Annotated in this window: 72 protein-coding genes and 1 tRNA gene (1 of these 73 cut by a window edge); 64 read left to right on the top strand and 9 right to left on the bottom strand. The window is 37.8% G+C overall.

All coding sequences use genetic code 11. The features are described 5' to 3' along the window. Positions 1-79: 79 nt before the first annotated feature. The gene (locus MBBTH_RS01865) at positions 80-409 is read left to right on the top strand and encodes a hypothetical protein (RefSeq protein ID WP_116591347.1); all 330 of its coding nucleotides are present in this window, start codon (positions 80-82) and stop codon (positions 407-409) included. Then, on the top strand, positions 410-1,561 hold the full coding sequence (locus MBBTH_RS01860) for a TIGR03576 family pyridoxal phosphate-dependent enzyme (protein ID WP_116591346.1): 1,152 nt from the start codon (positions 410-412) through the stop codon (positions 1,559-1,561). An 86-nt stretch (positions 1,562-1,647) separates the two neighbouring features. Here MBBTH_RS01860 and MBBTH_RS01855 read toward each other — a convergent pair whose 3' ends face one another. Both MBBTH_RS01855 and MBBTH_RS01850 read right to left on the bottom strand, forming a co-directional pair. Beyond that, entirely contained in the window at positions 1,648-2,565 is a 918-nt protein-coding gene (locus MBBTH_RS01855; protein ID WP_116591345.1) for a biotin--[acetyl-CoA-carboxylase] ligase, read from the bottom strand. Between the two features lie 18 nt (positions 2,566-2,583). After that, positions 2,584-4,077 carry an acetyl-CoA carboxylase biotin carboxylase subunit gene (locus MBBTH_RS01850; RefSeq protein WP_116591344.1) on the bottom strand — a complete coding sequence of 498 codons (1,494 nt, stop codon included), beginning with the start codon at positions 4,075-4,077 and terminating at the stop codon, positions 2,584-2,586. Between the two features lie 65 nt (positions 4,078-4,142). Here MBBTH_RS01850 and MBBTH_RS01845 point away from each other — a divergent pair, with 65 nt between their 5' ends. From MBBTH_RS01845 to MBBTH_RS01680, 34 genes are all read left to right on the top strand, one after another. Next, a complete protein-coding gene (locus MBBTH_RS01845) occupies positions 4,143-4,775 on the top strand; it encodes an METTL5 family protein (protein WP_116591343.1) in 633 nt (210 codons plus the stop codon). 230 nt (positions 4,776-5,005) lie between these two features. Beyond that, a complete protein-coding gene (locus MBBTH_RS01840; protein WP_116591342.1) occupies positions 5,006-5,833 on the top strand; it encodes a putative RNA uridine N3 methyltransferase in 828 nt (275 codons plus the stop codon). Positions 5,834-6,166: 333 nt separating this feature from the next. Then, positions 6,167-7,177 carry a 50S ribosomal protein L3 gene (gene rpl3p / locus MBBTH_RS01835; RefSeq protein ID WP_116591341.1) on the top strand — a complete coding sequence of 337 codons (1,011 nt, stop codon included), beginning with the start codon at positions 6,167-6,169 and terminating at the stop codon, positions 7,175-7,177. Between the two features lie 2 nt (positions 7,178-7,179). Further along, a complete protein-coding gene (rpl4p, locus tag MBBTH_RS01830; protein ID WP_116591340.1) occupies positions 7,180-7,944 on the top strand; it encodes a 50S ribosomal protein L4 in 765 nt (254 codons plus the stop codon). A 24-nt stretch (positions 7,945-7,968) separates the two neighbouring features. After that, positions 7,969-8,229: a 50S ribosomal protein L23 gene (locus tag MBBTH_RS01825; RefSeq protein WP_116591339.1), complete on the top strand. Its 261-nt coding sequence runs from the start codon at positions 7,969-7,971 to the stop codon at positions 8,227-8,229. 13 nt (positions 8,230-8,242) lie between these two features. Further along, positions 8,243-8,968: a 50S ribosomal protein L2 gene (locus MBBTH_RS01820; RefSeq protein WP_116591338.1), complete on the top strand. Its 726-nt coding sequence runs from the start codon at positions 8,243-8,245 to the stop codon at positions 8,966-8,968. Positions 8,969-8,983: 15 nt separating this feature from the next. Beyond that, on the top strand, positions 8,984-9,394 hold the full coding sequence (rpsS, locus tag MBBTH_RS01815; RefSeq protein WP_116591337.1) for a 30S ribosomal protein S19: 411 nt from the start codon (positions 8,984-8,986) through the stop codon (positions 9,392-9,394). Between the two features lie 12 nt (positions 9,395-9,406). Next, on the top strand, positions 9,407-9,871 hold the full coding sequence (locus MBBTH_RS01810) for a 50S ribosomal protein L22 (protein ID WP_116591336.1): 465 nt from the start codon (positions 9,407-9,409) through the stop codon (positions 9,869-9,871). Beyond that, a complete protein-coding gene (locus MBBTH_RS01805; protein ID WP_116591335.1) occupies positions 9,871-10,626 on the top strand; it encodes a 30S ribosomal protein S3 in 756 nt (251 codons plus the stop codon). The genes MBBTH_RS01810 and MBBTH_RS01805 overlap by 1 nt, the downstream gene beginning before the upstream one ends. Before the next feature lie 36 nt (positions 10,627-10,662). Then, positions 10,663-10,869, top strand: coding sequence for a 50S ribosomal protein L29 (gene rpmC, locus MBBTH_RS01800; protein ID WP_116591334.1), 207 nt, complete (start codon positions 10,663-10,665; stop codon positions 10,867-10,869). Further along, a complete protein-coding gene (gene yciH, locus MBBTH_RS01795) occupies positions 10,870-11,208 on the top strand; it encodes a stress response translation initiation inhibitor YciH (RefSeq protein ID WP_116591333.1) in 339 nt (112 codons plus the stop codon). It abuts the gene before it with no gap. A gap of 85 nt (positions 11,209-11,293) precedes the next feature. Beyond that, positions 11,294-11,572, top strand: a complete 279-nt coding sequence (locus MBBTH_RS01790) for a ribonuclease P component 1 family protein (protein WP_116591332.1) — start codon at positions 11,294-11,296, stop codon at positions 11,570-11,572. Between the two features lie 11 nt (positions 11,573-11,583). Then, positions 11,584-11,901, top strand: a complete 318-nt coding sequence (locus MBBTH_RS01785; protein ID WP_116591331.1) for a 30S ribosomal protein S17 — start codon at positions 11,584-11,586, stop codon at positions 11,899-11,901. 5 nt (positions 11,902-11,906) lie between these two features. Next, the gene (locus MBBTH_RS01780; RefSeq protein WP_116591330.1) at positions 11,907-12,305 is read left to right on the top strand and encodes a 50S ribosomal protein L14; all 399 of its coding nucleotides are present in this window, start codon (positions 11,907-11,909) and stop codon (positions 12,303-12,305) included. A 9-nt stretch (positions 12,306-12,314) separates the two neighbouring features. After that, positions 12,315-12,665, top strand: coding sequence for a 50S ribosomal protein L24 (rplX, locus tag MBBTH_RS01775; RefSeq protein WP_116591329.1), 351 nt, complete (start codon positions 12,315-12,317; stop codon positions 12,663-12,665). 1 nt (position 12,666) lies between these two features. After that, positions 12,667-13,395: a 30S ribosomal protein S4e gene (locus MBBTH_RS01770; protein WP_116591328.1), complete on the top strand. Its 729-nt coding sequence runs from the start codon at positions 12,667-12,669 to the stop codon at positions 13,393-13,395. Beyond that, the gene (locus MBBTH_RS01765; RefSeq protein ID WP_116591327.1) at positions 13,392-13,904 is read left to right on the top strand and encodes a 50S ribosomal protein L5; all 513 of its coding nucleotides are present in this window, start codon (positions 13,392-13,394) and stop codon (positions 13,902-13,904) included. The genes MBBTH_RS01770 and MBBTH_RS01765 overlap by 4 nt, the downstream gene beginning before the upstream one ends. A 10-nt stretch (positions 13,905-13,914) precedes the next feature. Continuing rightward, positions 13,915-14,058, top strand: a complete 144-nt coding sequence (locus tag MBBTH_RS01760) for a 30S ribosomal protein S14 (RefSeq protein ID WP_116591326.1) — start codon at positions 13,915-13,917, stop codon at positions 14,056-14,058. A gap of 11 nt (positions 14,059-14,069) precedes the next feature. Beyond that, positions 14,070-14,462, top strand: coding sequence for a 30S ribosomal protein S8 (locus MBBTH_RS01755; protein ID WP_116591325.1), 393 nt, complete (start codon positions 14,070-14,072; stop codon positions 14,460-14,462). A gap of 8 nt (positions 14,463-14,470) precedes the next feature. Further along, positions 14,471-15,007 carry a 50S ribosomal protein L6 gene (locus MBBTH_RS01750; protein WP_116591324.1) on the top strand — a complete coding sequence of 179 codons (537 nt, stop codon included), beginning with the start codon at positions 14,471-14,473 and terminating at the stop codon, positions 15,005-15,007. Positions 15,008-15,019: 12 nt separating this feature from the next. Continuing rightward, positions 15,020-15,349: a 50S ribosomal protein L32e gene (locus tag MBBTH_RS01745; RefSeq protein ID WP_116591323.1), complete on the top strand. Its 330-nt coding sequence runs from the start codon at positions 15,020-15,022 to the stop codon at positions 15,347-15,349. Between the two features lie 108 nt (positions 15,350-15,457). Then, complete coding sequence (locus MBBTH_RS01740) at positions 15,458-15,913, top strand: 50S ribosomal protein L19e (protein ID WP_116591322.1); 456 nt, start codon at positions 15,458-15,460, stop codon at positions 15,911-15,913. Positions 15,914-15,915: 2 nt separating this feature from the next. Continuing rightward, positions 15,916-16,497 (top strand): 50S ribosomal protein L18, encoded by a 582-nt coding sequence (locus MBBTH_RS01735; protein ID WP_116591321.1) that lies wholly within the window; start codon positions 15,916-15,918, stop codon positions 16,495-16,497. Positions 16,498-16,499: 2 nt separating this feature from the next. Then, the gene (gene rpsE, locus MBBTH_RS01730) at positions 16,500-17,141 is read left to right on the top strand and encodes a 30S ribosomal protein S5 (RefSeq protein ID WP_116591320.1); all 642 of its coding nucleotides are present in this window, start codon (positions 16,500-16,502) and stop codon (positions 17,139-17,141) included. 11 nt (positions 17,142-17,152) lie between these two features. Beyond that, positions 17,153-17,611: a 50S ribosomal protein L30 gene (locus MBBTH_RS01725; protein WP_116591319.1), complete on the top strand. Its 459-nt coding sequence runs from the start codon at positions 17,153-17,155 to the stop codon at positions 17,609-17,611. 14 nt (positions 17,612-17,625) lie between these two features. After that, complete coding sequence (locus MBBTH_RS01720; RefSeq protein WP_116591318.1) at positions 17,626-18,063, top strand: uL15m family ribosomal protein; 438 nt, start codon at positions 17,626-17,628, stop codon at positions 18,061-18,063. A 24-nt stretch (positions 18,064-18,087) separates the two neighbouring features. Next, positions 18,088-19,449, top strand: coding sequence for a preprotein translocase subunit SecY (gene secY, locus MBBTH_RS01715; protein WP_116591317.1), 1,362 nt, complete (start codon positions 18,088-18,090; stop codon positions 19,447-19,449). 38 nt (positions 19,450-19,487) lie between these two features. Next, entirely contained in the window at positions 19,488-20,048 is a 561-nt protein-coding gene (locus MBBTH_RS01710; RefSeq protein WP_116591316.1) for an adenylate kinase, read from the top strand. A gap of 10 nt (positions 20,049-20,058) precedes the next feature. Further along, a complete protein-coding gene (locus MBBTH_RS01705) occupies positions 20,059-20,637 on the top strand; it encodes a DUF106 domain-containing protein (RefSeq protein WP_116591315.1) in 579 nt (192 codons plus the stop codon). 120 nt (positions 20,638-20,757) lie between these two features. After that, positions 20,758-21,024, top strand: a complete 267-nt coding sequence (locus tag MBBTH_RS01700; RefSeq protein ID WP_116591314.1) for a 50S ribosomal protein L34e — start codon at positions 20,758-20,760, stop codon at positions 21,022-21,024. Next, positions 21,024-21,545 carry a (d)CMP kinase gene (gene cmk, locus MBBTH_RS01695; protein WP_116591313.1) on the top strand — a complete coding sequence of 174 codons (522 nt, stop codon included), beginning with the start codon at positions 21,024-21,026 and terminating at the stop codon, positions 21,543-21,545. Before MBBTH_RS01700 ends, cmk begins: the two co-directional genes overlap by 1 nt. Next, entirely contained in the window at positions 21,546-21,767 is a 222-nt protein-coding gene (locus MBBTH_RS01690) for a 50S ribosomal protein L14e (protein ID WP_116591312.1), read from the top strand. Positions 21,768-21,837: 70 nt separating this feature from the next. Next, positions 21,838-22,803 carry an RNA-guided pseudouridylation complex pseudouridine synthase subunit Cbf5 gene (locus MBBTH_RS01685; RefSeq protein WP_116591311.1) on the top strand — a complete coding sequence of 322 codons (966 nt, stop codon included), beginning with the start codon at positions 21,838-21,840 and terminating at the stop codon, positions 22,801-22,803. A gap of 153 nt (positions 22,804-22,956) precedes the next feature. After that, positions 22,957-25,224: a transglutaminase domain-containing protein gene (locus MBBTH_RS01680; protein WP_116591310.1), complete on the top strand. Its 2,268-nt coding sequence runs from the start codon at positions 22,957-22,959 to the stop codon at positions 25,222-25,224. Positions 25,225-25,249: 25 nt separating this feature from the next. Here the strand turns inward: MBBTH_RS01680 and MBBTH_RS01675 are convergent, their stop codons facing one another. Then, positions 25,250-27,031, bottom strand: coding sequence for a DUF2207 domain-containing protein (locus MBBTH_RS01675; protein WP_116591309.1), 1,782 nt, complete (start codon positions 27,029-27,031; stop codon positions 25,250-25,252). A gap of 10 nt (positions 27,032-27,041) precedes the next feature. Beyond that, complete coding sequence (locus MBBTH_RS01670; RefSeq protein ID WP_116591308.1) at positions 27,042-27,602, bottom strand: LemA family protein; 561 nt, start codon at positions 27,600-27,602, stop codon at positions 27,042-27,044. A 213-nt stretch (positions 27,603-27,815) separates the two neighbouring features. On the opposite strand from MBBTH_RS01670, the gene MBBTH_RS01665 reads away from it, so the two are divergent. The 21 genes from MBBTH_RS01665 (at position 27,816) to MBBTH_RS01565 (ending at position 43,046) form a co-directional block, all read left to right on the top strand. Then, positions 27,816-27,900, top strand: a tRNA-Ser gene (locus MBBTH_RS01665). A gap of 185 nt (positions 27,901-28,085) precedes the next feature. After that, the gene (locus MBBTH_RS01660) at positions 28,086-28,535 is read left to right on the top strand and encodes a 30S ribosomal protein S13 (protein ID WP_116591307.1); all 450 of its coding nucleotides are present in this window, start codon (positions 28,086-28,088) and stop codon (positions 28,533-28,535) included. A gap of 59 nt (positions 28,536-28,594) precedes the next feature. Beyond that, a complete protein-coding gene (locus MBBTH_RS01655) occupies positions 28,595-29,134 on the top strand; it encodes a 30S ribosomal protein S4 (protein ID WP_116591306.1) in 540 nt (179 codons plus the stop codon). An 11-nt stretch (positions 29,135-29,145) separates the two neighbouring features. Continuing rightward, on the top strand, positions 29,146-29,538 hold the full coding sequence (locus MBBTH_RS01650) for a 30S ribosomal protein S11 (RefSeq protein ID WP_069574667.1): 393 nt from the start codon (positions 29,146-29,148) through the stop codon (positions 29,536-29,538). A 15-nt stretch (positions 29,539-29,553) separates the two neighbouring features. After that, positions 29,554-30,381, top strand: coding sequence for a DNA-directed RNA polymerase subunit D (locus MBBTH_RS01645; protein ID WP_116591305.1), 828 nt, complete (start codon positions 29,554-29,556; stop codon positions 30,379-30,381). A 2-nt stretch (positions 30,382-30,383) separates the two neighbouring features. Beyond that, positions 30,384-30,749, top strand: coding sequence for a 50S ribosomal protein L18e (locus MBBTH_RS01640; RefSeq protein WP_116591304.1), 366 nt, complete (start codon positions 30,384-30,386; stop codon positions 30,747-30,749). Between the two features lie 16 nt (positions 30,750-30,765). After that, on the top strand, positions 30,766-31,188 hold the full coding sequence (locus tag MBBTH_RS01635) for a 50S ribosomal protein L13 (protein ID WP_116591362.1): 423 nt from the start codon (positions 30,766-30,768) through the stop codon (positions 31,186-31,188). An 18-nt stretch (positions 31,189-31,206) separates the two neighbouring features. Beyond that, positions 31,207-31,608 carry a 30S ribosomal protein S9 gene (locus MBBTH_RS01630; RefSeq protein ID WP_116591303.1) on the top strand — a complete coding sequence of 134 codons (402 nt, stop codon included), beginning with the start codon at positions 31,207-31,209 and terminating at the stop codon, positions 31,606-31,608. Between the two features lie 50 nt (positions 31,609-31,658). Further along, a complete protein-coding gene (locus MBBTH_RS01625; protein WP_116591302.1) occupies positions 31,659-31,829 on the top strand; it encodes a DNA-directed RNA polymerase subunit N in 171 nt (56 codons plus the stop codon). 70 nt (positions 31,830-31,899) lie between these two features. Then, on the top strand, positions 31,900-32,082 hold the full coding sequence (locus tag MBBTH_RS01620) for a DNA-directed RNA polymerase subunit K (protein ID WP_116591301.1): 183 nt from the start codon (positions 31,900-31,902) through the stop codon (positions 32,080-32,082). Positions 32,083-32,213: 131 nt separating this feature from the next. Next, positions 32,214-33,458, top strand: coding sequence for a phosphopyruvate hydratase (gene eno, locus MBBTH_RS01615; RefSeq protein WP_116591300.1), 1,245 nt, complete (start codon positions 32,214-32,216; stop codon positions 33,456-33,458). A 16-nt stretch (positions 33,459-33,474) separates the two neighbouring features. Further along, positions 33,475-33,669 carry a 4Fe-4S binding protein gene (locus MBBTH_RS01610; protein WP_116591299.1) on the top strand — a complete coding sequence of 65 codons (195 nt, stop codon included), beginning with the start codon at positions 33,475-33,477 and terminating at the stop codon, positions 33,667-33,669. A gap of 15 nt (positions 33,670-33,684) precedes the next feature. Continuing rightward, on the top strand, positions 33,685-34,287 hold the full coding sequence (gene rpsB / locus MBBTH_RS01605; RefSeq protein ID WP_116591298.1) for a 30S ribosomal protein S2: 603 nt from the start codon (positions 33,685-33,687) through the stop codon (positions 34,285-34,287). A gap of 10 nt (positions 34,288-34,297) precedes the next feature. Continuing rightward, complete coding sequence (gene amrB / locus MBBTH_RS01600; protein WP_116591297.1) at positions 34,298-35,146, top strand: AmmeMemoRadiSam system protein B; 849 nt, start codon at positions 34,298-34,300, stop codon at positions 35,144-35,146. Positions 35,147-35,155: 9 nt separating this feature from the next. Further along, a complete protein-coding gene (gene mvk / locus MBBTH_RS01595) occupies positions 35,156-36,118 on the top strand; it encodes a mevalonate kinase (RefSeq protein WP_116591296.1) in 963 nt (320 codons plus the stop codon). Between the two features lie 5 nt (positions 36,119-36,123). Further along, positions 36,124-36,924, top strand: a complete 801-nt coding sequence (locus tag MBBTH_RS01590) for an isopentenyl phosphate kinase (protein ID WP_116591295.1) — start codon at positions 36,124-36,126, stop codon at positions 36,922-36,924. A 3-nt stretch (positions 36,925-36,927) separates the two neighbouring features. After that, on the top strand, positions 36,928-37,974 hold the full coding sequence (fni, locus tag MBBTH_RS01585; RefSeq protein WP_116591294.1) for a type 2 isopentenyl-diphosphate Delta-isomerase: 1,047 nt from the start codon (positions 36,928-36,930) through the stop codon (positions 37,972-37,974). Between the two features lie 3 nt (positions 37,975-37,977). Continuing rightward, on the top strand, positions 37,978-39,321 hold the full coding sequence (locus tag MBBTH_RS01580; RefSeq protein ID WP_116591293.1) for an RNase J family beta-CASP ribonuclease: 1,344 nt from the start codon (positions 37,978-37,980) through the stop codon (positions 39,319-39,321). A 12-nt stretch (positions 39,322-39,333) separates the two neighbouring features. Next, positions 39,334-40,314, top strand: a complete 981-nt coding sequence (idsA, locus tag MBBTH_RS01575; RefSeq protein ID WP_116591292.1) for a short chain isoprenyl diphosphate synthase IdsA — start codon at positions 39,334-39,336, stop codon at positions 40,312-40,314. A gap of 350 nt (positions 40,315-40,664) precedes the next feature. Continuing rightward, entirely contained in the window at positions 40,665-41,462 is a 798-nt protein-coding gene (locus MBBTH_RS01570; protein ID WP_116591291.1) for an ADP-ribosylglycohydrolase family protein, read from the top strand. Between the two features lie 39 nt (positions 41,463-41,501). Continuing rightward, a complete protein-coding gene (locus tag MBBTH_RS01565; RefSeq protein ID WP_116591290.1) occupies positions 41,502-43,046 on the top strand; it encodes a putative glycoside hydrolase in 1,545 nt (514 codons plus the stop codon). Here the strand turns inward: MBBTH_RS01565 and MBBTH_RS01560 are convergent. Continuing rightward, a complete protein-coding gene (locus MBBTH_RS01560) occupies positions 43,041-43,823 on the bottom strand; it encodes a TrmB family transcriptional regulator (RefSeq protein WP_116591289.1) in 783 nt (260 codons plus the stop codon). The two genes, MBBTH_RS01565 and MBBTH_RS01560, sit on opposite strands and share 6 nt — an antisense overlap. 120 nt (positions 43,824-43,943) lie before the next feature. Between MBBTH_RS01560 and hcp the strand changes: the two genes are divergently transcribed. Further along, positions 43,944-45,251 (top strand): hydroxylamine reductase, encoded by a 1,308-nt coding sequence (hcp, locus tag MBBTH_RS01555; RefSeq protein ID WP_116591288.1) that lies wholly within the window; start codon positions 43,944-43,946, stop codon positions 45,249-45,251. After that, on the top strand, positions 45,251-45,580 hold the full coding sequence (locus tag MBBTH_RS01550) for a cupin domain-containing protein (RefSeq protein ID WP_116591287.1): 330 nt from the start codon (positions 45,251-45,253) through the stop codon (positions 45,578-45,580). The genes hcp and MBBTH_RS01550 overlap by 1 nt, the downstream gene beginning before the upstream one ends. Positions 45,581-45,647: 67 nt before the next feature. On the opposite strand, the gene MBBTH_RS01545 is transcribed toward MBBTH_RS01550, so the two are convergent. The 3 genes from MBBTH_RS01545 to MBBTH_RS01535 are packed head-to-tail and all read right to left on the bottom strand — an operon-like array spanning position 45,648 to position 48,467. Continuing rightward, positions 45,648-46,454, bottom strand: coding sequence for a class I SAM-dependent methyltransferase (locus MBBTH_RS01545; RefSeq protein ID WP_116591286.1), 807 nt, complete (start codon positions 46,452-46,454; stop codon positions 45,648-45,650). Beyond that, positions 46,451-47,467, bottom strand: a complete 1,017-nt coding sequence (locus MBBTH_RS01540; RefSeq protein ID WP_116591285.1) for an aldo/keto reductase — start codon at positions 47,465-47,467, stop codon at positions 46,451-46,453. Before MBBTH_RS01540 ends, MBBTH_RS01545 begins: the two co-directional genes overlap by 4 nt. Continuing rightward, on the bottom strand, positions 47,460-48,467 hold the full coding sequence (locus tag MBBTH_RS01535; protein WP_116591284.1) for a tetratricopeptide repeat protein: 1,008 nt from the start codon (positions 48,465-48,467) through the stop codon (positions 47,460-47,462). The genes MBBTH_RS01540 and MBBTH_RS01535 overlap by 8 nt, the downstream gene beginning before the upstream one ends. A 129-nt stretch (positions 48,468-48,596) precedes the next feature. Here MBBTH_RS01535 and MBBTH_RS01530 point away from each other — a divergent pair, with 129 nt between their 5' ends. Together MBBTH_RS01530 and MBBTH_RS01525 are read left to right on the top strand one after the other, a co-directional pair. Next, the gene (locus tag MBBTH_RS01530) at positions 48,597-50,267 is read left to right on the top strand and encodes a glutamate--tRNA ligase (RefSeq protein WP_116591283.1); all 1,671 of its coding nucleotides are present in this window, start codon (positions 48,597-48,599) and stop codon (positions 50,265-50,267) included. Positions 50,268-50,276: 9 nt separating this feature from the next. Further along, a complete protein-coding gene (locus tag MBBTH_RS01525) occupies positions 50,277-50,744 on the top strand; it encodes a hypothetical protein (protein ID WP_116591282.1) in 468 nt (155 codons plus the stop codon). A gap of 37 nt (positions 50,745-50,781) precedes the next feature. On the opposite strand, the gene MBBTH_RS01520 is transcribed toward MBBTH_RS01525, so the two are convergent. Beyond that, complete coding sequence (locus MBBTH_RS01520) at positions 50,782-52,203, bottom strand: hypothetical protein (RefSeq protein WP_116591281.1); 1,422 nt, start codon at positions 52,201-52,203, stop codon at positions 50,782-50,784. Between the two features lie 148 nt (positions 52,204-52,351). On the opposite strand from MBBTH_RS01520, the gene MBBTH_RS01515 reads away from it, so the two are divergent. The 3 genes in view from MBBTH_RS01515 to MBBTH_RS01505 are tightly spaced (at most 9 nt apart) and all read left to right on the top strand, a layout consistent with a single transcriptional unit that may run on beyond the window. After that, entirely contained in the window at positions 52,352-53,587 is a 1,236-nt protein-coding gene (locus tag MBBTH_RS01515) for an LL-diaminopimelate aminotransferase (protein ID WP_116591280.1), read from the top strand. A gap of 9 nt (positions 53,588-53,596) precedes the next feature. Beyond that, the gene (locus tag MBBTH_RS01510) at positions 53,597-54,289 is read left to right on the top strand and encodes a DUF6882 domain-containing protein (RefSeq protein ID WP_116591279.1); all 693 of its coding nucleotides are present in this window, start codon (positions 53,597-53,599) and stop codon (positions 54,287-54,289) included. Between the two features lie 4 nt (positions 54,290-54,293). After that, positions 54,294-54,657: the 5' portion of a DUF6891 domain-containing protein gene (locus MBBTH_RS01505; RefSeq protein WP_116591361.1), read on the top strand. Its footprint extends 230 nt past the window's final position; 364 of the gene's 594 nt are visible here — the first part of the coding sequence; it begins with the start codon at positions 54,294-54,296; its stop codon lies beyond the right edge, outside the window.

Here is a 54,657-nt window from a genome sequence, read left to right as displayed (position 1 = left end):
TACTTATATATGAATTAATTTATACTATATTTTAATTATTATTACTAATTAATTTGCAAAATAAGAGGATGTGTTATTAATGACTAATATTGATGAAGCTGCTGAAAAGAAATTAAAATCAAGAATGACCAAAATCAGAAAATGTAACAGGGAACCGGAAGAAAAGGAGAAGTTCTCTCAAAAATTTGGTACCACGTTTAGAATTGAATTCCAGAACAAGAATCCGGAAAAATTGTTAGATGACATTAGCATCATCACCAATCCTGACGGTAAAGTTTTATTCGCTGAATATAACTACATGATTCCGGAAACCGAAGAATTCACCACAGTGGAAATCAATGAAAAACAGTTAAAATCAATCATCGAATTTTTTGAAGATTACGAACTAAAATTGGATGACTCTGATTAGATGATTATTACTAATTCCTTAGATGAAGTCAAAAAAAGAGAAAAGGCCCTTTCGATTATTAAGGACATAGTTGAAAATAAGGGTCGTGAATTCTTATTTGACTTAACAGGACTTTCTGGTGGATTCATTGCCAGTCCATCAGACTTAAGTCTTTTAGAGACCTATGTCGGCCCAGCTATTTTTGAAGAAGCGCTCCAAGAGGTAGGAATTGAGCATATGGGAGGAGAGAAAGTTCTCCCATTGAACAGAACCTCTTCTGGCATTTTGGCCACTATATTGGCATTGGTTGAAGAGGACACTAATGTGGTTCATTACCTTGCTCAATTGCCTGCGCATCCCTCAATACCTCGCAGCTGCAAGCTGGTTGGAGCCAATTATTTTGAAACTGACGTTTTTGAAGAGTTTTCAATACCAGACAATACATCATTGGTTGTCATCACAGGTTCCACAATGGACCTTAAGGTGATTGACGAGGATGAATTCAGGAGAGTCATTGAAATGGCCCATGAGAAAGGAATTCCCGTCATGGTGGATGACGCCTCAGGAGCAAGGCTCAGGACTGTAGTGTTCAATCAGGCCCGTGCATGTGACTTGGGAGCGGATATTGCAATAACAAGCACAGATAAACTAATGCCGGGTCCAAGAGGAGGACTTATGGCAGGCCGTAAGGAATTGATTGATGAAATTAAGGTTAAGGTGAATCAATTTGGTCTTGAAGCTCAACCGCCAGCAGTTCTAGCCATGTTGAATGGAATAAAAAACTTCAATGGAGACAATCTGGTTAAAAGTTTTGAGAGGAAAGATGAGTTTTTCGACATGTTAAATGAAAAATTCAGCAACTTCGAAAAAACGCCTAATGGGGTTTTAATCTCACCTGAAGGGTTGGCTGATGAAATCGGTGTTGACCATAATTTGTCTGATGATGATTTGGCGTTTGTCCTTTCGTTCATTTTGCTCAAGGATCATGGCATCATAACAATTCCTGCTGTCGGGATGCCTGGTGCATCTGCGACAATCAGATTTGACTTGTCAACTAATGACGCTTTCAACTTGGACTTGAATGATTTAAGTGAAAAATTAGAATCTTCATTTAATAAGTTGCTTAATGTAGTGTCCGATGAGAATAAATGCAGGGAAATTATTTTTGGTTGATTGACGCGTTTGCAATCAATCTATTTTAAAATAAGTTTTTGGTGATGTTTGAAAAATGTATAAGAATGTTATACATAAGTATAACATTATTTTTTAATTATACATTCTCCTGAAATTACTTTTTCTAAGGTTCCGTCAATTTTTTCAACGATTAGAGCGCCTTCCCTACCTATACCTACAACATAAGCGTCAAAGTTTTTGTTGAAAGGTTCTCTAACTTCAACGATTTTTCCAACACTGTATGAACGTTTTCTCCAATCCTTGAGAATTGATTCATAGTCGCCTTCGTTGAATGTTTCGGCGATTTTTTCAAATTCTTCCAAGAACAATCTGATTAAAACGTTTTCGTCCTCTTTTCTTCCGAGTTCATCAGCAAGTGTTGTTGTTCCGTCTTGCAATTCTTCAGGGAAGTCATCAATGTCAATATTAGCATCTATTCCTACACCGATAATGACGCTGTCGATTGTATTGAATGTGGTGACCGCTTCAGTCAATATTCCACAGACTTTCTTGTCATGAATGATGATGTCGTTAGGCCATTTGATTTCAGCGGAGGTTATTCCGGTTCTTTCAATAGCCTTTGCAACAGCCACACCGGTTCCAATTGTAATCATTGGAAGCTTTGAATAATCAACATTTGGTTTCACGATTAAGGATAGCCAGATTCCACCAACTGGTGAAGCCCATGCCTTTCCGGATCTTCCTTTTGCATCGGTTTGTTTTTCGGAAATGACTACAGTTCCGTTTTCAGCACCATTCATCGCTAAAAATTTGGCGACAGTATTTGTAGATTTGACCTCATCGAAAACATATAGGTTTTTTCCAGCCCATGTTGTATCTAAATCTTTAGAGATTTCTGATGCCTTAATGTGTTCTGTTGGTTGTGTTCCAATCTCTTCAATGATTTCAGAAAAGTCATGGATATTAATGTCCTTGAGCTCACTGATTGCTTCATCGGAAAGTTTATTTTCTTTTTTCAATAATTCTATAATTTCTTTTCTCATTAGATAATCTCCAAAAATTTATTTCTTTTGCATTTGTTGATTTTTGGCCATGTTCTGGTAGGATCCAACAGCAGCTGAGATTGCAGCTATCTTTTTACCCGGCATGAATGTTGATTTCATTTTGTTCACGAGTTCAAGGTCTTCTGCAATGACGTTTTCCATTTCCTCTTCAATACCTTTCTTGTAGGTGTCAATGAAGTGGGTGTTCAGATTACCGGAAATGAAGTTAGGGTTTCTTAGGACTGCCTTATGGAATGGGATTGTTGTTCTAACACCTAATATGATGTATTCGCTCAATGCCCTTTTCATTCTGTCGATTGCATCGTTCCTGTCCCTTCCGTAGGTGATTAGTTTTGAAATCATTGAATCATAGAAGGTCGGAATTGTATAGTTCATGTAAACACCACTGTCTAAACGTACACCCGGTCCTCCAGGGGATCTGTAACCTGTGATTTTTCCAGGGTTTGGTGCAAAGTCGTTAAGTGGGTCTTCAGCGTTGATACGACATTCAATTGCATGTCCGTTTACCTGTATGTCCTTTTGCTGGTAGGTTAACTCATCGCCGTTTGCGATTCTGATTTGTTCCTTAATCAAATCGGTATTTGTGACAAGTTCGGTAATTGGGTGTTCCACTTGAATACGTGTGTTCATTTCAAGGAAGTAATATTCTCCATTGTCATAAAGGAATTCCACAGTTCCTGCACTTTTATATCCGATGTATTCTGCAGCTCTGACGGCGCTTCCGCCCATTTCTTCTCTTAACTCTTCTGTCATGATTGGGGAAGGTGCCTCTTCCAATAGCTTTTGGTGTCTTCTTTGGATTGAACATTCCCTGTCAGCTACATGGATTACGTTACCGTGTTCGTCTGCCAATAATTGGAATTCAATGTGACGTGGTTTTTCAAGGTATTTTTCAATGAATACGGTTGAATCACCGAAGTTTGTGGATGCAACAGATTGTGTTGATTCGATTGCACGTACAAGTTCGTCTTCCTCATAAACTGCACGCATACCAATTCCTCCACCACCTGCTGAAGCCTTTACGATTACAGGATATCCGATTTGGCGAGCTATTTCTTTAGCTTCCTCAATGTCGGTTACTCCTTCAGGTGTACCTTCAATTACTGGAACTCCTGCCTTTTTCATAAGTGCCTTGGATGTGATTTTGTCACCCATCTTGTTAATCACATCACCGGTCGGTCCGATGAGTTTAATTCCATTTTTTTCACATTCTTCACCAAATTTAGCGTTTTCAGCTAAAAATCCGTATCCTGGGTGAATCGCATCTGCCCCGGATTCCAATGCTATATCGATGATTTTCTCGATATTCAGGTAGGATTTTGCTGGTGAGGGATTTCCAAGCGGGTAACTTTCATCAGCATAATTTGTGTAAAGAGATGTTTTGTCCGCATCAGAGTAGATTGCCACGCTTTTGATGTCGAGTTCACGACAAGCACGCATAACTCTAATGGCGATTTCTCCTCTATTTGCAATTAATACTTTTTCAAACATTTGAAACCTCAAAGTAATTTATTCATTATATAATTATATACTAAATAATTTAAATATTTTATTAGATGAAAAAGATTACTCGCAAAAAACATTTGGAAATGAGGCTTCAGTCAATACCTGCCCATCCCAAGCCAAAGGTGGGCCTTGAACAGTACACAACTCCCTCAATCATTGCATCCGATTTGATTTGGAATGCCCATTCGCTGGGAGATATTGAGGATTTGGATATTGTTGATTTGGGGTGTGGAACTGGAGTTTTTGCAATCGGATCCGCATTGATGGGGGCAAATTCGTCAATTGGTGTAGATATTGATGAGGATTCCATTGCCTTGGCAATGGACGTTAAGGATAAGCTGCATGTCGGCAATGTAGAATTCATTGTCAGTGACATCTGTGATTTTAATGGGGCGTCAGGTGCAGATACTGTATTTCAAAACCCGCCTTTCGGATCTCAAAGAAATGCAGATTCAGGTCAGGATTTGAAGTTTATTCAGAAAGCCATCGAATTGAATTGCGATGTGCTGTACTCATTCCACATGGCATCAACCGAAGAATTTCTAATAAAATACTATAATGATAATAATCTTGAAATAACTCATATTTTCAGATATAAATTCCCAATTCCGAAAATTTATGATTTTCACACAAAAGAAAAGCAAGATGTTGATGTTATTGCCATTAGGGCGGAATTAAAATAATTTCATTTTTTCAAAAATCTAATTTTTTTATCCAAAAAACAATACCTTTATATAGTGGATAGTATATATTTTATATTAATATATTCTCTGAGTATAAAAAAGTTGGTAGCATAATAAAGCTACAGATATTATAACTGATATAATATTTTGTAAATGTGTAAGTCTAGTTAGTGATAGCTATATAAATGTAGGGTAATCTTTATATAGTTTACATGCCAAATGTATTACTAATGTATAAAGATGAGCTATCTATATTTATTCCAAACTCATTTCTTTCTGAGTCTAAAGATCTTAAAATCCGTACTTACAAAGTAGGGATTATCGGTAGAGCTTTAGCTATTTTTAAAGCAGATAATGTGGTTATCTATAATGATGATCACGAAAAGAACGAAGATGGGAACGAGGACGGAGCTTTTATTGCAGAAGTTTTGAATTATATGAATACACCTCAATATTTGAGGAAACAAGCTATTCCTATAAAAGCTGAACTAAAGCATGTAGGCATCCTTCCGCCACTTAGGACTCCTCATCATCCTGTTAATAGTCAGCCAGACGTGGGTGATTATAGACAAGGGTTCACTGTTAAAAGAAATAAGAAAGGAACATTTGTTGATATAGGTATGGATAAACTTGCATTCTGTAAAGAGCAACTTACTGTCAAAAAAATATTTGACTTTAAGATTACTAAAATTGCTAAGAAAGAAGTAATAGTCACACCTGATAAACCAGATGACGTTTACTGGGGATACAATGTTATCTCCTCTAATAAGAGTCTTAAAAATAGCTTAAAATTAATTAAACCTGATCTTGTTGTTGAAACTACAAGATATGGAGATTATATTGATTCTATTTTTGATGAATTAAAGCATAAAGTAGATGAACGTAAAAGTATTGCTATTTTATTTGGTGGCCCTTATTCTTCAATTTCAGAAGACGTTTCAAATCCAAACTGGGATTTATACAAGGTTAATACCCTTCCAGGACAGGGAACTGAAACTGTTAGAACTGAAGAGGCAGTTGTCGCTACACTTTCTTTATTTAACTTTATGAGATTTTAATTCTCTTTATAAATTATTAGTTTTACACGCTAATAGATAACTTGCTCAACTTTTTATACAGATTATATTTTTAGGACTCCCTAGAAATATGCTTAGCACAGAATGGTTTATACATTGAATATATTCTTTATTGTGCTCCAATTCGGTTAAACTCAATGGAATATATTGTGATTTAATGTTTATCTAGTTATAAACTTGTTTATAGCTATTTATCATTTCGATGAATTTATTTCATCAAACTCGCTTGATAGTCCTTCATTGGGCTGTTAAAGTAAAAAATTAAAATTAATTAAAAAAATAAAGGAAAAAATTATTATAAGGAGGTAAAATTAAATGGTTAGACATCATCAGCCAAGAAAAGGGTCTGTTGCTTTTAGTCCAAGAAAAAGAGCAGCAAAAGAAACCCCAAGAATTAAATCTTGGCCACAAATCGATGAACCAAAATTACTCGGCCTCGCAGGTTATAAAGTTGGTATGACTCACGCTTTAGTCACTGACACTGATAAAAACTCTCCTACTCAAGGTATGGAAGTTTTCACTCCTGTAACTGTATTGGAAGTGCCTCCGGTCGTAGTAATGGGAATTAGAGCTTATGAAAAAACTTCTCGTGGATTGAAAGTAATCACCGAAGTACTTGCAGACAATTTAGATCAAGAACTTTCCAGGAAGATTTCCCTTCCTAAAGAATACAACAAATCTGAAGCTATTGCAAAAATACAAGGTGCATTAGAAAACACAGAAGAAATTAGAGTCTTAGTACACACAAATCCAAAAGTAACTAGCGTACCTAAGAAAAAACCAGATATATTTGAATGTGGAATTGGAGGAGCAAATCCTGAAGAAAAATTAAATACCGCATTAGAATTATTAGGTAATGAAGTAAAAGCTAGCGAAATCTTCAATGAAGGAGAATTTGTTGATGCAATTGCAACTACAAAAGGAAAAGGATTCCAAGGTGTAGTAAAAAGATGGGGAATTAGAATTCAATACGGTAAAGCTGTAAGAGCAGGTAAAGGAAGACACGTCGGTTCCATTGGTCCTTGGACACCAAGAAGAACCATGTGGACTGTTGCTCAAGCAGGTCAAATGGGTTACCACAAAAGAACTGAATTCAATAAAAGGATTTTAAAAATCGCATCAGCTGACGAAGTTGACCAAATCAACCCAGATGGTGGATTTGTAAAATACGGACTTGTCAAAAACGATTACGTTTTAGTTAAAGGATCCCTCCCAGGACCTTCCAAAAGATTAGTAATCTTAAGACAACCTATTAGACCTAATAATAAAGCTGAGGATATACCTCAAATAAACTACATAAGTACAAAATCTAAACAAGGGGTATAATCATGAAAGTTAATGTTTATTCTATTAATGGGGAAGTAAAAGAAGAAATTGAACTTCCAGCTATTTTTGATGAAGTATACAGACCAGATTTAATCAAAAGAGCAGTGCTCTCAGCACAATCCGCTAGAGTACAACCATGGGGTAATGACCCAATGGCAGGTAAAAGAACTTCCGCTAAAGGATGGGGTTCAGGTAGAGGTACCGCAAGAGTACCAAGGATTAAAAATGGTTCTAAAGCAGCTTTCGTACCAATGGCTATTGGTGGTAGACAAGCACATCCTACTAGAGCTGAAAAAAATCATCATGAAAAAATCAACATAAAAGAAAGAAGATTCGCAATCAGATCCGCTGTTGCAGCAACCACCAATAAGGAGATTGTTGAAAACAGAGGTCACGTTGTAGATGATTTAGAACAAGTACCTATTATTGTTGAAGATGATATTGAAGAAGTAAAAACTGCTAAACAAACTCGTGAAATCTTCCAAAACTTAGGAGTTTACGATGATGTCATCCGTGCAAAAGAAGGTAAAAGAATCAGAGCTGGTAGAGGTAAAACAAGAGGAAGAAAATACAAAAAAGTAAAAGGACCTCTCGTTGTAGTCGGTGAAGATAAAGGAATTTCCTTAGGTGCAAGAAACCACGCTGGTGTAGATGTTGTGGTTGCTGAAAACCTTAACGCTGAATTATTAGCACCAGGTACTCACCCAGGAAGACTCACAGTATACACCAAATCAGCTGTTGAAAAGTTAGGAGGTTTATTCCAATAATCTTGGATAAATAAGGTGATTATTATGGATTCATATTCAATTATTATTAAACCTCATGTTACTGAAAAGACCATGAACTTAATCGATTTAAACAATGAAATCGCATTCGTCGTAGATCGCAGAGCTAACAAAAAACAAATCAAATACGCTTTTGAAGATTTATACGAAGAAAAAGTAGAAAGAGTCAACACTCACATTACTACTAAAGGTGTTAAAGTAGCATATATCAAACTTGTTGAAGAAGAAATGGCAGAAGAACTTGCTGTCAGATTAGGAGTATTCTAAGGAGGAATGAAAAATGGGTAAACGATTAATCCACCAAAGAAGAGGAAGAGGAACTCCTGCTCACCGTGTTGCTTCTCATCGTTTTAAAGATAAAATCAGATACAGATCTTACGATGCATTAGAAAAAGAAGGCAGTATCAAAGGAAAAGTCATTGACATTGTTCACGACCCAGCAAGGACCGCTCCAATTGCAGAAGTCAAATTTGAAAATGGTGAAAAGAAATTTATCTTAGCTCCTGAAAGCATTCAAGTTGACGATGAAATCGAATGCGGTATTTCCGCTCCAATCAAATTCGGTAACACATTACCTCTTGCTGAAATTCCTGAAGGTACTCCGATTTACGATATCGAAAACACTCCTGGAGACGGAGGCCGTTTTGTAAGATCTTCCGGAACTTATGCTAATGTAGTTACTCACGATGCTAATCAAACTGTTGTTGAATTACCATCTGGGGAATTAAAATACTTAAATCCTAACTGCCGTGCTAGTATTGGTGTAGTAGCAGGTGGAGGAAGAAAAGATAAACCATTCCTTAAAGCTGGTAAAAAATGGCATGCTTACAAAGCTAAAGGTAAGAAGTTTATGACTGTAAGAGGAGTAGCAATGAATGCTGTTGATCACCCTCACGGGGGAGGTAACAGACAACATCCTGGTCGTCCAACTACTGTTTCAAGACATGCACCACCAGGAAGAAAAGTTGGTTCAATTGCAGCTAAGAGAACAGGTTTAAAAAGATAGATAGAGGGTGTTTCATTGGCAAGAAAAATATTTAAATATAAAGGTTATACTCTTGAAGAACTTCAAGCTATGTCTTTAGAGGAAGTAATGGAATTATTCCCTGCAAGACAAAGAAGATCTTTAAAAAGAGGATTCTTACCAAGACAACAAATTGTTTTGGATAAAATGAGAAAATTGAATAAAGAAGGAACTAAAGATGGTCGTCCTGTTGTAGTTAGGACCCATTGTAGAGACATGATTGTAATACCTGAAATGGTTGGAACCACTTTCGGTATTTATGATGGTCAAAATTTTGTTGAAGTCACTATTGCACCAGAAATGATTGGTCATTACTTTGGTGAATACGCACCAACCAGAAAAAGAGTTCAACACGGAGACCCAGGTATGGGTGCTACCAGATCATCCATGTTTGTACCACTTAAATAAGGAGATTAGAACATGGCTAACAAATATGCTTATAATAAAGAAGTTGATGAAGCAAAAACTGCACGCGCTATGGCAAAATCTCTTAAGATTTCTCCAAAGCACAGTGTTGAGATTTGCAGTGCAATCAGAGGAATGGAAGTAGCAAAAGCTAAAGCTTACTTAGAAGATGTTATTGAAATGAAAAAATCAGTTCCTTTCAAAAGACACAACAAAAAAGTTGGTCACAGAAAAGGACAAGAAGGATGGGCTGCTGGTAGATACCCTGTAAAAGCTGCAGAACAAATTTTAAAAGTTTTAGAAAACGCTGAAGCTAATGCAGAGTACAAAGGTATGGACACTGAAAAATTATTCATTGAACATATCTCATCCCACAGAGGTATTGTAATTCCTGGTTACATCCCAAGAGCATTCGGTAGAATGACTCCATTCAATACTCCAACTACTCATATTCAAATTGTATTACAGGAGGCTAACTAATGATAGAAAAAGATTTCGTTCAAGAAGGCCTTAGAAGAACTAGAATTGATGAATACTTAGAAAAAGAACTTGAAAGAGCTGGATACGGTGGTATGGAAGTTCAAATTACACCTTTAGGTACCATGGTTATTGTTTACGCAGAAAGACCTGGTATGGTTATTGGTAGAGGTGGTAAAAACGTTAGAGCTATTACCCAAACCCTCAAAACCGAATTCGGTTTAGACAATCCACAAATTGAAGTTAAAGAAGTTGAAGTTCCTGAACTCAACCCAAAAATCATGGCATACAAAATCTCTAACATGTTACAAAGAGGTATGCACTTCAGGAGAGTAGCTTACTCTACTATCCGCAGAATCATGGGCGCAGGAGCTCAAGGTGTGGAAGTTACTATTTCTGGTAAAATCAGAGGTTCTAGATCTGCTGTAGCAAAATTCGTAGAAGGATACATCAAAAAATGTGGAGAACCTTCCATCAGATTTGTAGAAGAAGGTTTCGCTACTGCTGAATTAAAACCTGGTGTATTAGGTATTTATGTAAGAATTATGCCTCCAGAAACTGTATTACCTGATTCAGTTGAAATTCTTCCTCCTAAAATGATTATTGAAGAAGATGGTGATGTCATCGAAGAAGAAATCGATGTTGAAACCGAAGAAGTCATCGAAGAAGAAATCATTGAGGAAATCGAAGATCTCGACGAATTAGAAGAAGTTGTTGAAGAAGAATCTACTGAAGAAGTAGAAAAAGATGATAGTTAAATAATTAAATTTAATTATCCTTAAAGAGTTGGAACAATGGCGATTTTAAGAAGTAAAGAAATTTGGGACATGGAAGTTGATGAGATCCAAGACAAATTGGTTGAACTCAGAACTGAATTATCCAAAAATGTTTCTAAAAGTGCAGCTGCCGGGGTAGTCGAAAACCCTGGAAAAATTAGAGAATTAAAAAGAACAATTGCTCGTGTTCTTACAATTTTAAATGAAAAACAAAAGGAGAATTAAATGTCAAAAATCTGTGATGTATGTGGGCTTCCTGAAGAACTCTGTGTATGTGAAGAAATTGCACGTGAAGTTCAGACTCTAAAGGTATTTACAGTTAGAAGAAGATTCGGAAAACTCATGACTATTATCGAAGGTATAGATGAACATGATATTGATATCAAAGAGCTTACTAAAACTCTTAAAGCCAAATGTGCTTGCGGAGGAACAGCCAAAAACGGTCAAATAGAACTTCAAGGTGATCACAAAGTTAAAGTGAAACAAGTTTTATCCGATTTAGGTTTCTCTTCTGATACAATTGAAATCCGTGAATCTAAAAAGAATAATAAGAAAAGGAGATAATTCATCTATTCGATATGTTTTTCAATTAAATTTTGTAATTTTACTGCATAATTTATTGTAAATGTTACGTTAAGAGATTGGGATTATGATTACTTCAAGAAACTTAGTTCATCATGAATTCATTGGTTTGAATGTTCATGCGACAAGTAAGAATAACGAGTCTCTTAATTTAAAAGGAACTATTATTGATGAGACAAAAAATACCATTAAGATTGAAGGAATGGACAATATAGAAAGGGTTATTCCTAAAAAAGGTTCTATATTTGTCTTCGAGATTCCTAACGGGGAAAAAATTGAAATTGATGGTGACATTTTGTCTATTCGTCCTGAAGATAGAATAAAAAAAAGGTTTAAAAAAATATAAATGGTGATAATATGGTTGGGCTTAACGTTCAAGAACCAGAAACTACATGTGATGATCCTAACTGCCCATTTCATGGGACTTTGCCTGTAAGAGGCCAAGTTCTTGAAGGTGTTGTAGTAAGTAACAAAGCAGAAAGGACTATTACTGTTGAACGTAGTTACTATAAATTCATTAAAAAATATGAAAGATACGAAAAGAGGAAATCTAAAATCAACGTTCACAAACCAGATTGCTTAAATGTGAATGTTGGTGATTCTGTAAAAATTGCAGAATGTAGACCATTAAGTAAAACTAAACATTTTGTTTTAGTTGAAGTTAAAGGAGAGTAATTATTATGAAACCATTAACCTCAAGCATGACTAAAGCATTACCAATTGGAGCAAGACTTCAATGTGTTGACAATACTGGTGCTCGTGAAATCGAAATCATTTCCGTAAAAGGATTCAAAGGTGTAAGAAGAAGGATCGACGTTGCTGGTGTTGGAGATTTAGTTGTTGCATCTGTTAAAAAAGGAACTGCAGACATGAGAAGAGAAGTTGTAAATGCAGTTGTAGTAAGACAAAAAAAGGAATATAGACGTGCTGATGGTCTTCGTGTTAAATTTGAAGATAATGCTGCAGTTATTATTACTCCTGAAGGAATTTTAAAAGGATCTGAAATCAGAGGTCCTGTTGCTAAAGAAGCAGCTGACAGATGGCCTAGTGTTGGTAGTGCAGCAAGTATTTTAGTATAAGGTGAAAAAATGTCAATTCAACCAAGAAAACAAAGAAAAGCTCGTTACAATGCTCCTGCTCACACTCGTGGTAAATACTTAAGTGCTTCATTAAGCAAAGAGTTAAGAGAAAAAGTAGGTAAAAAATCTTTACCAGTCAGATCAGGAGATAAAGTTAGAGTAGTCCGTGGAGACTTTAAAGGACATGAAGGAGAAGTTCTCACAGTAGATTACACATCCTACAAAGTAACAATCGAAGAAGTTACTTTAGCAAAACCTGATGGAACCAATGCATTTCTCCCAGTTGACCCATCTAACTTAGTAATTATTGATGCAGATTTAAAAGATGATAGAAGAATAAAAAATAAAGGAGACAATTAATATGGCTAAAATGGGATCTAGAAAACATCTTAAAAGATATAAAGCACCAAAATCTTGGCCTATTCATCCTAAAGAAGATACCTGGACTGTAAAACCTTCCGCAGGTTCTCACTCCATTGAACATTCTATTCCATTAACTTTAGTTATCAGAGATGTATTAAAATTAGCTGACAACGCAAGAGAAGCTAAAAGAATCATCAACTCCGGTAACGTTTTAGTAGATGGAAGAGTAGTTAAAGATTATAAATTCCCAGTTGGTTTCATGGACATTGTTGAAATCCCAAAAACTGGTGAAGCTTATAGAGTTCTTTTAGATAGAAAAGGAAGATTACAATTAGATTTAATCGAAGATGCTGATGCTAAATTATCTAAGATTGTTAACAAATCCACTATTAAAGGTGGAAAAACTCAATTAAACCTTCACGATGGTAAAAACGTTATCATTGAAGAAGACGCATACTCTGTTGGAGATGTTATTTGCTTAAAAGTACCTGAACATGAAATCGTTGAAGCATATCCTTTAGAAGAAGGAGCTACAGTTCTTGTTACTGGTGGTAAACACACTGGTGAATTAGGTACAGTATCTGAAATTATTGAAAATAAATCTTCTAATCCAAATACTATTATTATTGAAAACAGTGCAAAAGATGAGTTCTTAACTTTAAAAGATTATGCTTTTGTAATTGGTACTGACGCACCAGTAATCGATTTATTGGAGGTAAATAAATGAACCCAATGAATGAAGTACGTATCGAAAAAGCTACTGTCAGTATTGGTGTTGGAGAAGCAGGTGAAAAATTATCTCGTGCAATCACTCTTTTAGAAGAAATGTTCGATCAAACTCCTGTCAAAACATTTTCCAAAGTAACCAACCCTGAATGGGGTATCAGGAAAAAACAACCAATCGCATGTAAATTAACCTTACGTGGAGAAAAAGCTGACAAAGCTATTGATATGGTTTTAGAAGGTATTAGTAGAAATATTAAACCTACTCAATTTGACGCTCAAGGAAACCTTTCTTTTGGTATTAGAGAACATATTGATATCCCAGGTATGAGATATAACCCTGATATCGGTATTTTCGGTATGAACGTTTCTGTTACTTTTGAAAAACCAGGTTACAGAATTTCTAAAAGAAAAATCCAACAAAAGAAAGTTCCTCAAAAACATAGAATTTCTAAAGAAGAAACTATGAAATTTATGGAAGAAAATTTCAACGTTAATTATGTAACTGAATAAAGGTGATATTTTGCCAAGAAAATACGGTAAAGCTTCAAAAAAATGCAGTCGTTGTGGAGACCATTCCGCAATGGTTAGCAGATATGGCATAAACTTATGCAGACAATGTTTTAGGGAAGTAGCCCCTAAAATGGGATTTAAAAAATATAATTAGAGGTTATAAATATGAGTCTTATGGATCCTCTCGCTGATGCTTTAACTAACATTAGAAATAACGAATTACAAGTGAACGACTCTTGTGTTATTTCTCCTGCTTCCAAATTAATTGGACAAGTTTTAAGCACTATGCAAAAAGAGAATTATATTGGTAATTTTGAATATGTTGACGACAACAGGGCAGGAAAATTCATAGTTGAATTAGAAGGTAACATTAACAAATGTGGTGTTATCAAACCTCGTCATGCTGTTAAGAAAGATGAATTTGAGAAATTTGAAAAAAGATATTTGCCAGCAAAAAACTTTGGTATTTTAATCGTCACAACTCCTGAAGGAATTATGACTCACTATGAGGCTAAGGAAAGAGGAATTGGCGGACGTTTGTTGGCTTACATGTATTAGGTGATAAAATGGTAGTAGCTGCAGCTATAAGGGAAGAAATTGAAATCCCTGAAGGCGTTGAAGTTATAATTGAAAATAATGAGGTCTCTGTAAAAGGACCTAATGGAGAAGACTCCAGAAAATTTACTTATCCTAATGTAAGTATTAAAGAAGAAAACGATGTTGTTGTTTTAGAAACAGCATTCCCAAAAAAGAAAGATAAAGCAATGATCGGAACCACCAGAGCACACATCAACAATATGATTACTGGTGTTACTGACGGTTTTGAATATCACATGAAAATTGTATTTGCTCACTTTCCAATGACTGTGAAAGTTCAAAATGATACCGTGGTAATCGACAACTTCCTCGGGGAAAGACACCCAAGAACCGCAAAAATTGTAGGTTCTGCTGAAGTATCAGTTAAAGGTGATGAGGTAACAATCACTGGTATTAATAAGGAACATGTTGGTCAAACTATGGCTAACTTAGAACAAGCAACTAAAATTAAAGGAAGAGATCCTAGAGTATTCCAAGACGGAATATACTTAACTAGCAAAGAATAATTGGTGATTTGAATGGCTAATAAAAGATTTAAAAGACAAGAATATGCTCGTTATAAAAAACTTGGAATCAAATGGAGACGCCCTAGAGGTAAAACCAGTAAAATGAGAAGATACGAAGCAGGTAAACCTGCAATGCCAGCTATTGGTTACAGAACCCCTAGAGCTATAAGGGACTTACACCCTTCAGGATATAATGACGTTCTTGTTCACAATATGCAAGAGTTAGAAGACTTAGACCCAGCATGCGATGCTGCAAGAATAAGCGCTTCTATCGGTAAAAGGAAAAAAGCTTTGATGTTAGAAAAAGCATCCGAGCTCGGGATTAAAGTATTAAACAAATAAATTATATTTATAAGTTGAATCAGTTCCGGGGCTTTAATTTGAATTGATTTAACTGGTTAAATTAAAAATAAGGGAATTTAGATTATATCTAAATGGAGGATTATATACATGAATCTTACAACTCAAAAAAGATTAGCTGCTAGTATTCTTAAAGTAGGGCTTAATCGTGTATGGATTGATCCAGAAAGATTAGAAGAAGTATCTATGGCGATTACTAGAGAAGGAGTTAAGCAGTTAATTAACGATGGAGCTATTAAAGCAAAACCTGAAAAAGGTATTAGTAGCTACAGATCTAAAAAAATCAAAGAACAAAAAGCAAAAGGTAAAAGAAAAGGTAGAGGTAGTATAAAAGGAGCTAAAAAAGCACGTACTCCTAAAAAGAAAGCTTGGATGACTACTATTAGGGCTTTAAGAAAAGATCTTAAAGAAATGCGTGATGACGAAATCATTGATGCTACAACCTATCGTAAATTATACAAAATGGCTAAGGGTGGCGCATTCAGAAGTAAATCTTACATGAGAAACTACGCCCGTGACCATGATTTAATTAAAGGAGAGGAATAAGCATGGCACAAGGAACTAAATATAAAGTAGCATTCAGAAGAAGAAGAGAAGGAAAAACTGATTACGCAGCTAGAATGAAATTAGTCCACTACGACAAATCTCGTTTAGTTGTTAGAGTATCCAACTCCCACGCTACTGTTCAAGTTATCGATTATGCTCCTGAAGGAGATATCACTGTTGCATCTGCAGTAAGTAAACAATTAGCAAGTTACGGTTATTTAGGTGCTACTGGAAACCTTTCAGCATTCTACTTAACAGCATACTTATGTGCTAAAAGAGCTTTAGCAGCTGGTGTTGAAAGCGCAATCCTAGATATTGGTTTAAAATCACCAATCAAAGGATCTAAAATCTTCGCAGCTTTAAAAGGTGCTGTTGACGCAGGTTTAGAAGTTCCTCACGGAGACTTCATTTTCCCAGAAGATGAACGTATCAGAGGAGAACATGTTGCTAACTACGCTGAATCTTTAGATGCTGAAGAAGTAGCTAAAAAATTCTCAAAGTACTTTGAAAGAGGTCTTAATCCTAAAGATTTACCTGAAAACTTTGATGAAACTATTAAAAATATTGATGAGGCAGAGGTATAACTATGAGTTTTAATATTGATGAATGGGAACCTAAAACTAAAATGGGTAAATTAGTTAAAGATGGAACCATTACTGATATCGATGAAATCTTTGAAAAAGGTCTTCCAATTATGGAATTAGAAATAGTTGATGCCTTAATTCCGGATTTAGAAGAAGAAGTAATGGATGTTAACTTAGTTCAAAGAATGCATAAATCTGGTAGAAAAGTTAATTTCAGAGTTATTGTTGCTGTAGGTAACAAAAACGGTTACGTTGGATTAGGCCAAGGAAAAGCTAAAGAAGTAGGTCCAGCTATCAGAAAAGCTGTTGACAACGCTAAATACAACCTCATTAAAGTAAGAAGAGGTTGTGGAGACTGGGGTTGTGTATGTGGAAGAGAACACACCGTACCTTTCAAAGTAACTGGTAAAACCAGTAGTGTAAGCGTTACCTTAATGCCAGCTCCTGCAGGAGTAGGATTAGTAGTTGGAGATGTTGGTAAAACTATCTTAAAACTCGCTGGTATCCACGATGTATGGTCTCAAACCTTCGGTCAAACTCAAACTACAGTTAACTTTGCTAATGCTGTATTTGATGCTTTAAAAGAATTAAGTAACGTTAAAGCAAGTAAAGAAGATCTCAAAAAAATGGGAGTTAACTACTAAATGGTGATATCATGTATTTAGTTATTAGAGTTAGAGGAACTACTGGTGTCATTCAAGGTATTGCTGACACCTTAGACATGTTAAGACTTAACAGAATCAGCCATGCAGTATTAGTAGAAGAAAATCCTAGTTACGAAGGTATGCTTCAAAAAGCTAAGGATTACATCACTTGGGGAGAAATCGACGCTGAATTTGTTGCAGCTATGATTGCTAAAAGAGGAAGACTCCCGGGTAATGTAAAAGTTACTGACGAGTATGTTGCTGAAAACACTGATTACGATAATATTGAAGAATTAGCTAAAGACGTAGTTGAATCTAAAGTCAAATTAGCTGATGTCGGTATTAAACCTGTATTCCGTTTACACCCTCCAAGAAAAGGTTACGAAGATATCCGTTTATCTGTTAAAGAAGGTGGATCTTTAGGTTACAGGGGAGAAGAAATTAAAGACCTTGGTAAAAGAATGCTTTAAACAGGTGTATATTTATGATTAGAACAAAACGTAAAATCAACAAACAAAGAGGTTCTAGATCCAACGGTGGAGGATGTACCAAAAAACGTAGAGGTGCAGGTAACAAAGGTGGAAAAGGTAAAGCAGGTATGGGTAAACAACACTGGACCTGGACCGTAATCCACGACCCAGACCACTTCGGAAAACATGGTTTCAAAAGACCTCAAAAAATGATTAAAAAAGTCAATGCTGTTAACTTAAATTACTTAGAAGAACACGCTGATGAATTAATCGCAAACGGTAAAGCATCCCAAGAAGGAGATGCAATTGTTATAGATGTTACTGAATTAGGTTATGACAAAGTTTTAGCTAAAGGTAAAATTACCAAAGCTTACAAAATCTCTGCACCTCAATTCTCAGCATCTGCTATTGAAAAAATTGAAGAATTAGGAGGAGAAGCTATATTATTATAGCTTTATCCTTAATCAGGGGATAAAATGTCATCATTAGAAGTATTAGAGCCAATATTCAAAGTTATTCCTGAAGTCAAATCTCCGGTTCACAGAGAAGATTTCAATGAAAAGCTTAAATGGACTGCTCTTGTATTAGTGTTATATTTCTTCTTAACACAAATTCCGTTATACGGTTTAGCACCTGGTGCTATTGATAGTTTCGCTCAATTGAGAGCAGTTATGGCAGGAAGTTTTGGTTCAATTCTTACATTAGGTATTGGTCCAATTGTAACTGCTTCTATTGTTTTACAATTATTAGTCGGTTCAAATCTCTTGGATTTGGACCTTTCATCCCATAAGGACAAATCTCACTTCCAAGCTACACAAAAAGTATTGTCTATTGTGTTCACTGTATTTGAAGCAAGTGTTTTAGTACTCACTGGAAACCTAGTCCCTATTGATGGTTCATACACATGGCTGTTAATCCTACAACTTGTTCTCGGTGCATTGGTTATCATTTACCTTGATGAAGTTGTATCAAAATGGGGATTCGGTAGTGGTATCGGGCTGTTCATTGCTGCTGGTGTATGTCAAGCTATTATGGTTGGTACATTCAGTATCTTACCGGGAACTGACGGATTTTTAGCAGGTATCATTCCTAAATTCATCCAGCAAATCATGGCTGGAACTCCTAACTTGGCTATCTTGATCCCATTGATTGCAACTATCATTGTATTCTTAGTTGTATTATATGGTGAAGCTATGAGAGTGGAAATTCCTATTTCCCACGGTAGTGTAAGAGGTCACGGAAGAATCAGAGGATCTGTCGGTAAATACCCATTGAAATTCGTTTACTCAAGTAACATGCCTGTAATTTTAACAAGTGCATTACTTGTAAACGTAACATTGTTTGCAAACGTTTTCCAAAAGATAGGAGTTCCTATTTTAGGTCATATGCAACAGGGTAAACCTGTAGACGGTATTGCATGGTTATTATCAACACCTTCCTTGCAGCATTTCATTACTGAACCGATACACGTGTTAATATATGCAATATTCTTCATCGGATGTTGTATGTTATTCTCATACTTATGGGTTGAAATTAGTGGTTTGAATGCTAAAAAGATTTCAGAACAACTTTACAATTCAGGTATTCAAATTCCAGGTTTTAGAAGTAGTAAACGTCAATTGTATAAAATTTTGAAAAAATATATTCCTGCACTTACCATTATCAGTGGTATTTATGTAGGTCTTATCGCTTTCCTTGCAGATTTAACCGGTGCTTTAGGTGGAGGTACAGGCGTATTGCTTACCGTTGGTATTCTCCATAAGCTATATGAAGAAATGGCTGAAGAGCAACTCATGTCCGCAAATCCTGTTCTTAGGAAAGTTTTAGGAGGAGATTAATTTTTCTCCTTTTCTCTTTTAAAAAATGAGGGATTAAAATGAAATTAGTAGTATTAACAGGAATTCCAGGTTCTGGAAGTACAACTTTATTGAATAAAGCTTTAGAAGAAGTTGATTATGTCCACTTAAACTACGGTGACATAATGACTGAGATTGCTATTAAAGACGAACTTGTATCTCATAGGGATGAGTTAAGGAAATTACCTGCTGAAACCCAAAAAGATATTCAAGCTAAAGCAGCAGCTGAAATTAAAGCAAGGTCTGAAAACGATAATGTTATTGTTGACACTCACTGTACTATTAATACTCCTGCTGGTTTCTTACCAGGTTTACCGATTTGGGTGTTAGAACAGTTACAACCTGATCAATTTATTTTAGTTGAAGCAAATCCTGATGAAATTATTTATAGAAGATTAAATGATGATACTCGTGAAAGGGATCTTCAAAAAGTAAAAGACATAGATTTACATCAACAAATGAACAGGGCAACCTCAATGGCTTACGCTACTTTAACTGGTGCAACTGTTAAAATTGTTGAAAATCATGACAATCATTTAGATTCTAATGTTAGAAAATTAGTAAATGTATTAAATTTATAGGGGATTAATTATGGTAGACATAATGGGAATGGTTTATGGCGCATTGAATACAGTTTTCAATCCAATCTTAGCTATGGATCCTAATCCAGCTAACCCTGCGTTAACTGTCCTAATCATTGCTTTTATTGTTTCATTAATCACAACCATTGCTAACAAGTATTTGGTTGACCAAGAGGAAATGAATGAGATTCAAGCAAGAAGTAAAAAATTGACCAGCGAATTGCGTGAAGCTCAAAAGAAAGGAGATGGGAAAAAGATTGCTGAGTTACAAGCCAAACAAACTGAAATGATGAAGGACCAATCTGCTATGATGTCCAATCAGTTCAAACCGATGATTGTAACTTTCGTTCCAATTATTCTAATATTCTTCTGGATGAGAACATCCGCTATCAGCGGTTTAGTCGTTCACTTGCCTGTAACTGTTTACTGGATTACTTTAACACCGGTATGGCACTTTATAGGTAGTATTTTCTATGGCGGTAAGGCCACTATCCCATATGGTATCGGTTGGTTATTATGGTATATGATTTGTACTTTTGGTATGAGTCAGATATTAAGAAAATACTTAGGATTTAAACAAGGGTTCTAAAACAACCCTTTTTACATACATTTATTAATAATGAAAAAGATATATTATAGTATTCTATTTTGAATACGCTATTACACAATTATTTCATAATTTATTTAAAAATTAATTTAAGGTGATTAAATGCCTGCAAATAGGTTTAGATCAAGATCATATAAAAGAGTTCATAAAAACACTCCTGGTGGAAGGAATGTTTTAAGATATAAAAAGAAAAAACCATCTAAGCATGTTTGTGCTGAGTGTGGTGCAGTATTACATGGAGTTCCTCGTGGACGTCCATACGAAATTGGAAAATTATCAAAAACAGCTAAAAGACCTAACCGTCCATTCGGTGGTTACTTATGTTCAAGCTGTGCTCGTAAACATTTCAAAAACGAGGCTAGAAAATAATGATAATTACTGTCGGTGGATTAGCTGGAACTGGAACAACAACTACTGCTGAGGGTCTCTCAGAGAAGTTGAATATTCCATATATCTCTGCAGGGTCAGTCTTTAGAGAAATGGCCGCTGAAAGAGGAATGACTGTTCTTGAATTCAGTGAATTTGCTGAAGGTAATGATGATATTGATAAAGAAATTGACAAAAGGCAAGCTCAAAAGGCCAGTGAAGCAGAAAACCTCATCGTTGAGGGAAGATTGTCTGCATTCTTTGTTGACAATGCTGACTTGAAGGTTTGGTTGGTGACTCCATTCGATGTTCGTTCAAAAAGAATTTCCGAAAGGGAGAACAAATCCGTTGAAGTGGCTAAGGAAGAGATCATAACTCGTGAAAAGAGTGAAGCCTTGAGATACATGGAAATCCACAATATTGACATTGGCAATATGGATATCTATGACATAATTATAAATACTGGTACTTTCAATCCTGAAAACGTATCAGAAATCATTATTCAAACATTAAAGGTGATATAAATGGCATCAATCGAAGTAGGAAGAGTATGTGTTAAAACTGCTGGTAGAGAAGCAGGCGAAAAATGCGCAATCGTAGAAATTATCGATGAAAACTATGTAGAAGTTATTGGTGAAGCTGTAAAAAACAGAAGATGTAACATCGCTCACTTAGAACCAACTGCAGATTCCATTGATGTTTCTGGTGATGCAGATTCTATCAAAGCAGCTTTAGCTGACTTATAAACATAAAATGAATAATAAACATATTATTCATAACTTTTTTTATTTACTATTTTTTTAAGGGTATATTTTCATGAAATTTAACATGGTTACTAAATCTGAAAGTTTTACTAGTCCCGATTTTGGTTGCAAACCAGAAGACAGGGAGATTAATGATTATATTTCTCATGGTGTAATTAATTTGGATAAACCTTCAGGACCGACCTCTCATGAAATAGACTCTTGGGTTAAACGTATTTTAAACTTGGAAAAATCAGGCCACGGGGGAACACTTGATCCTAAGGTTACCGGTATCTTGCCGGTTGGATTGAATGACGCTACCCGTGCTATTCAACTTTTATTGACAGCTCCTAAGGAGTATGTCTGCCTTTTGACTTTCCATCAGGACATTGATGAGGAAAGAATCCGTGAAGTGTTTGCGGAGTTCACAGGTAAGATATTCCAATTGCCTCCTGTCAAGTCAGCCGTTAAACGTGAAATGAGGACTCGTAACATCTATTATTCAACAATCTATGAAATTGAGGGACGTGATGTTCTATTCAGAATAGGTTGTGAGGCAGGAACTTACGTCAGGACCTATTGTCACAACATCGGTGAAGCATTGGGCGTAGGGGCGCATATGGCAGAGCTTAGAAGAACCCAGGTTGGTTCATTCAATGAAAAGAACAGGTTGGTTACCTTACAGGACGTTACCGATGCATACCACTTCTGGAAGGAAGACGGTGATGAGTCATTCTTGCGTGAAGCTATCATGCCAATGGAAAGAGCTGCTGATTACCTGCCAAAGATTATCATTAAGGATTCAGCCGTTGATGCGGTCTGTCATGGTGCGGACCTTGCAAATGGCGGAATTGTTGAGTTGGCAGACAACATTCAAAAGAATGATATTGTGGCAATTGAGACACTTAAGGGTGAATTGGTTGGTGCAGGAAATTCTTTATTGACTTCCAACGAGATTTTAGAGGCAGATTCAGGCTTTGCAGTTAATGTCAATAAGGTATTGATGAAACCTGATACCTATCCAAGGTTCTGGAAGTAATGGCCATAAATTGAATTGATTTTTTGATAATGATAAAATTTATATTCAATTTTTAAGAGAAATATTTGTGAGATTAAAATAAGTTTATATTATAAATTTTAAGGATGGTTTATTATTTTTTATAAAAAACTAATCATCACTCTTATTTTTGTATTGATTCTAGTTCTTTCGGTTGGTACAATTCAAGCAAGTGATGTTAATTCAACGGAAATTGGCATTGATGAGGATAATGCCTTATTGGATGAGGATTCTTCAGAAAACCTGTCAGCTAGTCTGGACGAGGTTTCACTCACTGAATCCGCTAAAAATCAGACAGAATTGTCCTCACCTACGGAAAGTGTGTACTACTCAGGGTCATTTAGTGTGACGTTGAGGGATTCAAATGCCACATTGTCCAATAGGACAGTTCATTTTTCTGTAAATGATGTGATTTATGATGCCGTTTCCGACATTAATGGTGTTGCAAGCGTCAATTTAAAGCTAAAACCTGGTAAATATAGCATATTCTCATATTTCGATGGGGATGATGACTATGATGCATGCAATCTGACATCACAATTGAATGTTCTTCCCACAATAAAGGCGAGTGACATTACCAAATACTATAAGGGAGGTACACAATACACTGCAACATTCCTTGACGGTTCAGGTCATGCGTTGGCTAACAGGGCCGTGACAGTACTTGTCCACGGCAAGAAATACACCAAAAACACCAACAGCAAGGGTGTGGTAAGCCTGCCTGTCAATTTAAAGCCAGGCACATACAGGATTGTTGCAACCGGTCCGATTACAGGATTTCAGCTAACCACCAATTTCAATATTTTGCCAACTATAACTCCCGCAACCAAGCTCAAGAAGGTTGAGGGCGAAACCTTCAAGGTCAAATTCCTTAAGGCTAACGGCAAGGTGTTGGCAAAGAAATACGTTAAGATCAAGTTTAGGGGAAAGACATATAAGCTCAAGACAAATGCCAACGGTATTGCAACCCTGTCCTTGAAAAAGGTTAAGAAAGGCACTTATAATGTAGTTTGCCGTAATAATGACGGATTGTCAAAAACCTTTAAGATTAACGTTTATCAAAGAAAGGCATCAACCAAGCTGACCTCCAAGGATTACACTTTCCTTCCTGATGAAAAAAGGGTAATAAAGGTTAAGCTCACAACCGCCCTGGATGACACTTCAAACGTTGGAAAGGTCATCAAAATTAGGATCAACGGCAAGACATATTCCAAAAAGACAGATGGTGATGGTGTTGCATCCATTGATTTGTCATCTTTCAAAAAGGGAATATACACTGTCCAATATTCCTATGATGGAAGCAAGTATTTCAAGGCATCCAAATCAACAAAGTCAGTGAAAATATTTGACACCACTGACACCAAATTGACCGTCAAGAGCACAACCCATTTCGGTTATGGTGCTGGCACTTCATTAAAGGTTGCCTACACTGCAGGAGGCATTCCTTTAGCCAAGAAAACAGTCAAATTGGTCATCAATGGTAAAACCTACAGTAAAACCACAGATGCCAATGGAATAGTGGCCGTTCCTATCAATCTGGCAATAGGCAGTTATAATGTGACCTATAAGTCAACTGGTGATCTCGTTTTCTCACCGGCTTCAGGCTCCTGTGAGATTGATGTTTTCCAAAGGGGTCCATCAAAGGTCCTCTGGAAATGCGGAAGTTCCTATAAGGACAATTCCCAGACATTCAAGGTTCTAGTAACTGATTCTAAGGGGAAAGCTACTTCTGGAGGCATGGCAGAACTCACCATTGATGGTGAAACATACACTGCGACTGTGGGTTCCGACGGATATGCCAAGTTCAGGACTGACGTTGCAATAGGCAAATATAACGTCAAGGTCAAATTCAATGGCAATAATGATCTTCTCACAAGTTCCAATTCCAAAACTGTAAATGTCAAGCTTTCCAAATTTGGAAACGGTATCAATCAAAAGCATGCAAAGGGATCAAGCGCTTATCTTAAATCATCAAGCCACTGTAAAGTTGGAAGCAAGGCGATTAAAAAGCTGGTCAAGTCCCTAACCAAAGGCTTGACAAGCAAGGTCGATAAGGCAAAGGCGATATTCAATTATGTTAGGGACACTTTGGATTACTCCTATTATTATAACAGCAAATATGGTGCATCAGGCACATTGAAGCAGAAAAAAGGAAATTGCGTTGACCATTCCCACTTGTTGGTTGCAATGTTTAGAACAGCCGGATTCAATGCGAGATATGTCCATGGAAGATGCCACTTCGGCGACGGAGACACTACCGGCCATGTATGGACTCAGGTAAAGATAGGAAGCAAATGGGTCTGTGCGGATGCAACCAGCTATAGAAACTCATTGGGAAAAATAAGAAATTGGAACACTAACTCATATACTCTGCATGCCAAATATGCAAGTTTACCGTTCTAAAAAAAAGAAAAAAGAAATGGAAAAGCTAGAAAGCTCCTCCACCTCCACCACCTGATCCTCCTCCGAGGCCACCAAAGCCACCGGAGTCTGATGAAGGATTTGCGGATGTCTGTCCGGTCATGATTGCATGGTGCATCATGTAATATCCTCCGTAGTGGTGATATAGGAAAATATCATCATCATAGAAACTGCCACCTGCGAAGTTTTTCTCCTGCAGTTTCATGGATTCGTAAACCTTGTCTGCTACTCCAAGAGCCGCACCATAAATCAAGTACTTCCTCCAAACAACTATTGATTCCGGAGGGTGTTCGTTGATTAAACTGTTGTCTTTTAAGAACTTCTTGAAGTTTTTCCATTTGAGATACCTCACGCGACCCTTTGAAGTCCATTGTCCAAAGATATCGTCATCAAGCCTCATGATGGCTATTGAGAAAATGACTAAAAATATTCCTCCGGCAATGGCATAGGTTCCTGATTTCAGTTCAGTCCATATTCCTAGAATGGCAATTATAACTCCAATGACCAATCCTCCAACACTGAGTCCGGCCATTATGGTGGTTCCAGTGTCATTGAACTCTTCACTCACTCTAGGTTCCAGCTCATCTTCAACATTGGCGCACCAGTCTGCATACTGTTCCATAAACCATTTTGCATTTGCCTCTGATGACAAACTGGTGTTGAGGCTTGACAGGTTCAGGGTGTCCCCATAGGCGAAGTTGTGCAGGATGTCATAGACCTGTTTCTCATTTGACTTGAGGTTTTGTGTGTTTCCGCTGAATTCAATGTATAGGTCATTGGTTTCAGTGTTCTCATCGAATTGCTTGGTTAGCTTCAATACCTTCTTGTCGATCAGATTCAGAATGGCTGCTTCAAAACCGTCCATGTTAGGAGTTCCAATGTCTCCATTTGCATATATAGCATTCACCACTTCAGGGGGATCGTCAGTAGGCAATTCCCTCTCATAAATTCCGTCATAGTCAACTTTCGGTTCACGGCCGAACTTGAGATATGTGAATACGGCAACCACTGGACTTAACAGGGAAAGAAGACCCATAATAAGATATGTCGTATTCCAGAAGTTACGCCCGTTGACGCTGTCCTCAAGGTTTTTCATTATCATGTCACGGCCATTCCGATCAACATGTTTGGCGTATGTCGCATCATGGAAATCGCTCAATGGCATAAGGAGGAGCAGTTCATAGAAGTCCCCTTTCGGAATGTAGCTGCTTTCGGCGGTGATCGTATTTCCTTTAAGTTCGCTGGTTGTGTTGAATTCCTGCGGGTTTAGGAAGTATTCGTTTCCGCTGTCACCAGGTAGGTTTACTGTGAAATAGATGTTTCCGACTCCAACGTCCCATTCATCTCCCCAGAGCTTGTACTGCAGCCCTCCAACATCATTGAAAAGGGTCACCACGTTTTTCATGTCATAGCTGATGTAAACGTTAACGTTGCAGTCACGGATGCCTTGGGTATGTGCAGCATCGGAGTATAGGTAGATTTTCAGGTGCTTATATCCACCCTCATCGCTTTCCTTAAGTACCGCATAGGCTCCATCGGCATCCACTTCAATGTTGTCGATGCTTTCTCCCGCTTTCAGGGGAATGTCACGGTAGACTCCGTTGAACTTTCCGTCAAAGGAGTAGTCATACCTTTCGTCAACATGAAGCAGGCCGTCGCTTCCAACTGTCAGTTCGACGAATGCCCTGTCGATTGAATAGCTTCTGTCATCGTCTGCAGATGCCGCACTTATTGTTGAAAATAATAATAAAAAAAGTAAAATTATAATAAATGCGTTTTTTACATTCATATAATTTCACCTACTCGAATTTCACTTCAGGAACTGCAGTTTCACTTGCTGGTGCTTCAAAATAAGTTTCTTCTTTAAATCCAAACATTCTAGCCATAATGCTACTTGGGAATTGTTGGCAAGCGTTATTGTATTTTAAAACAACGTCATTATAGAATTGCCTTGCATAGGATATCTTGTCTTCTGTGTCGGTCAATTCTGATTGCAATTGTTGGAAATTGCTGTTTGCCTTTAAGTCAGGATAGTTTTCCGCAACGGCGAACAATGTTTTCAATGCTCCAGTCAATTGGTTGTCTGCAGCGCTGGTTTCTTCAACGGTTGTTGCGTTCATAACGCCTGTTCTTGCTTTTGTCACTTCTTCAAGAACGCCTTTTTCATGACTTGCGTAACCCTTTACGGTTTCCACAAGGTTAGGTATAAGGTCGTTTCTTCTCTTAAGTTGGACGTCAATTTGCGCGTAACTGTTTTTCACGCGGTTTCTGAGTCCGACTAGGTTATTGTACATGTGTATTATGGTTACTATAACAATAATAACTAATATTATAATGATGATCCATATTAACAAATCCATCTTAATCACCTTGATTAATAATATGACTGTATTTTAAAATATACTTTACCTTTTGATTTATTAATGATGAAAAAGATAATATTTTATGCAATTCCCATTATTTTGGGAAAAATCCTATTTTTAAGCAAACCTTTATATAGGTTAAAGATAATAAATTATGTTATCATATTATTCTAGACAATATGATAGACAAGTATTGCTAACTATTTTAATGCCGAGATAGTCTAGCCTGGTAAGGCGCGAGACTGGAAATCTCGTGGGCGTTCAGCCCTCCTGGGTTCAAATCCCAGTCTCGGCGTTTATTAGTTTTTAACTATATTTTTTTGAATTATATTAAAAATACTTGTTGAACTGATATTTATTGCACTCTTAGCCAATAGGCTAAGTTTATAACTGTTGAAAGAACTGTGTTTTGATACATTCAAAACATTCGAATCTATATTTTACGTCTCGTAGGTTCGCTCTATAAATGGAGGTTATTTAATGGAAGACGAATTCAAGCATTTAGTACGTATTTCAAGAAAAGACGTAAATGGTAACAAAACCATTGAACATGCTTTAACTGAAATCAAAGGTGTTGGAATCTCTTTATCTAAAACTATTTGTCGTGTTTTAGACTTAGATTTAGATGCAAAAATTGGATACATTGCTGACGAAGATGTTTTAAAAATTGAAGAAATTTTAGAAGATCCTCACAAATTTGGCATTCCATCTTGGATGTTGAATAGAAGGGAAGACTATGAAACTGGTGACGACATTCACTTGATTGAATCTGACCTTGACATGACTTTAAGGGATGATTTAAACAGAATGAAAAAGACCAGAAGTTACAAAGGTAGAAGACACGAAGTTGGTTTACCTGTTAGAGGTCAAAGAACCAAATCTACTTTCAGAAAAAGTTCTTCAGTTGGTGTAAAACGTTCAAGAGGATAAGCAAGAACTTTTTTTATGAATTAAATTATCAAAATTCAATTTTATAAGGAGATGTTTTAATGGGACAACCTAGAAAATCAAGGAAAAAGTATAATACACCACCTCATCCTTGGAATGCGGAAAGAATTAAAAATGAAAATAAATTAATGACTAAATACGGTTTAAAAAACAAAAAAGAAATTTGGAAAGCCGATACTTTAGTTAGAAGATACAGTAGGGAAGCAAGATACTTACTCGGTTTTTCTGCTGATCAAATGGTAAAAGAGAAATTACAATTATTAGGACACTTAGCTAGAACCGGTGTTTTGCCAGAAGGTGCTGCTCTTGAAGATATTCTTGACTTAAACGTTGAAGATATCTTAAGAAGAAGATTACAAACTATTGTATATAAAAAAGGTTTAGCTCGTACTCCTAAAGAAGCAAGAATGTTCGTTGTACACGGTCACATAGCTTTAAACGGTAAAAAAATCAACTCACCAAGCTATGTAGTTTTAGACGGTCAGGAAGATGAAATCGGTTTCTACCGTTCTTCACCTGTAGCAAAACAAATTGAAGAGTACAACAAAGCAAAGGATAATAAAGCTAATACAGAAGAATAAAAGGTGTAACTATGGCAAAAGATGAAAAATGGGGTATAGCTAATATTTACTCATCATTTAATAACACTATTATTACTGTAACAGATATTACTGGTGCTGAAACCATCTCACAATGGTCCGGTGGAAAAGTTGTTCGTGCAGACAGACAACAAGCTTCACCATTCGCAGCAATGGCTGCAGCAACCAGAATAGCTGATGATGCTAAAGAAAAAGGATTTGTTGGATTACATATTAAAGTTAGAGCTCCTGGTGGAAATGGACCAAGAAGTCCAGGACCTGGTGCACAAGCTACTATCCGTGCTTTAGCAAGAGCTGGAATTAAAATAGGAAAAATCGAAGATATCACTCCTATTCCTCACGACGGTACTGGAAGACCTGGTGGTAAAAGAGGAAGAAGAGTATAAGCAGAAGGGTTTAATATGGAGATAGAAGTAAGAAGTCAAAACGATGATGAAATGATTTTCATTGTTCGTGATGCAGAAGTGCCTTTTATTAATGCTATTAGGAGAGTTGCAATGGTCAATGTTCCTAAAATAGCAATCGAAGATGTTAACATTATTGTCAACGATTCTGCAATGTTCAATGAGGTGCTTGCTCATAGACTTGGTTTAACTCCTTTAGTATCTGATTTGGACGCTCTTGAAGGATTGTCATTACCAGAAGATGACGACTGGGAAGAGTTTTCAAACGGAATCATGTTCTATTTGAAAGAAGTGGGACCTAAAGTAGTTTATTCTAAAGATTTAAAATCTTCAGACTCTAGAATTAAACCAGTATACGACACCATACCTTTAGTAAAACTCAAAGAAGGAGAAAAGCTTGACATTGAAGCAGTTGCAAAAGTTGGATACGGAAAAGAACATGCTAAATGGATTCCAACTACTGTATGTGCTTACAAACAATATCCTGAAATAACATTCAATGAGGATGTTGAAATCGATTACGATTGCGCTCAAGCATGTCCAAGAGGTATTTTAAAATCAGATAAAAGATCCAAAAAGATCAAAATCGTGGAAGAACATGAAAACAGTCCTTTGATTGGAGTTGAAGAATGTGCCATGTGCAAAAGCTGTGTAAGAGCTTCTGACAATGGATACATCAATGTAGGATTCCGTCCAAATGACTTCATTTTCAGAATCGAAACTGATGGTGCAATGCCTCCTAAAGAAGTTTTATTAAAAGCTTGTGACGTATTAGGTGAAAAAGCGGATAAGTTTATCAGATTTAGTGAAGAAGGAGGAAATTAATAATGGTTAAAAAAGTAATAAAAACAAATCCTAACCTTATTGAACTTATTAATAAACTTTATGAACAATCAAGAAATGAAGATGCAGCTATTTGGAAAGATGTTGCACAAAGACTTGAAAGGTCTAACAGAAGAACTGCTGAAGTAAATTTATCAGATATCGCAAGATACGCTGAAGAAGGCGAAACTGTTTTAGTACCTGGTAAAGTTTTATCAAATGGTGATTTAGAAAACAAAGTAGATGTTGTAGCATTAAAATTCTCAGCTAAAGCACAAGAAAAAATCGAAAGTGCCGGTGGAGAATGCATCTCAATCGAAGAAATTATGGAAAGTAATCCTAAAGGATCAAACATAAGGATTATGGAATAAGGGGATGTGTGTTATGATGATTATTGATGGAGAAGGATGCGTTTTAGGAAGATTAGCTAGTGTAACTAGTAAAAATCTCTTAGAAGGCGAAGAAGTAGTAATTCTTAATGCTGAAAAAATTATGTTAACTGGTAATAAGGATTGGGCTTATGCTAAATACAAACAAAGAGTGGACAGAGCAAGTATCTCTAACCCTCGTGACTTAGGTCCTAAATATCCTAGAAGACCTGACGACATATTTAGAAGAACTGTAAGAGGAATGTTACCTTTCAAAAAATCCAAAGGTAAAACAGCATACAAAGGCTTAAAAGCTTTCGTAGGCGTACCTGCTGAATATGCTGATGCTGAACTCACTGCAGTTCCTGAAGCAGAATACGGAGATCTTAAAAAAGGTATTGAGTTAGGAGAAATCTCCAAACTTTTAGGAGCTACCTTTTAGATAAACGGATGTGTAATTATGGTTAAAGTTATTCATACTAGTGGAAAACGTAAAACAGCTATCGCAAGAGGTACTGTTCGCGAAGGAACCGGTAAAGTTAGAATCAACAAAGTTCCTTTAGAACTTTATTCTCCTGAGCTTGCTCAATTAAAATTACAAGAACCATTAACCTTAGCTGGAGACTTAGCTAATGAAGTGGATATCAACATCCACGTTATTGGTGGTGGAGTAATGGGTCAAGCTGAAGCTGCACGTATGGTAATTGCAAAAGGACTCGTACAATGGTCTCAAGATTTGGATTTAAAAGAAAAATACATCCAATATGACAGAACCATGTTAGTAGGTGACCCAAGACGTTCAGAACCTAAAAAATACGGTGGTCCTGGAGCAAGAGCACGTAAACAAAAAAGTTACAGATAAATTCTTCTGTAATTTTATATTTTATTTAAAATTAAAAAAAGATGATATAAATGATTCCTATAAGATGCTTAAGTTGTGGAAAACCTGTATCAGCTTACTTTGATGAATACAATAAAAGAGTAGCAGCTGGTGAAAGTTCTAAAGATGTTTTAGACGATTTAGGTTTAACAAGATACTGTTGTAGAAGAATGTTAATTTCCCATGTGGAAACCTGGGAATAGACTGATTTAGGGATTTTATATTTAAATATAATATTGGTAAAATATATGCCTAAAAAATGGAGTAATATTCATGGATGTTGAAAAGAAATTAACAAGGTTTGAAAGAGCTAGAATTCTCGGGGCTAGAGCAATTCAAATATCTATGGGTGCAAAACCTCTAGTGGATATTAAAGATTCATTGGATCCAATTGACATAGCTTACGCAGAACTCAAAGCTGGAGTTTTACCATTAGATGTTATTAGAGATGAATAGATTTTATCTATTTACTCTAAAATTTATTTAAAAAAAATAGTAAATACCAATTGAACTCTATAAAGAAACTTACTGATTTTTTCAAAATATAGGTTGGTTGGTAACAAATTGAATGACACTGAGGTGTTTTTTTGGATAGTATAATAGAAGACGTCCAAGTTCGAAAGATTTTGGACAGCAGGGGAAACCCTACCATCGAAGTTGATGTAAAAACTTGGGGTGGTTACGGTAGAGCTGCTGCACCAAGTGGGGCGAGTACAGGTTCAAGAGAAGTGGTATCCTTCCCTGAAGGGGGAGTAGACCTTGTAGTAAGTGAAATGGAAGACTTGATTGCTTCTGAGCTTATTGGAATGGATGCTTGTGATATTACTACAATTGACGAAGTGCTAAGAGAAATAGATGGAACAGACAATTTGGCTGCTATTGGAGGTAACACTACTGTTGCGATTTCCATGGCTGTGGCTAAAGCTGCTGCTGCATCATATAACATGCCACTATATCAATACCTAGGAGGCAGTATGGTAAATGAATTGCCTTATCCTTTGGGAAACATGATGAACGGTGGTGCTCATGCAGGTGTTAATGCGCCTGATATTCAAGAATTCCTTGTTGTTCCTATCGGAGCATCAAATATGGTTGAAGGGATTTTTGCAAATGCTTCTATTCACAAAAGATTAAAAGAATTAATCCAATCTAAAGATTCAGCTTTTACCGGAGGTAAAGGTGATGAAGGTGGATGGGTACCTAACATAACCAACGCTGATGCATTGGAAATTCAATCCAAGGCATGTGAAGAGGTTGGTGATGAATTGGGTATTGAAATCAGACCTGCTTTAGATATGGCTGCATCCGAATTATGGGATGGAAACGAGCAGAAATATATTTATGCTCAAGACGGTATCAAAAGAGATACTGGTGATCAAATTGATTTCGTAAAAGATATTATTGATACTTATAATATGTTTTATGTAGAAGACCCATTTGACGAGTCAGACTTCGAAGGGTTTGCTCAATTGACTGCCAAGGTTGGCGACAAATGTCTCGTTTGTGGAGACGATTTATTCGTGACCAACAAGGAGCTATTGGCCAAGGGAATTGAGATGAATGCTGCAAACGCAATCATTATCAAGCCTAACCAGATAGGTTCATTGTCCGAAACCCATGCAACTGTCAAGTTGGCAAAGGAAAACGGTATTGTGCCTGTTGTTTCCCACAGATCTGGGGAAACCACTGATGAGACAATCGCTCATCTGGCCGTTGGTTTTAACTCTCCAATGATTAAGACCGGAGCCATTGGCGGTGAGAGAATAGCAAAACTCAACGAGCTGATCCGTATTGAGGAGGAACTTCCAAATCCTAGAATGGGCAAATTTTAAAATAGGGGAGAGTATTATGTCAAAAGTAATTCTTGATTATGATAAATGTGATGGTGCAGACTGCGCTGAATGTGCTGACGTTTGCCCAATGGAAGTATTAGTTCTTAAAGGAGACAAAATTGAGATTGTCGACCCTGAAGAATGTAGTTATTGTGAAGTATGTATGGACGTTTGTCCTAACGAATGTATTCAAATTGAAGATGATTTTTAAATTGTAGGTGAAAATATGGTAAATGAAGAACTTTTAATTGACTTAGATAATTATTTAGCTGCTGGATTACACATCGGTACCCAGCAAAAAACTAGTGACATGGAAAAATACATATTCAGAGTAAGATCTGACGGTTTATATGTATTGGACATTCAAAAAACTGATGAAAGAATCAGACAAATCGCAAAATTATTAGCAAAATACGACCCTGAAGACATTTTAGTAGTGGCTACCCGTCAATACGGTCAAGCTCCTGTTAAAAAATTCGGAGAGTTAACCGGTGCTAAAACCATTCCTGGAAGATTCATCCCAGGTACCTTAACAAACCCAAATTACGCTAAATTCATTGAACCAAAAATCATTGTAGTAACTGACCCAAGATCTGACGCACAGGCTATCTTGGAATCCAAACAAAATGGTATTCCAGTTATTGCATTATGTGATACTGAAAACTTACTCAGTTTTGTTGACATCGCAGTACCTGTAAACAACAAAGGTAGAAAAGCTATCGCTTTAGTTTACTGGTTACTTGCAAGACAAATCTTAAGAGAAAGAGGAGACATCCCAGAAGACGGTGACCTTGATATTGATGCAACTGAATTCGAACTTAAATTTTAAGTGAGTTAATATGTTAAGACAACCTGCTGTTGCTGGAGCATTCTATCCAGACGACCCGGAAAAGCTAGCAAGACTTATTGAAAGTTGTTTTCTAGATGATTCTGGCGTTGGATACATACCTGAATTGAATTCATTTGAAGGTAGTGATTATCCTATCAACGTTATGGTTCCGCATGCAGGTTATCAATATTCTGGTGCAATAGCCTCTCATGGCTATTGTGAAATCGTAAAAAATGGTTTTCCTGAAGTTTTTATAATTTTAAGTCCTAACCATACTGGATTCGGTAGTGAAATTTCAATATTCAATGAGGGGGAATGGATTACTCCTTTAGGAAGTGTCAAGGTGGACAATGAGTTTGCAGACAGCATCATAGAGTTTTCAAACATCGCTTCTGCAGAGTTCACTGCTCATCTTAGGGAACACAGCATTGAGGTTCAGCTGCCATTCCTACAATATTTTTCTGCTGATTTTAAGATTGTTCCTATAACAATAGGAAAACAGGATTTCATAACCTCATCAGACCTTTCAAAAGCAATTTTTGAGGCTGGAAACAAATTGAACAAATCCTACTGCGTTATTGCAAGCACTGACCTGTCCCATTTCAACAATCAGGAACGGGCAAACAAGGTTGACGGATTTGTTTTGGAGGACATTGGTGAAATGAACGAGTTCAAGCTTTTTGAAGAGGTCGTTCAGTACAATATTACAATGTGCGGTTATGGGCCTGTGATGACCACAATTTCCCTTTCAAAGCAATGCAATAAGAATGATTGCGATATTTTGGCTTATGGGACCAGTGGAGACGTTACTGGGGACTTCACATCAGTAGTTGGTTATGCTTCAGGTATTTTTAAGTAGGTGAGTTAATTGATAGCTAAAGCTTCCGCTCCGGCAAAAACTATTCTGTTTGGAGAACACTCTGTAGTTTATGGTGAACCTGCTATAGCGGGCGCTATAAATAAAAGGGCATTTATTACCATTAAGGATTCTGAAGATGACAGAACAATTTTCAGGGCTCCAGACATCGGTTTTGAGGCGGAGTTACTTACACGGGAGAAAAAATATATTTTACTTAAAGGAAAACCAGGTATTATTAGATACATTTTAGAAGTTCTTTATACACTTCACGATCACACACCAATCGACATCACACTGAACTCCCAGGTTCCGATTGGTTCAGGATTGGGTTCATCTGCCGCCGTTACAGTGGCGATGCTAGCAGCGTTATACCGTTATCATAACATTCGTTTTAACAAGAAATCTCTTGCCCATGACGCGCACATGATTGAACAGGCAGTTCAGGGAGTTGCAAGTCCTCTGGACACTCTTGTCTCTACTTATGGAGGACTGGTTTACCTGTCCAGGAATAAGAAAGTTGAGCATTTCAATGTCAATTTCAACGTTCCGTTTGTTGTGGGTTACACCACAAAGCACGGAAACACCGGAAAAATGGTTAAGGACGTTAAGAATCTCAAGACCAGAAACCCGAAAATCATAAATCCGGTTATCACTTCTATGGGCAATTTGACCAATTATGCAAAACAGGCTATTTTAAAAAGGGATTTCAATAAGATTGGTGAGTTAATGAACATTAACCACGGATTTTTAGATGTTATAGGGGTCAATACATTGGAATTGTCCCGTATGGTGTATAATGCAAGGGAAGCAGGTGCCATAGGTTCCAAGACTACTGGAGCAGGTGGTGGAGGCAGTATAATTGCACTCTGTCCGGGCAAGGTGGAAGAAGTTGCTAAAGCTATTGCTCGTGATGACAATGTTTTAAAAATCAGATTTACTAGAAAAGGAGTTTCTTCAAGGGTTTACAAGTGATTTTGATGATAATTTTAAAAATAGGTGGCAGTATCCTGACAAATAAGGATTCAAAAACTAGTGAAGTTGATGCTGCCAGCCTCAAGAGAATTGCCTCTGAGATTAAAAGGTCTCTTGACAATTCTGATAAGGAATTGGTCATAGTTCATGGTGCAGGTTCATTCGGCCATCCTCCTGCAAAAAAGCATAGAATTGGGGAGGAATTCGAGGAATCCGAATATCCTCAAAAGAGGTTAGGTTTCTGTGAAATTCAAAATGAGGTTAAAAAGCTCAACATGTTCATATGTGAAGCGCTGATTGAAGAGGGAATACCTGCAATTGCGGTTCCTGCCTCAGGATTCATAACAGCAACCGACAAGAGAATCACAAACGGCAATCTTGACCTGTTCAAGAAATATCTGTCAAAAGGTTTCGTGCCTGTCATCTATGGGGATGTTGTCCTTGATGACGATTTGGAATTCTGCGTTATTTCAGGCGATCAGTTAATCCAATATTTGGCCAAAAACCTAAATCCGTCACAGGTTATTTTGGGAACAGACGTTGACGGTGTCTACAATAAGAATCCGAAGACACATGACGATGCCATTTTCTTTGACAAATTCACATCACTTAAGGACTTGGACACTCTCGAAGGAACAACAAACGTTGATGTAACTGGTGGAATGGTTGGAAAGATTAAAGAACTTTTATATTTAGCAGATTTAGGAATTGAATCTAAGATAATAAATGCTGAAGTTGAAGATAATATTTTCAAAGTGCTAGAAGATAAGGAAGTTAAGGGAACAGTAATTTCAAGGGGAAATTAGAACATGATTTCAGATAGAAAATTAGAGCATTTATTAATTTGTGAAAATTATGATGTGGAGTTTAAGGATAAAACCACCGGATTTGAAGACATAGAGCTGATCCATAATGTTTTGCCTGAGATTGACAAAAACGAGATTGATTTGTCAACTGAGGTTTTCGGTAAAAAATTAGATTCACCTTTATTTATTACAGCAATTACCGGAGGACATCCTGCAGCAAAAGAGGTTAACAAACAATTGGCCATTGCAGCTGAAAACAACGGAATAGCATTGGGTGTTGGTTCTCAAAGAGCTGCTTGCGAACATCCGGAACTTGCAGACACTTACACTGTTGTGCGTGAAAACGCTCCTGACTGTTTGCTTGTTGGAAACATTGGAGCGCCACAATTGAACCTTGCTGAAAGGGCAGTTGAAATATTGGATGCGGATATCCTTGCGATTCATTTAAACCCTCTTCAGGAATCCATTCAGCCGGAAGGGGATTTGGATGCAAGAGGATACACTGAAATGATATCCCAAATCACTGATGCCGTTGACATTCCTGTTCTTGCTAAAGAGACAGGATGTGGAATTTCAGCTGAATCAGCAAAGACATTGGTTGATGCCGGCGTTGATTTCATTGATATTGAAGGTGCCGGAGGAACCAGTTGGGCGGCTGTTGAAACATACAGGGCGGAAGACAGGTATCTCGGAGAAATATTTTGGGATTGGGGAATTCCAACTGCAATAAGCACCGTTGAGGTCACCAATGCGGTTGATGTTCCGGTCATTTCTTCAGGAGGTATCAGAACAGGTCTTGAAGCCGCTAAGGCAATTGCACTTGGTGCGGATGCCGTAGGTATGGCACTGCCGTTTCTAAAGAATTGTAATTCACAAGAGGCTTTAAACACATTTATTAATAGATTTAATGATTCACTAAGAATTGCTATGTTTTTAGTTGGAGCTAATAACATTGAAGAATTGAAACAAAGTAATTTGGTCATTCGCGGAAAAACAAGGGAATGGCTGAATGAAAGAGGTATAAACACAAAGAATTATTCAAGGAGATAAAACATGAGCGTAGAAGTTATCGCTATAGGTGGATATCAGGAAGTCGGGAAAAACATGACTGCTGTCCGTATAGGTGATGATGTCGTCATTTTTGATATGGGGATTCACTTAGACAGGATCAGTATGCACGAGGACACTGATATCGACAGAATGCACAGTTTAGATTTAATTGAGAGAGGGGTTATTCCTGACGACACCTTGATGAAGGATGTTGATGGAAAAGTAAAAGGAATAGTATTCTCTCACGGTCACTTGGACCACATTGGTGCAGTCGCTAAATTGGCTCATAGATACGATGCACCATTGATTGGAACACCATATACTTCTGCTTTAATAGAAAAACAGATTAAGGGAGAACGTAAATTCAAAGTAACAAATCCAATCAAGGTTTTAAACCCTGGAAGCAAAGTGAAGCTTTCAAAAGACATAACACTGGAATTTGTACAGTCAACACACAGTATTCCACAAGCTGTATTTCCGGTATTGCACACTCCTGAAGGAGTTATCGTATATGCACTCGATTTCAAATTTGACAATCATCAAAAGGTATCACCACCTCCTGATTATAAAAGATTAAGGGAATTGGGTAAGAAAGGAGTGCTTGCGTTAATTGTGGAAACCACTAACGCAATCAATTATCATGAGGTAAAGACACATTCCGAAAGAATCGCAAGGAACATCCTTGAGGACGTAATGAGAGGACCGTTACAGGAAAAGACTGGAATGATTGTTACCACATTCTCATCTCACGTTGAACGTGTACAGGCTATAGCAGACATCGCTAAGAAAAGCGATAGGGAAATCTTTTTCCTTGGAAGGTCCATGGAGAGGTTCTGTGGAATTGCACAAAAATTAGGAATTTTGAAGTTACCGGAGAACGCCAGCATTTACGGCTCTCCTAAAGCGGTCAACAAGGCCTTGATGAAGGCGGATGAGGACCGTGCAAACTATCTGTTGGTAACTACAGGGCACCAAGGTGAACCTGACGCATTGCTTCCAAGAATAGCCAACGGCAGAACACCGTTCAACATCAAGAAGGGAGACAACATTATTATTTCAGCACCTATCATTCCAAACCCAACAAATGCCGCTAACAGGCACATTATGGAAAGAAGGCTAAAATTGAAAGGTGCAAGGATTTATCCTAATGCTCACGTTTCCGGACACGCTGGAAGAGAAGATCACAGAGAGTTTTTAAGAATGTTAAAGCCTCAACATATCATTCCGGCACACGGAGAGTTATCAATGCTTGCAGCTTATGCTGAACTTGCAGAAGAAGAAGGCTACAGAATCGGATATGATATCCATATTTTAAGAAATGCTCAAGCACAAGTTTTTAAAAGTTAAACGAGGGATATAATGAGTGACGTAAAAGAGGTACTTGGAACCTATTCAGGCGACATTACAAAAACTATTGAAGATGAACTATCCACTATTACTCCAGATAATCTTGCAGAGGCATCAGTTTATCTCACAAGAGCTGGAGGAAAAATGCTCAGACCGGCCTTAACATTAATTACCGCTGAAGCTGTTGGTGGAAAACGTGAATCTGCTCTTAAGGCAGGGGCTGCAATCGAATTGATCCACACATTTTCATTGATTCATGACGATATCATGGATCAGGATGACATGAGGAGGGGAATGCCATCAGTCCACAAGGTATGGGGTGATGACGTAGCCATTCTCGCTGGAGACACATTATTCTCAAAGGCTTTCGAAATAATTATTGGTTCAGAAGGAACCAGCTCCGACCAGAACAACAAGGCTTTGGCCACCGTTGCCGATGCATGTGTAAAAATCTGTGAAGGTCAGGCATTGGACATGGGCTTTGAGGAAAGATTCGATGTGACTGAAGATGAGTACATGGAAATGATTTTCAAGAAAACCGGTGCATTAATTGCTGCTGCCACTAAAGCTGGGGCAATTATGGGCGGTGCAGATGATGAAGTCATTGATGCAATGTATGAATATGGCCGTTTAATTGGTCTTGCTTTCCAGATTCAGGACGATTACCTTGATTTGGCTTCCGATGAGGAAACATTAGGTAAACCGATCGGTTCCGACATTGGAAAAGGTAAAATGACCATTATTGCAATCAAAGGTTTGGCCAGTGTTGAAGATGACAGATTGCTTGAAATCTTAAAAGCTGAAAATAATTCTCAAGATGAGATAGATGAAGCGATTGAGATTTTAACAAATTGTGGTGCTATTGAATATGCTCGCAATTTGGCACTAGAATCCGTTGACAAAGCTAAACAAGTACTTGAAATATTGGACGATTCTTCATCTAAACAGGTACTTAGTGACATTGCAGATTTCGTACTTGAGAGAAGCGCATAGATTCTCTCATATTTTCACTTTTTTTTAAAATTTTTTCATGATTCTATGAGTTACCATAGAATCATTTTATAGTATTAATACAGTTTTGGTTAGATGTTTTTTCTGTTGAAATTTCTATAATTGTAACATGCCGTTTTTCTTATTCTAAGTGAGTGATTTTAGAATATTCCAATGATTTGGCTATAGAAACTTCGTTTTTTGCGATAATATGTAAATATTATCAAAATTAATTATCATTCTCATTTCATATAAGCTTTTTCTTAGTTTTAAGGGCAATTATTCGCTTTTGGAACAATATTTCGCTTCCAGACAACAAATTTTATAAACCGCTTACACACAAAGATAAACCTATGAAAGGAATAATTGGAGCGATATCAGGCGATATCATTGGATCAACTAGGGAGCATTATAGAATCAAAACCAAGGACTTCGATTTGTTTCCATTCGGATCAACTTTTACTGATGACACTGTAATGACATTGGCCATTGCCAGTTGGCTGTGTGAGGATAAGGACTCAATCGACGTCTTGATTAAGAACCTGAAGTTCTACGGCAATCGATATATCCATGCGGGATATGGCCGCAGCTTTCTCAACTGGTTGGCAATGGATGACCCTAAGCCATACGGCAGTTGGGCAAATGGCTCTGCAATGAGGGTTTCCCCATGCGCATGGGTTGCAAATTCACTGGAAGAGGCACAAAGGCTGGCTAAAATGTCCGCTATCGTATCCCATGACCATCCCGAAGGGATAAAGGGTGCACTTTCCACCTGTGATGCAATCTATCTTGCAAGGACCGGCGCAAGCAAGGATGAAATCAAAAGCCACATCGAGAGAAACTATAACTATAACCTGTCAAGAAGGCTGGATGACATAAGGCCATACTATCAGTTCGAGTTATCATGCGCCCTCAGCGTTCCGGAGTCAATAATCTGCTTTTTGGAAGCTGAAGACTTTGAGGATACAATCAGAAATGCAATTTCCCTTGGTGGAGACTCAGACACCCAGGCGGCAATTGCAGGAAGCATTGCATCAGCATACTGGGATGTTCCGTTGGACATTTACGATAAGTCACTGGGCTATCTTGATGAGACATTGCAAAGCGCATATGTCGAGTTTGAAAGGAAATTCATATTGCCAAATCTTTAAGTATTTTAAGGATATAAAATACTATGTGGTTGTGAATTGATGAACAGGAAAATTTTATTTAGTTTTATTGTTTTTTTAACATTATTATTGACTGTCGCATGTGTGTCCGCTGATGACAACATGACCGGCAGCATTGGATTGGATGAGGATTCCACAGATATAATCAGTGTTGATGACAGTTCAGGCGATATGGTGCTTGGAAATGCTTCGAATGAGGATGTTGATGATGAATCTAACAAATCAGCGACCAACATATCTGCCGAAGACATTGAAACCTTCACTGATTTGAAGGATGAATTCACAGTCAATCTGACTTCAAACGGCACTGCCCTCGCCAACAAATCAGTCGATGTTATCCTGAATGGGGTCACATACAATGCGGTTACAGATGAGAATGGTCTGGCCGTCATAAGCTTCAAGCTTAAGGCCGGAACATATGATGTCCAGTTTTTCTTTTATGGTGATGACAATTACACACAATCAAACGGAACAGCTACAATAGTCGTCAAACCCGAGATTATAACATATCTGAATGTTGTGGACAAGAACATCAATTATCGCCAAGGTTTGAAATCCATATTCCAGCTGAAATTGACTGATGTCAACAATAAGCCAATCAGCGGAAAGTATGTCAAAATCCAGATTAACGGCAAGACATACACCGTAAAAACCAGTTCAGGCGGTTATGCAACCCTATATCTAAGCCTTAAGAAGGGAACATATACAATCAAATATTGGTTTTCTAAATCCGAATTGTATCTGGCATCCTCAGGTGAATTCAAGATTTATGTCAAATCAAAATTATCAAAAGGTAATGGATATTGGGTCAACAAATGGAGCATGAAAAAGGTCAATCTCAAGAAGCTTCACAAGAAAGGAACCAAGCACATCTTCCTTCAGCATACTGCATTTGCCAAATACGGTGAAAAGGCAGTGTTGAAATGGATTAAAAAGGCCCACAAGTATGGAATGAAAGTCCATATATGGATGGCTGTGTTCTACAAGGACGGCAAGTACATACATGCTTCAAACAAGAAGGGTGTTTATAATTACAAGCATATGGAAAGCAAAATCAGTCTTGCAAAGCATTACGCTTCACTTAAGGGTGTTGACGGAATCCACTTTGACTATGTGCGGTTCGGTGGAAACGCATACAAGTATAAGAATTCCGTTGCTGCAGTGAATTACTTCGTCAAAAAGGCCTGTGTGGATGTCAGGAAAGTTAATTCTAATATCATTCTTTCAGCTGCCGTAATGCCAGAACCGTCTTCAATGAAGTATTATTATGCCCAGGACGTTCCGACAATGTCAAAATATCTTGATGCAGTAATTCCAATGATTTATAAAGGAAATTATCATGCAAGCTCCAAATGGATTAAGAAGATAACCAAGAAATTCATCAAGCAATCCAAGGGAGCAAAGATATGGGCAGGACTTCAGACCTACAAGTCAGACTGGAACCTCAAGAAACTGTCCTACAAGTCCTTGATGAAGGATGCCAAAAACGCCAAGAAAGGCGGAGCTGCTGGTGTCGTTCTATTCAGATTCGGACTGTCCGCATTATTGAACTTTAAGAAGTTATGACTTCTTCTTATTCTTATTTTTTAATTTTTTAAGCTGGTTCATGAACCTTTCATCATAGTTTCTTGCAATGTCCTCATACTTGTTCCAGATTCCTATTGCTGTTTCAGGTATGACTTCACGCTTGTCTTCCGTAAATTTGGTGTATGTGTGCATCATTTCCCTTGAATCTGATATAATCAGCTTTACGAAGGGTATGTCTGCCTTTTGAATGTTGATGCCATTTTTCTCAAACAGTTCTATGATGTTTATCTTTTCATCGTTGATGTAGCAGGTCGGTGAGGCGAGAATGTTTATTTTCAAGTCTGATCTGTTTTTCAGTGCCTTTACCAGTGCATCACCTTCACCATCGAATAGAAATCCGATTCTCATGTTGATTGAATTCTTTGCCCTTTTGATGATTTCCAGTTCCTGTGCTATAATCTTGTCAACACCGAATATTCTCCATATCGGAGCCTGAACTTGGCTCATTCCGTTTTCATAGACATTTGTCAGCCTTGTTATTGTGTCCTCTATTTCAGAATCCAGTTTCTCCTTTTCCTTGCTAAGGACTTCAACGGGTGACTTGACATTGTAGGTCAATGGCCTGCCGTCTTCCACTTCAATGTAATTCTTTTTAACCAGGCCTTTCAAAACATCATATATTTTGCTTCTAGGGATGCCTGATTTTTCAGCTATTTCCGTCGCATTCGATGAGATTAATGAAGTGAGGGTTACATATGCTTGCGCTTCATACATTGTCAGTCCCATTCCCTTTAGTGTAGATATATTTTCATCCATGTTTATCGTTATTGTTTTAATACTATATATAATGTTACTTTTAACCCTTAAATAGTGACAAAATCTTTATATAACCTTCAAATCTATTTAAGATTATAAGAACTATAAGAGGTAATTATTATGGCAGAAGGCTTAGATATGTTTTGTTATCAATGTTCCCAAACCGCTAAAGGTACCGGATGTACCGTAAGTGGCGTTTGTGGTAAGAAACCGACCGTAGCAAGATTGCAGGATAACCTGATCTTCACTATGAAAGGAATCAGTGCTTACAACTACAATGCAAATGTCTTAGGAAAAAACGACCCTGAAATCGATGCATTCCTAACCAAAGGATTATACACCACATTAACCAACGTCAACTTTGATGTTGAAGACCTGGTAGCACTTGCATTGGAAGCAGGTAAAGTCAGTGTGGATGTAATGAGATTACTCAAAGACGCACACATCGAAGCATACGGCGAACCACAACCTGTGGAAGTGAAAGTTGGTGCACAGGAAGGACCAGCAATCATCGTAACCGGTCACGACCTAAAAGCATTGGAAGAACTGTTAAAACAAGTAGAAGGAACCGACATCAAGGTTTACACCCACTCAGAAATGTTGCCTGCACACGGATACCCAGGCTTGAACAAATACGAAAACCTTGCAGGTCAACTCGGTGGAGCATGGCACGACCAAAGGACAGTCTTCAAAAAATACAATGCTGCAATAGTTGGAACCAGCAACTGTGTTTTACCAGCACTTGACGCATACAAAGAAAGAATGTTCACAATGGACGTAGCAAAACTTGAAGGCGTAAAAACAGTGGATGATTACGACTTCTCAGAAGTAATCGAATGTGCAAAATCCTTAGGATCTCTCGAACCTGAAGAACTAACCACAATCACAACCGGTTGGAGCGCAGGAGCTATTGTAGAACACGCAGAAAAAATCAAAGAATTGGTATTGGATGGTAAAATCAGCAGATTCTTCGTTGTAGGAGGATGTGACAAAGCAGCAAAACACAATGATTACTATAGGGAATTCGTACAAAACTTGCCAGAAGACACTGTCATCCTCACTTTAGCTTGCGGAAAATACAAGTTCAACGACTTGGAATTGGGCGACATCGAAGGCATTCCAAGATTGCTTGATGTAGGTCAATGCAACGACACCATTGTTGCAGTTGATGTGGCAGTGGCATTATGTGAACTCTTCGATATGGAATTGAACGAATTGCCATTAACAATCGTCCTCAGTTGGATGGAACAAAAAGCGGCAGCAGTACTCTGGGCTTTACTCTACTTAGGAAAAACAGACATGTGGATCGGACCGGTACTCCCTGCATGGTGTAACGATGATATCCTAAATGTTTTAGTCGGAAACTATAATTTGACTCCTACTTCCGGTGACGCTTTAGCGGACATTAAGAAAATCATGGGGGAATAATTGTGGAAGACCTGAAATCAAAGGCATTGGATATTCAAAACTTAGTAAAATACGAAAATGATAGTGTAGTCAGCCGTGAAGTAATCAAAAAAGAGCTCGGAACAGTAACATTCTTCGCTTTTGACCAAGGCCAGGGATTGTCTGAACATTCCGCTCCTTTTGATGCGATGGTTCAAATCATAGATGGCGAAGCCGAAATAACTATTTCCGGCGTTAAGAACACAGTCAAAAAAGGTGAGATTATCATCATGCCAGCTAATGAACCTCACGCTCTTCAGGCTGAAAATAGTCCATATAAAATGATTCTAACCATGATAAAATCTGATTAAATCATTTTTTTGGATTAAAACTAGTGTGGCTATTGGGCGAATGGCTCAATGGTCATTTCTAGTGATCTTATTTTTTCCACCAGACCATGACCCAATCGGCCTTATCCTTGACGTTGAAATATTTGCCGTCCTCAAAGGTAAGTATCCTTTCAAGATAGTCTCTTAACAATTCCTTTTCCTCATCGGAGTATAAATCAAGGCGGAACTTGCCGTTGTCCATTGCATCTTCAATGCTTTCATACTCACGGTAATTGTTAAGGTCGAACCTTTCAACATTCGCATAGATTCCCATGTTGAATAGTATGTTGAAGAAGTAGTTGTAGTCCGGAAAATCCTCGGTTTTTATCCCAAGTTCCCTGTCAAAGTCCTTTTCGATTTTCTTGTTTTCAGGTCCGAAAATGGTTATGAAGACATACTTGTTCGCTATCCTGTTCAATTCAGAGAGAACCTTTTCTATTGGAATTATTCCGTTAAGTGACCTAGAGCAGACGACCACGTCAACATCCCCAATCTCATCGTAGGAAATTTCCTCAATTGGCTGCAATGTTGTTTCAATATTGGAAATGCCATTCTCATCGGCTCTCTTTTCAAGGTATTCCAGCATTTTTGGGGATGAATCAAGTCCAATAACCTTCTTGACCCTCTTGGCTATCGGTATTGTGACTGACCCCTCACCGCATCCGACATCCAAAACTGTGTCATTTTCATCTAAAATCAGTTTGTCAAATAATGCGATTTGATAATCCTCTTTACGGGTTCTCTTATAAAATCCCGGCGCTGCCTTATCCCAATCCTTATCCTTTTTTGTCGCTAGCTTTTCGGCCCAAAATCCGCTCCAGTCAACATCGTTCGGGTTGTCTATGCACTGTTTCATATTTTTGTCCTTCCTTCCAAAACGTTCATGTAATCTTCGTAATTTTCTTTTAAGAGCTCAGGAATGTCCAATTCGTAAGGGCACTTGTCAACGCATGAGTAGCATTCGGTGCACTCCTTTGTCTTATGCATAATCTGCTGGGTTCTCTCATCCATGTTTGGTTCTGTCGGAAAACGCCTAATCCAGAGTGACATCCTTGCGCACAGGCTAATGTTGATTTCCTCAGGGCATGGCATGCAGTATCCGCATCCCCTGCAGAAGTTGTCGCCGAGTTCCCTTTTGTCCTGTTCAATCACAGGTTTTAAGCTTTCATCTATAAGCAGATCATATGGATATGACAGGAAATCTCCTAGTTCGCTCATGTGCTGGATTCCCCAAATCGGCAGGACATTGTCGAACTCGTTCATGAAGGCGAAACTTGCCTTTGCGTTTTTCAATAGTCCTCCGCCCATTGCTTTCATGGCAATGAAACCCACATCCAGTTCCTTGCATCTTTGAACCAGTTTCAATTCCTCTTCCCCACTCAAATAGGAAAATGGATATTGCAATGTTTCATATATGCCGCTGTCAAGCGCCTCATGGGCAATTGTGATTTTGTGGGTGGTGATTCCTATATGGTTAATAAGCCCATCCTCTTTTGCCTGCACCATTGCCTTTGCAAGGTCATCTCCACTCTTAGGGCAGAATGAGATGTTGTGGTGCTGATACAAATCAAGATAATCGGTTTTCAATTCCTTAAGTGAAGTCTCCAGGTCATTCCAAAAGTCTTCCGGTGTTTCGGCAGCGGTTTTGGATGCCAGATAGATTTCACCTCTCACGCCTTCAAATGCCCTGCCCAGCTTCTCCTCACTGTCGGTGTAGAAACGGGCGGTATCATAAAAGTCAATTCCCGCATTGTATGCAGCATCCAATATTGCGATTGCATAGTCCATGTTTCTTCTTTGGATAGGTAGTGCGCCAAATCCAATCTTGTTCACTTCCAAATTAGTTTTTCCAAGCCTCAATTTATCCATAACCTTTCATTTTTAAAATAACATATAAAATTACAATGATGAGCAGGATTATGATTGAACTCCTTGCTGAGAAGAATTTGGTTCTTTTGAATTCCTTGTCCTCGACCTTTCCCGTCTTCATAATCCTTTCCTTTTCAAAGGAGCATTTTTGGTAAATCTTTTCAATGTCATTCGGTAGCCTTCCATGTTCGTTCAACATGTTTATTGTCTTGTTCAGGTATTTGACGGCTTCCTCGTCGTCATTGAGGTTCACGCAGCAGAATGCTGCCTTGTAATTGAAGTTTGTGACCAGTTCCAAATCGTCCTCAACCTTTCCCTCGTACTGTATGCAGTTCTTGTAGCATTTCAGGGCTTCCTTATACTCCTTCAATTCGTATAGCGCATCGCCTTTCGCATTGAATGCAACCAATGTGTCCTCCTGAAGCAGTGACTTGTCCAGATACTCAAGGGCTTCACGGTTCTTGCCGTTTTTCTGAAGCATCTGACCCATATACAAATCTGTCTTCTGGTCTGAACCGAATTGGCTTTCGTATTGCTTTATGCTTTTTAAAGCTTCCTCATAACGCTTTGCCTGGATAAGCAATTCGATTCTTGCCATTATCAATTCCTTTTTGGATAGGCGTGGCTTTTCAATGCTTGAATAGGATTTGTATTTGTCAACGGCTTTGTCCATATACTCCAGGGACTCATCAATATTGCCCTTGTTGAACTTGGACATTGCCTTGTCACACAGGACGTTGATGGAGCGTGGCTGTTTTGATAAGTACTCATCGAAGTACTTTTCGCCATAATCCCCATCATCATGGGTCGGGTCGTAATACTGGTAGTACATTCCCTTCTCTTCAAGAGCCGCCAGATTCCCATTTTCTATAAGTAAATCCAAAATAGCTATGTATGATTCTGCATCATCTTTCCCGTGTCTTTTTCTAGCTAATTTAAGAGCTTCTTCTTCATTTCCTTCACTAATGTATTGTTTAGCGGTTTCAATATATTCGCTCATTATAACATCCTAATATTTTTTATAAACCCCTTTAATTTAATGCATAACTACTCTCATTATATTTATATATTTTTAGATAAATAAATAATATTACTTATTTTTGTTAATTTAAAAAATTGTGATGATTAAATGAATGATTTAGAAGAGATTATCTATAAACATGCTTTACTTAATGCAGCAAAACATAAGGGATCCGCAAATCCCGGAGCTGTAATGGGTTCAATCATGTCAAACGAACCGGAACTTAGAAGCAGAGCAAAGGAAATCGGACCGATGTCAGGTAAGATTGTAGCGAAAGTGAACGCTTTAAGTCCGGAAGAGCAAGCTAGTGAAATGGAAAAGTTAGGTGTTGAAGTTCAGGACAAGAAACCTAAAGCTAAAGAGAAAGGATTGCAGGAACTTCCGGGAACACATGAAAACATAGTGTTGAGATTCGCTCCAAACCCAAGCGGACCGTTACATATCGGACATTCCCGTGCAGCAGTGCCAAATGCGGAATACGTTAAAAGGCACAACGGTAAACTAATTTTAAGGATAGAGGACACAGACCCTAAAAGGGTATTCGAACCTGCTTATGAAATGATTCCTGAGGATTTGAAATGGTTGGGAATCAATCCCGATGAAGTGATTTACCAATCCGACAGATTTGAGATTTATTACGATTACGCACGCCAATTGATTGAAAAGGGCGCAGCCTACATGTGCACCTGTGACGGTGCGGACTTCAAGGAATTGAAGGACAACTGCAAGGCATGCCCATGCCGTGACAACAGTGTTGAAGAGAACCTTGAGTTGTGGGACAAGTTCGACACAATGGAAGCGGGTGAAGCCGTATTGCGTGTTAAAACAGATATCAACCACAAAAACCCTGCGATTCGTGACTGGGTTGCAATGAGGCTGGTTGACGAAACCCACCCAAGATTGGGCAATAAGTACAGGATCTATCCTATGATGAACTTTTCAGTGGCTGTGGATGACCATCTGATGGGACTGACACATGTGCTTAGGGGAAAAGACCATTTGGCAAACACAGAAAAGCAAAAATACCTATATGACCATATGGGTTGGGATGTGCCTGAATATATTCACTATGGTCGTCTTAAAATGGAGGACATTGCCCTCAGTACATCAAAGGCAATGGCCGGAATTGAGGATGGAACCTACAGCGGATGGGATGACCCAAGACTCGGAACCCTCAGGGCCATTGCAAGACGTGGTATTGATCCAAGAACCATTTACAATCTTATCACTGAAATTGGAGTCAAAATGGCGGATTCAGCCATCAGCTGGAAGAAAATCTATGGTTTGAACCGCAATTTCCTCGAACCGATAGCCAACAGATACTTCTTCTGTGAAGACCCAGTCAAGATTGATGTCGACGGATATGCTGACGGCAAGGTGGACCTTGAAAGGCCATTGCATGCGGACCACCTCGACAGGGGAAACAGGATATTGCCGTTTGACGGAAGTGCATATCTTGCAAAATCCGACATCAAGGACGGACTGTTCAGACTGATGGATGCTGTCAATGTAGATATTGCAGGTGATAAAGTGACCTACCACTCCACCTCATTTGAGGATGCACGTGAAGCAAAGGCAAGAATCATTCAATGGGTGCCTGTGGACAGTAACGTCAATGTGAAAATAGTGATGGATGACGCATCAGTAAAGACCGGTCTTGGTGAAAGCGCACTCAACGATTTGGAAGTTGGGGATGTCGTGCAGTTTGAAAGGGTCGGTTTTGCACGTCTTGACGAGATATGCGACGGCGAACTGATATTCTACTATGCACACAAATAGGTGATCATCATGACAATGTTTACAAATGGATTTTCAACACTTCAGATGCCTAAGGATTTTGAGCCTGTCAACACCAAGGAGGAATTTAATGAGCTGTATCTGGTGAATACCAAAATTCCAATGTCCATTAAATTCTCAACAGCCCCTACTCCCGTAGGACTTCCGAACATTAAGGACGGCATTGAAAAGAACATTGAAAACAATGAGAGAGTTACTTTAGTCAATTCCGATTTCATGGTCATTAACGAGACCATTTATTATATGGTCGTTTCTTCATTTTCCGATGGTGAAACTGAGATTAGGCGTAATGAATTTTTATATGTGAAGGACAATAATCTTTACATATTCGAATTCACCTATCCTTATGCTGACAGGGAATTGGATGACTTTTACTTAAACATTATTCGCTCCTTTAAAATCAGTGTGCCAAAATACATTGTTGAGGATGGCGAATATAGAATTAATCATATGGAATAGTTTTTTTTTAAAAAAAAGAAGTTTTGTAAAAAGATATTCAATATATCTTTTTAACATCACTTGGTTTGATTGTAATATTTTGACGTCTGTACTTAACAGAGATATCATCACCGTTAATAGCATAAACTTGGCTTGAATAGGTTTCGCCTAAGTGATTATAGATGATTTCATCTCCTTTTTTAAGCACAACTTCACTGTTGTTTAGTTCAATTTTAATGTTTTCTCTTGAAGGCTTGTTTTTGATGCTAGGTTTTGGATGTGCCATTTCAGGTTCAGGTGAATTCTTAGCGAGATTGAATACTCTGCGTGTGTTTTCCTGTCTTAATCTTTGGTCATTGTCCATTTCATGCAATTGGTTGTAATCAGCATCAAAGTCAATGTGCCTTTCATTGATGATTGGTTCGTATATGTCGTATTCGTTGACGTTTCTGATGTAGGTTTCAGGGTCTTCGAATTCTTCAGGTTCCTGAACCAGTTTTTCTTTAACCTCTTGGTAAATTTTGGATCCTTTGATTTTGTTTGCGAATTTGTCCAGGTCTTTCCTGTAGTCCAAGTCCATTGTGTCGTCTCCACCGGAGAGGCTAGTGTTGTCCTTCTCATCGACTTTACTTGGGGTCTTGAGTGCTGGCTCTTCGATTTCAGCTTCGCTTTCCTGATTTAATAATGATTCTGTAATGCCTTCATCTTCGGAAATTTCAATAATCTCTTCGCTTTCTTCAGAGGCACTGCTTATAGCTTCCTCAACATCTTTTTGTGAAGCAACTGAAGGGGTTTCGCTGCTTTCTTCAGTCTCTTTGATTAAATCGCCGATTGTTTCTTGTTTGTCTTCGTTAATAATCTCTTCAATGAGTGGCTCTTCAGTTTTGTTTTTGATGCTCTCTTTGAGTTCATCCAATTCAGCATCTTCATCTCTTTTGATTGTTTGAGATTCTTTTTCTCTTTCACTGTCTTTTCTTTTTGATTCTTTGATTAATTCATCTATTGTGAATAGGTCTTTTAATTCAGTTGTATCTTTGTTATTTTGAGTCATAATATCCATCTGGCTTTGTTTAATTGGTTCTTGAAATTTTTTAACGCTATTATCATAATTAATTAATACTTGATTCTCAGATTCATATTCTATGCTGTTCATAGCTTCAATTTCAACTTCTGGAATAATATAAACATCACTTTTAGGGGATGTTTCCTCTGATCTTCTAAATAAGTTATGAGTATTCTGTTGGGAGTTTTGTGGGGATAAGCTGCGTGGTTCATTGGAAGGTTTTTTGTCATTATTGCCTAGTGAATTGATTGTTTGCCTGCCTGCATTCAAGACATTGTTTATGCTTTCACTGCTTGGCAGTATTGATCCTTCGTCATTTTCCAATTCTTCGCCTCTAAAATGCAATTTAACTAAAATTATTGCAATAACGGCTATTATAAATATTGTTATCCAAAGTATTATGGTAATGTCATTCATAATTTCCCAACCCTTATTTAGTCTATATATTAATTATGTAATATTCCTTAATTTAAATATTTTTATATATATTAAAAATTCAATCACTTAATTTATATAATTGCTAAAATAAAAATATAAATTAGATTAATATTTATGAGGATTAATCATGGTTGTTAAAATTAATGAGAACTATCTTAAGTTAAAAAGCAGCTACCTCTTTGTTGAAGTGGCTAGAAGAGAAGCAGAATTTACAAAAGCAAATCCTGATGCCGATGTTATAAAAATGGGTATTGGGGACGTTACAAAACCATTGGTCCCAGCAGTAATCGATGCATTCAGAAAAGCGGTGGATGAAATGGCTGATGGTGAAACATTCATGGGATACGGTCCGGAACAAGGATACGACTTTTTGGCCGAAGCCATTATCAAAAACGATTACAACAAGTATGGCGTTGACTTGGACACTTCAGAGGTCTTCATCAGTGACGGTGCAAAATGTGACACAGGTAACATCCAGGAAATCTTCGGAATCGACAACAAGATTGCAGTGACCGACCCTGTTTACACAGTGTACGTTGACACCAACGTAATGGCCGGAAGAACCGGTGAAATGGGTGACGACGGAATGTATGAAGGTTTGACATATCTCAAATGCAATGCAGAAAACGGATTCATTCCGGAACTTCCATCCGAACCTGTAGACATCATTTACTTATGTTATCCAAATAACCCAACAGGTACCACTTTAACAAAAGATCAGTTAAAGGTATTCGTTGAATATGCACGTGAAAACAAGGCTATCATTTTATTCGATGCCGCTTATGAAGTATTCATCAATGAAGATGATGTTCCACACAGCATTTATGAAATTGAAGGGGCAAAAGAAGTTGCAATCGAATTCAGAAGCTTTTCCAAAACCGCAGGATTTACAGGAACCCGTTGCGCATACACAGTAGTTCCTAAGGAATTGAAAGGATACGATTCCGAAGGCAACGAAGTGGAAATCAACCCGTTATGGAACAGAAGACAAACCACAAAATTCAACGGCGCATCCTACCCGGTACAAAGAGCTGCAGAAGCAACCTACTCTCCAGAAGGCCGCAAACAAATTCTTGAAGTCGTGGATTACTACATGGCAAACGCAAAAATCATCCGTGAAAGCCTAACAGACATCGGCCTTGAGGTTTATGGAGGAGTCAGCTCCCCTTACATTTGGGTTAAAACTCCAAACGACATGGACTCATGGGACTTCTTTGACGTGTTGTTGAATGAGGCAAACGTCATCGGAACTCCAGGTTCAGGATTCGGCCCAAGCGGTGAAGGATACTTAAGACTCACAGCATTCAATACCTTGGAAAATACTAAAGAGGCAATGGATAGAATTTCAAAATTAGAATTTTAGGTGTTATAATTGAAAGTAATAGAAAAACCAGTTGAAATTGAACAAGGCGATTCATTTAAGGTATTATTATCAAAATATGGTGCATTGGCACTTGACAAGCAGGAAAACTTATCAGAATTAATTGGGGAAACAGAAGGCGAATTGGACATTGAAAAAGGATTGCTGACCTTTGGTGACATCGAGTTTCCCGTTCAGATTTTAGGATTCTACATGCAGGACTCAAAGCAATGGTCATGGGCATGGGACAATGAGGACATCTTCGGTGCGGACTTTATTCAATCAGCAAAGGAAATCAAGGCAATCGGTGAGGAATTCGACATTGAGGCATTCACCACCCCTATGCTCAACGCAGATTTCAATGACTGCCACACTTTGGCCATGACTGCCACAGGCATTTTAAAGATGGATGCTTATTACGGCGTTTCCGAAGATGATCTGGACATTTTCGTTCTCATCAAGTCCGACTTGATTGAGGAAGTAGATTCCCCAAGGAAATTCAGGGACACATTCTACACTTTCCAAAAGAACTTCAACATCTACCCAAAAATAGCTTTCGAATCCTACACAAAGCTTAAGGGATACGGATTCAAGCCACATGATGATTTCGCTCTTGCAAAAATCGGTGAAGCCCGTGTTATGGCAGGATATACCGAAAGGGGAAACGTCACAAGGCTTTTAATATTCGGTGATGATGACAGGTGAGATCATGGATGAGGATTTAGTTGATGAAATAGAGTACTTGATAGAGCTTCTGACTAAATCCGGATTCTTTTCACTTGATGAAATCATGGAAATATTGGATGATCAGTTCATTGAGGAGGAAATAGACTTTTCCGGTTATGATATTTCCCTGAATGACTTTTCAAATGAGAACTTCTCAAAATTGGAGAATGCCTTCAGAAAGTTATCCAAGGAGGGCATAGTCGCCATCCACAACTGCGGCTTTGACATTGAGGAGGGTGTGAGTGACGCCTTTGAGCTTGAAGTCCATTTAACAAACAATAAGTTCAAGGCCGACGGCTTTTGCTTTTACACCTTTGAGGATGTTGAGGAGGCGGTTTTTGACGGCA

This window comes from Methanobrevibacter thaueri (assembly GCF_003111625.1).
Taxonomy (GTDB): Archaea; Methanobacteriota; Methanobacteria; order Methanobacteriales; family Methanobacteriaceae; genus Methanocatella; species Methanocatella thaueri.
Note: the sequence above shows the minus strand (reverse complement) of the source record. Positions and strands in the feature narration are given on the sequence as shown.

Excerpts from the sequence above, each read along its gene's own strand:
- MBBTH_RS01765 (WP_116591327.1), top strand. The coding sequence starts at position 13,392 with ATGAACCCAATGAATGAAGTACGTATCGAAAAAGCTACTGTCAGTATT.
- MBBTH_RS01865 (WP_116591347.1), top strand. The coding sequence starts at position 80 with ATGACTAATATTGATGAAGCTGCTGAAAAGAAATTAAAATCAAGAATG.
- hcp (WP_116591288.1), top strand. The coding sequence starts at position 43,944 with ATGGCAGAAGGCTTAGATATGTTTTGTTATCAATGTTCCCAAACCGCT.
- MBBTH_RS01820 (WP_116591338.1), top strand. The coding sequence starts at position 8,243 with ATGGGTAAACGATTAATCCACCAAAGAAGAGGAAGAGGAACTCCTGCT.
- MBBTH_RS01630 (WP_116591303.1), top strand. The coding sequence starts at position 31,207 with ATGGTTAAAGTTATTCATACTAGTGGAAAACGTAAAACAGCTATCGCA.
- MBBTH_RS01850 (WP_116591344.1), bottom strand. The coding sequence starts at position 4,077 with ATGTTTGAAAAAGTATTAATTGCAAATAGAGGAGAAATCGCCATTAGA.
- MBBTH_RS01745 (WP_116591323.1), top strand. The coding sequence starts at position 15,020 with ATGGCTAATAAAAGATTTAAAAGACAAGAATATGCTCGTTATAAAAAA.
- MBBTH_RS01565 (WP_116591290.1), top strand. The coding sequence starts at position 41,502 with ATGAACAGGAAAATTTTATTTAGTTTTATTGTTTTTTTAACATTATTA.
- MBBTH_RS01650 (WP_069574667.1), top strand. The coding sequence starts at position 29,146 with ATGGCAAAAGATGAAAAATGGGGTATAGCTAATATTTACTCATCATTT.
- MBBTH_RS01725 (WP_116591319.1), top strand. The coding sequence starts at position 17,153 with ATGTATTTAGTTATTAGAGTTAGAGGAACTACTGGTGTCATTCAAGGT.
- rpl4p (WP_116591340.1), top strand. The coding sequence starts at position 7,180 with ATGAAAGTTAATGTTTATTCTATTAATGGGGAAGTAAAAGAAGAAATT.
- MBBTH_RS01705 (WP_116591315.1), top strand. The coding sequence starts at position 20,059 with ATGGTAGACATAATGGGAATGGTTTATGGCGCATTGAATACAGTTTTC.
- rpmC (WP_116591334.1), top strand. The coding sequence starts at position 10,663 with ATGGCGATTTTAAGAAGTAAAGAAATTTGGGACATGGAAGTTGATGAG.
- MBBTH_RS01750 (WP_116591324.1), top strand. The coding sequence starts at position 14,471 with ATGGTAGTAGCTGCAGCTATAAGGGAAGAAATTGAAATCCCTGAAGGC.
- MBBTH_RS01620 (WP_116591301.1), top strand. The coding sequence starts at position 31,900 with ATGGATGTTGAAAAGAAATTAACAAGGTTTGAAAGAGCTAGAATTCTC.
- MBBTH_RS01530 (WP_116591283.1), top strand. The coding sequence starts at position 48,597 with ATGAATGATTTAGAAGAGATTATCTATAAACATGCTTTACTTAATGCA.
- MBBTH_RS01805 (WP_116591335.1), top strand. The coding sequence starts at position 9,871 with ATGATAGAAAAAGATTTCGTTCAAGAAGGCCTTAGAAGAACTAGAATT.
- rpl3p (WP_116591341.1), top strand. The coding sequence starts at position 6,167 with ATGGTTAGACATCATCAGCCAAGAAAAGGGTCTGTTGCTTTTAGTCCA.
- MBBTH_RS01610 (WP_116591299.1), top strand. The coding sequence starts at position 33,475 with ATGTCAAAAGTAATTCTTGATTATGATAAATGTGATGGTGCAGACTGC.
- MBBTH_RS01545 (WP_116591286.1), bottom strand. The coding sequence starts at position 46,454 with ATGAAACAGTGCATAGACAACCCGAACGATGTTGACTGGAGCGGATTT.
- MBBTH_RS01700 (WP_116591314.1), top strand. The coding sequence starts at position 20,758 with ATGCCTGCAAATAGGTTTAGATCAAGATCATATAAAAGAGTTCATAAA.
- rpsB (WP_116591298.1), top strand. The coding sequence starts at position 33,685 with ATGGTAAATGAAGAACTTTTAATTGACTTAGATAATTATTTAGCTGCT.
- MBBTH_RS01685 (WP_116591311.1), top strand. The coding sequence starts at position 21,838 with ATGAAATTTAACATGGTTACTAAATCTGAAAGTTTTACTAGTCCCGAT.
- MBBTH_RS01560 (WP_116591289.1), bottom strand. The coding sequence starts at position 43,823 with ATGGATGAAAATATATCTACACTAAAGGGAATGGGACTGACAATGTAT.
- MBBTH_RS01535 (WP_116591284.1), bottom strand. The coding sequence starts at position 48,467 with ATGAGCGAATATATTGAAACCGCTAAACAATACATTAGTGAAGGAAAT.
- MBBTH_RS01720 (WP_116591318.1), top strand. The coding sequence starts at position 17,626 with ATGATTAGAACAAAACGTAAAATCAACAAACAAAGAGGTTCTAGATCC.
- MBBTH_RS01645 (WP_116591305.1), top strand. The coding sequence starts at position 29,554 with ATGGAGATAGAAGTAAGAAGTCAAAACGATGATGAAATGATTTTCATT.
- rpsE (WP_116591320.1), top strand. The coding sequence starts at position 16,500 with ATGAGTTTTAATATTGATGAATGGGAACCTAAAACTAAAATGGGTAAA.
- MBBTH_RS01625 (WP_116591302.1), top strand. The coding sequence starts at position 31,659 with ATGATTCCTATAAGATGCTTAAGTTGTGGAAAACCTGTATCAGCTTAC.
- MBBTH_RS01590 (WP_116591295.1), top strand. The coding sequence starts at position 36,124 with ATGATAATTTTAAAAATAGGTGGCAGTATCCTGACAAATAAGGATTCA.
- amrB (WP_116591297.1), top strand. The coding sequence starts at position 34,298 with ATGTTAAGACAACCTGCTGTTGCTGGAGCATTCTATCCAGACGACCCG.
- MBBTH_RS01780 (WP_116591330.1), top strand. The coding sequence starts at position 11,907 with ATGAAACCATTAACCTCAAGCATGACTAAAGCATTACCAATTGGAGCA.
- MBBTH_RS01810 (WP_116591336.1), top strand. The coding sequence starts at position 9,407 with ATGGCTAACAAATATGCTTATAATAAAGAAGTTGATGAAGCAAAAACT.
- MBBTH_RS01785 (WP_116591331.1), top strand. The coding sequence starts at position 11,584 with ATGGTTGGGCTTAACGTTCAAGAACCAGAAACTACATGTGATGATCCT.
- MBBTH_RS01710 (WP_116591316.1), top strand. The coding sequence starts at position 19,488 with ATGAAATTAGTAGTATTAACAGGAATTCCAGGTTCTGGAAGTACAACT.
- MBBTH_RS01675 (WP_116591309.1), bottom strand. The coding sequence starts at position 27,031 with ATGAATGTAAAAAACGCATTTATTATAATTTTACTTTTTTTATTATTA.
- MBBTH_RS01525 (WP_116591282.1), top strand. The coding sequence starts at position 50,277 with ATGACAATGTTTACAAATGGATTTTCAACACTTCAGATGCCTAAGGAT.
- MBBTH_RS01640 (WP_116591304.1), top strand. The coding sequence starts at position 30,384 with ATGGTTAAAAAAGTAATAAAAACAAATCCTAACCTTATTGAACTTATT.
- MBBTH_RS01855 (WP_116591345.1), bottom strand. The coding sequence starts at position 2,565 with ATGAGAAAAGAAATTATAGAATTATTGAAAAAAGAAAATAAACTTTCC.
- fni (WP_116591294.1), top strand. The coding sequence starts at position 36,928 with ATGATTTCAGATAGAAAATTAGAGCATTTATTAATTTGTGAAAATTAT.
- MBBTH_RS01580 (WP_116591293.1), top strand. The coding sequence starts at position 37,978 with ATGAGCGTAGAAGTTATCGCTATAGGTGGATATCAGGAAGTCGGGAAA.
- rplX (WP_116591329.1), top strand. The coding sequence starts at position 12,315 with ATGTCAATTCAACCAAGAAAACAAAGAAAAGCTCGTTACAATGCTCCT.
- MBBTH_RS01540 (WP_116591285.1), bottom strand. The coding sequence starts at position 47,467 with ATGGATAAATTGAGGCTTGGAAAAACTAATTTGGAAGTGAACAAGATT.
- MBBTH_RS01660 (WP_116591307.1), top strand. The coding sequence starts at position 28,086 with ATGGAAGACGAATTCAAGCATTTAGTACGTATTTCAAGAAAAGACGTA.
- MBBTH_RS01655 (WP_116591306.1), top strand. The coding sequence starts at position 28,595 with ATGGGACAACCTAGAAAATCAAGGAAAAAGTATAATACACCACCTCAT.
- MBBTH_RS01520 (WP_116591281.1), bottom strand. The coding sequence starts at position 52,203 with ATGAATGACATTACCATAATACTTTGGATAACAATATTTATAATAGCC.
- idsA (WP_116591292.1), top strand. The coding sequence starts at position 39,334 with ATGAGTGACGTAAAAGAGGTACTTGGAACCTATTCAGGCGACATTACA.
- MBBTH_RS01845 (WP_116591343.1), top strand. The coding sequence starts at position 4,143 with ATGAAAAAGATTACTCGCAAAAAACATTTGGAAATGAGGCTTCAGTCA.
- MBBTH_RS01670 (WP_116591308.1), bottom strand. The coding sequence starts at position 27,602 with ATGGATTTGTTAATATGGATCATCATTATAATATTAGTTATTATTGTT.
- MBBTH_RS01570 (WP_116591291.1), top strand. The coding sequence starts at position 40,665 with ATGAAAGGAATAATTGGAGCGATATCAGGCGATATCATTGGATCAACT.
- MBBTH_RS01690 (WP_116591312.1), top strand. The coding sequence starts at position 21,546 with ATGGCATCAATCGAAGTAGGAAGAGTATGTGTTAAAACTGCTGGTAGA.
- MBBTH_RS01840 (WP_116591342.1), top strand. The coding sequence starts at position 5,006 with ATGTATAAAGATGAGCTATCTATATTTATTCCAAACTCATTTCTTTCT.
- yciH (WP_116591333.1), top strand. The coding sequence starts at position 10,870 with ATGTCAAAAATCTGTGATGTATGTGGGCTTCCTGAAGAACTCTGTGTA.
- MBBTH_RS01790 (WP_116591332.1), top strand. The coding sequence starts at position 11,294 with ATGATTACTTCAAGAAACTTAGTTCATCATGAATTCATTGGTTTGAAT.
- MBBTH_RS01735 (WP_116591321.1), top strand. The coding sequence starts at position 15,916 with ATGGCACAAGGAACTAAATATAAAGTAGCATTCAGAAGAAGAAGAGAA.
- MBBTH_RS01770 (WP_116591328.1), top strand. The coding sequence starts at position 12,667 with ATGGCTAAAATGGGATCTAGAAAACATCTTAAAAGATATAAAGCACCA.
- cmk (WP_116591313.1), top strand. The coding sequence starts at position 21,024 with ATGATAATTACTGTCGGTGGATTAGCTGGAACTGGAACAACAACTACT.
- secY (WP_116591317.1), top strand. The coding sequence starts at position 18,088 with ATGTCATCATTAGAAGTATTAGAGCCAATATTCAAAGTTATTCCTGAA.
- MBBTH_RS01755 (WP_116591325.1), top strand. The coding sequence starts at position 14,070 with ATGAGTCTTATGGATCCTCTCGCTGATGCTTTAACTAACATTAGAAAT.
- MBBTH_RS01860 (WP_116591346.1), top strand. The coding sequence starts at position 410 with ATGATTATTACTAATTCCTTAGATGAAGTCAAAAAAAGAGAAAAGGCC.
- MBBTH_RS01740 (WP_116591322.1), top strand. The coding sequence starts at position 15,458 with ATGAATCTTACAACTCAAAAAAGATTAGCTGCTAGTATTCTTAAAGTA.
- MBBTH_RS01825 (WP_116591339.1), top strand. The coding sequence starts at position 7,969 with ATGGATTCATATTCAATTATTATTAAACCTCATGTTACTGAAAAGACC.
- MBBTH_RS01515 (WP_116591280.1), top strand. The coding sequence starts at position 52,352 with ATGGTTGTTAAAATTAATGAGAACTATCTTAAGTTAAAAAGCAGCTAC.
- MBBTH_RS01635 (WP_116591362.1), top strand. The coding sequence starts at position 30,766 with ATGATTATTGATGGAGAAGGATGCGTTTTAGGAAGATTAGCTAGTGTA.